This window comes from Sphingomonas mangrovi (assembly GCF_047975845.1).
GTDB lineage: Bacteria > Pseudomonadota > Alphaproteobacteria > Sphingomonadales > Sphingomonadaceae > Sphingomonas.
The window spans coordinates 1-55,915 of sequence record NZ_JBIUCZ010000002.1; the positions used below are offsets into that span (position 1 = coordinate 1).

The 55,915-nt window shown below is 65.5% G+C and carries 57 protein-coding genes and 1 pseudogene (1 of these 58 cut by a window edge); 37 read left to right on the top strand and 21 right to left on the bottom strand.

Annotated features, from left to right (window positions below; all coding sequences use genetic code 11):
• Positions 1-273: 273 nt before the first annotated feature.
• Positions 274-678 carry a host attachment family protein gene (locus tag ACBY01_RS01330; RefSeq protein ID WP_416458954.1) on the bottom strand — a complete coding sequence of 135 codons (405 nt, stop codon included), beginning with the start codon at positions 676-678 and terminating at the stop codon, positions 274-276.
• A gap of 265 nt (positions 679-943) precedes the next feature.
• On the opposite strand from ACBY01_RS01330, the gene ACBY01_RS01335 reads away from it, so the two are divergent.
• Together ACBY01_RS01335 and ACBY01_RS01340 are read left to right on the top strand one after the other, a co-directional pair.
• Complete coding sequence (locus ACBY01_RS01335) at positions 944-1,123, top strand: hypothetical protein (protein ID WP_416458955.1); 180 nt, start codon at positions 944-946, stop codon at positions 1,121-1,123.
• A gap of 110 nt (positions 1,124-1,233) precedes the next feature.
• Entirely contained in the window at positions 1,234-1,608 is a 375-nt protein-coding gene (locus ACBY01_RS01340; protein ID WP_416458956.1) for a hypothetical protein, read from the top strand.
• A gap of 21 nt (positions 1,609-1,629) precedes the next feature.
• Here ACBY01_RS01340 and ACBY01_RS01345 read toward each other — a convergent pair whose 3' ends face one another.
• Entirely contained in the window at positions 1,630-2,121 is a 492-nt protein-coding gene (locus ACBY01_RS01345; RefSeq protein ID WP_416458957.1) for a thermonuclease family protein, read from the bottom strand.
• 150 nt (positions 2,122-2,271) lie between these two features.
• Here ACBY01_RS01345 and ACBY01_RS01350 point away from each other — a divergent pair, with 150 nt between their 5' ends.
• Complete coding sequence (locus ACBY01_RS01350; RefSeq protein WP_416458958.1) at positions 2,272-2,502, top strand: YozE family protein; 231 nt, start codon at positions 2,272-2,274, stop codon at positions 2,500-2,502.
• An 87-nt stretch (positions 2,503-2,589) separates the two neighbouring features.
• On the opposite strand, the gene ACBY01_RS01355 is transcribed toward ACBY01_RS01350, so the two are convergent.
• Positions 2,590-2,748, bottom strand: a complete 159-nt coding sequence (locus ACBY01_RS01355) for a hypothetical protein (protein ID WP_416458959.1) — start codon at positions 2,746-2,748, stop codon at positions 2,590-2,592.
• Between the two features lie 20 nt (positions 2,749-2,768).
• Positions 2,769-3,368, bottom strand: coding sequence for a JAB domain-containing protein (locus ACBY01_RS01360; RefSeq protein ID WP_416458960.1), 600 nt, complete (start codon positions 3,366-3,368; stop codon positions 2,769-2,771).
• Positions 3,369-3,728: 360 nt separating this feature from the next.
• Between ACBY01_RS01360 and ACBY01_RS01365 the strand changes: the two genes are divergently transcribed.
• Positions 3,729-3,959, top strand: a complete 231-nt coding sequence (locus ACBY01_RS01365; protein ID WP_416458961.1) for a hypothetical protein — start codon at positions 3,729-3,731, stop codon at positions 3,957-3,959.
• A 386-nt stretch (positions 3,960-4,345) separates the two neighbouring features.
• On the opposite strand, the gene ACBY01_RS01370 is transcribed toward ACBY01_RS01365, so the two are convergent.
• Positions 4,346-5,302: an NmrA/HSCARG family protein gene (locus ACBY01_RS01370; RefSeq protein WP_416458962.1), complete on the bottom strand. Its 957-nt coding sequence runs from the start codon at positions 5,300-5,302 to the stop codon at positions 4,346-4,348.
• A gap of 94 nt (positions 5,303-5,396) precedes the next feature.
• Between ACBY01_RS01370 and ACBY01_RS01375 the strand changes: the two genes are divergently transcribed.
• Positions 5,397-6,320 (top strand): LysR family transcriptional regulator, encoded by a 924-nt coding sequence (locus ACBY01_RS01375; RefSeq protein ID WP_416458963.1) that lies wholly within the window; start codon positions 5,397-5,399, stop codon positions 6,318-6,320.
• 718 nt (positions 6,321-7,038) lie between these two features.
• Here ACBY01_RS01375 and ACBY01_RS01380 read toward each other — a convergent pair.
• Positions 7,039-7,473: a MucR family transcriptional regulator gene (locus tag ACBY01_RS01380; RefSeq protein WP_416458964.1), complete on the bottom strand. Its 435-nt coding sequence runs from the start codon at positions 7,471-7,473 to the stop codon at positions 7,039-7,041.
• Positions 7,474-7,865: 392 nt separating this feature from the next.
• On the opposite strand from ACBY01_RS01380, the gene ACBY01_RS01385 reads away from it, so the two are divergent.
• Both ACBY01_RS01385 and ACBY01_RS01390 read left to right on the top strand, forming a co-directional pair.
• On the top strand, positions 7,866-8,063 hold the full coding sequence (locus ACBY01_RS01385; protein WP_416458965.1) for a hypothetical protein: 198 nt from the start codon (positions 7,866-7,868) through the stop codon (positions 8,061-8,063).
• A 119-nt stretch (positions 8,064-8,182) separates the two neighbouring features.
• Positions 8,183-8,533, top strand: coding sequence for a response regulator (locus tag ACBY01_RS01390; protein ID WP_416458966.1), 351 nt, complete (start codon positions 8,183-8,185; stop codon positions 8,531-8,533).
• Positions 8,534-8,617: 84 nt separating this feature from the next.
• On the opposite strand, the gene ACBY01_RS01395 is transcribed toward ACBY01_RS01390, so the two are convergent.
• Both ACBY01_RS01395 and ACBY01_RS01400 read right to left on the bottom strand, forming a co-directional pair.
• A complete protein-coding gene (locus ACBY01_RS01395; RefSeq protein WP_416458967.1) occupies positions 8,618-8,806 on the bottom strand; it encodes a hypothetical protein in 189 nt (62 codons plus the stop codon).
• A gap of 133 nt (positions 8,807-8,939) precedes the next feature.
• A complete protein-coding gene (locus tag ACBY01_RS01400) occupies positions 8,940-9,911 on the bottom strand; it encodes a TIR domain-containing protein (RefSeq protein ID WP_416458968.1) in 972 nt (323 codons plus the stop codon).
• A 644-nt stretch (positions 9,912-10,555) separates the two neighbouring features.
• Between ACBY01_RS01400 and ACBY01_RS01405 the strand changes: the two genes are divergently transcribed.
• The 14 genes from ACBY01_RS01405 to ACBY01_RS01470 all read left to right on the top strand — a co-directional run bounded on the left by ACBY01_RS01405 (position 10,556) and on the right by ACBY01_RS01470 (position 25,126).
• Complete coding sequence (locus ACBY01_RS01405) at positions 10,556-11,998, top strand: tyrosine-type recombinase/integrase (protein ID WP_416458969.1); 1,443 nt, start codon at positions 10,556-10,558, stop codon at positions 11,996-11,998.
• Between the two features lie 82 nt (positions 11,999-12,080).
• The gene (locus ACBY01_RS01410) at positions 12,081-12,896 is read left to right on the top strand and encodes a hypothetical protein (RefSeq protein ID WP_416458970.1); all 816 of its coding nucleotides are present in this window, start codon (positions 12,081-12,083) and stop codon (positions 12,894-12,896) included.
• 70 nt (positions 12,897-12,966) lie between these two features.
• Positions 12,967-13,899 carry a hypothetical protein gene (locus tag ACBY01_RS01415; RefSeq protein WP_416458971.1) on the top strand — a complete coding sequence of 311 codons (933 nt, stop codon included), beginning with the start codon at positions 12,967-12,969 and terminating at the stop codon, positions 13,897-13,899.
• 235 nt (positions 13,900-14,134) lie between these two features.
• Positions 14,135-14,383: a helix-turn-helix domain-containing protein gene (locus ACBY01_RS01420; RefSeq protein WP_416458972.1), complete on the top strand. Its 249-nt coding sequence runs from the start codon at positions 14,135-14,137 to the stop codon at positions 14,381-14,383.
• A 145-nt stretch (positions 14,384-14,528) separates the two neighbouring features.
• Complete coding sequence (locus ACBY01_RS01425) at positions 14,529-15,212, top strand: hypothetical protein (RefSeq protein WP_416458973.1); 684 nt, start codon at positions 14,529-14,531, stop codon at positions 15,210-15,212.
• Between the two features lie 35 nt (positions 15,213-15,247).
• Entirely contained in the window at positions 15,248-15,814 is a 567-nt protein-coding gene (locus tag ACBY01_RS01430) for a tyrosine-type recombinase/integrase (protein ID WP_416458974.1), read from the top strand.
• 158 nt (positions 15,815-15,972) lie between these two features.
• Complete coding sequence (locus tag ACBY01_RS01435; RefSeq protein ID WP_416458975.1) at positions 15,973-16,941, top strand: DUF7146 domain-containing protein; 969 nt, start codon at positions 15,973-15,975, stop codon at positions 16,939-16,941.
• A gap of 80 nt (positions 16,942-17,021) precedes the next feature.
• Positions 17,022-17,723 (top strand): hypothetical protein, encoded by a 702-nt coding sequence (locus ACBY01_RS01440; RefSeq protein ID WP_416458976.1) that lies wholly within the window; start codon positions 17,022-17,024, stop codon positions 17,721-17,723.
• Positions 17,720-18,529 (top strand): hypothetical protein, encoded by an 810-nt coding sequence (locus tag ACBY01_RS01445; RefSeq protein WP_416458977.1) that lies wholly within the window; start codon positions 17,720-17,722, stop codon positions 18,527-18,529. The genes ACBY01_RS01440 and ACBY01_RS01445 overlap by 4 nt, the downstream gene beginning before the upstream one ends.
• A gap of 303 nt (positions 18,530-18,832) precedes the next feature.
• Positions 18,833-19,915 carry a DNA adenine methylase gene (locus tag ACBY01_RS01450; protein ID WP_416458978.1) on the top strand — a complete coding sequence of 361 codons (1,083 nt, stop codon included), beginning with the start codon at positions 18,833-18,835 and terminating at the stop codon, positions 19,913-19,915.
• Positions 19,912-22,104 carry an Eco57I restriction-modification methylase domain-containing protein gene (locus tag ACBY01_RS01455; protein WP_416458979.1) on the top strand — a complete coding sequence of 731 codons (2,193 nt, stop codon included), beginning with the start codon at positions 19,912-19,914 and terminating at the stop codon, positions 22,102-22,104. Before ACBY01_RS01450 ends, ACBY01_RS01455 begins: the two co-directional genes overlap by 4 nt.
• Before the next feature lie 63 nt (positions 22,105-22,167).
• On the top strand, positions 22,168-22,728 hold the full coding sequence (locus tag ACBY01_RS01460) for a hypothetical protein (protein ID WP_416458980.1): 561 nt from the start codon (positions 22,168-22,170) through the stop codon (positions 22,726-22,728).
• A gap of 4 nt (positions 22,729-22,732) precedes the next feature.
• A complete protein-coding gene (locus ACBY01_RS01465; RefSeq protein WP_416458981.1) occupies positions 22,733-23,842 on the top strand; it encodes a hypothetical protein in 1,110 nt (369 codons plus the stop codon).
• A 222-nt stretch (positions 23,843-24,064) separates the two neighbouring features.
• Positions 24,065-25,126: a 5-methylcytosine restriction system specificity protein McrC gene (locus tag ACBY01_RS01470; protein WP_416458982.1), complete on the top strand. Its 1,062-nt coding sequence runs from the start codon at positions 24,065-24,067 to the stop codon at positions 25,124-25,126.
• Here the strand turns inward: ACBY01_RS01470 and ACBY01_RS01475 are convergent.
• Both ACBY01_RS01475 and ACBY01_RS01480 read right to left on the bottom strand, forming a co-directional pair.
• Positions 25,110-26,570, bottom strand: coding sequence for an argonaute/piwi family protein (locus ACBY01_RS01475; RefSeq protein WP_416458983.1), 1,461 nt, complete (start codon positions 26,568-26,570; stop codon positions 25,110-25,112). The genes ACBY01_RS01470 and ACBY01_RS01475 overlap by 17 nt on opposite strands.
• Complete coding sequence (locus tag ACBY01_RS01480) at positions 26,567-27,937, bottom strand: DUF4365 domain-containing protein (protein ID WP_416458984.1); 1,371 nt, start codon at positions 27,935-27,937, stop codon at positions 26,567-26,569. Before ACBY01_RS01480 ends, ACBY01_RS01475 begins: the two co-directional genes overlap by 4 nt.
• 262 nt (positions 27,938-28,199) lie before the next feature.
• Between ACBY01_RS01480 and tnpA the strand changes: the two genes are divergently transcribed.
• The 3 genes from tnpA to tnpC all read left to right on the top strand — a co-directional run bounded on the left by tnpA (position 28,200) and on the right by tnpC (position 30,745).
• Positions 28,200-28,661, top strand: a complete 462-nt coding sequence (tnpA, locus tag ACBY01_RS01485) for an IS66-like element accessory protein TnpA (protein ID WP_066760229.1) — start codon at positions 28,200-28,202, stop codon at positions 28,659-28,661.
• Entirely contained in the window at positions 28,658-29,011 is a 354-nt protein-coding gene (gene tnpB / locus ACBY01_RS01490; protein ID WP_416458985.1) for an IS66 family insertion sequence element accessory protein TnpB, read from the top strand. The genes tnpA and tnpB overlap by 4 nt, the downstream gene beginning before the upstream one ends.
• Before the next feature lie 66 nt (positions 29,012-29,077).
• The gene (tnpC, locus tag ACBY01_RS01495) at positions 29,078-30,745 is read left to right on the top strand and encodes an IS66 family transposase (RefSeq protein WP_416459201.1); all 1,668 of its coding nucleotides are present in this window, start codon (positions 29,078-29,080) and stop codon (positions 30,743-30,745) included.
• Between the two features lie 6 nt (positions 30,746-30,751).
• Here tnpC and ACBY01_RS01500 read toward each other — a convergent pair whose 3' ends face one another.
• The 5 genes from ACBY01_RS01500 to ACBY01_RS01520 all read right to left on the bottom strand — a co-directional run bounded on the left by ACBY01_RS01500 (position 30,752) and on the right by ACBY01_RS01520 (position 35,585).
• Positions 30,752-31,069 (bottom strand): DUF6968 family protein, encoded by a 318-nt coding sequence (locus tag ACBY01_RS01500; protein ID WP_416458986.1) that lies wholly within the window; start codon positions 31,067-31,069, stop codon positions 30,752-30,754.
• Positions 31,070-31,379: 310 nt separating this feature from the next.
• The gene (locus ACBY01_RS01505) at positions 31,380-31,712 is read right to left on the bottom strand and encodes a hypothetical protein (protein ID WP_416458987.1); all 333 of its coding nucleotides are present in this window, start codon (positions 31,710-31,712) and stop codon (positions 31,380-31,382) included.
• 188 nt (positions 31,713-31,900) lie between these two features.
• Positions 31,901-32,611 (bottom strand): hypothetical protein, encoded by a 711-nt coding sequence (locus ACBY01_RS01510; RefSeq protein ID WP_416458988.1) that lies wholly within the window; start codon positions 32,609-32,611, stop codon positions 31,901-31,903.
• Between the two features lie 62 nt (positions 32,612-32,673).
• Positions 32,674-33,321: a hypothetical protein gene (locus ACBY01_RS01515; protein ID WP_416458989.1), complete on the bottom strand. Its 648-nt coding sequence runs from the start codon at positions 33,319-33,321 to the stop codon at positions 32,674-32,676.
• Between the two features lie 35 nt (positions 33,322-33,356).
• Positions 33,357-35,585 (bottom strand): S8 family serine peptidase, encoded by a 2,229-nt coding sequence (locus ACBY01_RS01520; protein WP_416458990.1) that lies wholly within the window; start codon positions 35,583-35,585, stop codon positions 33,357-33,359.
• Positions 35,586-36,219: 634 nt separating this feature from the next.
• On the opposite strand from ACBY01_RS01520, the gene ACBY01_RS01525 reads away from it, so the two are divergent.
• Positions 36,220-36,978 (top strand): hypothetical protein, encoded by a 759-nt coding sequence (locus ACBY01_RS01525; protein WP_416458991.1) that lies wholly within the window; start codon positions 36,220-36,222, stop codon positions 36,976-36,978.
• Between the two features lie 269 nt (positions 36,979-37,247).
• Positions 37,248-37,946 (top strand): hypothetical protein, encoded by a 699-nt coding sequence (locus tag ACBY01_RS01530; protein ID WP_416458992.1) that lies wholly within the window; start codon positions 37,248-37,250, stop codon positions 37,944-37,946.
• Positions 37,947-37,966: 20 nt separating this feature from the next.
• Here the strand turns inward: ACBY01_RS01530 and ACBY01_RS01535 are convergent, their stop codons facing one another.
• Positions 37,967-38,353, bottom strand: coding sequence for a hypothetical protein (locus ACBY01_RS01535; RefSeq protein WP_416458994.1), 387 nt, complete (start codon positions 38,351-38,353; stop codon positions 37,967-37,969).
• Between the two features lie 73 nt (positions 38,354-38,426).
• Here ACBY01_RS01535 and ACBY01_RS01540 point away from each other — a divergent pair, with 73 nt between their 5' ends.
• From ACBY01_RS01540 to ACBY01_RS01550, 3 genes are read left to right on the top strand one after another with little or no spacing between them, the layout of a single operon-like run.
• On the top strand, positions 38,427-39,974 hold the full coding sequence (locus tag ACBY01_RS01540) for a recombinase family protein (RefSeq protein ID WP_416458995.1): 1,548 nt from the start codon (positions 38,427-38,429) through the stop codon (positions 39,972-39,974).
• Positions 39,971-40,864, top strand: a complete 894-nt coding sequence (locus ACBY01_RS01545) for a plasmid partitioning protein RepB C-terminal domain-containing protein (RefSeq protein ID WP_416458997.1) — start codon at positions 39,971-39,973, stop codon at positions 40,862-40,864. Before ACBY01_RS01540 ends, ACBY01_RS01545 begins: the two co-directional genes overlap by 4 nt.
• The gene (locus tag ACBY01_RS01550) at positions 40,857-41,750 is read left to right on the top strand and encodes a plasmid partitioning protein RepB C-terminal domain-containing protein (protein ID WP_416458999.1); all 894 of its coding nucleotides are present in this window, start codon (positions 40,857-40,859) and stop codon (positions 41,748-41,750) included. Before ACBY01_RS01545 ends, ACBY01_RS01550 begins: the two co-directional genes overlap by 8 nt.
• Before the next feature lie 151 nt (positions 41,751-41,901).
• Here ACBY01_RS01550 and ACBY01_RS01555 read toward each other — a convergent pair whose 3' ends face one another.
• Positions 41,902-47,517, bottom strand: coding sequence for a DUF3320 domain-containing protein (locus tag ACBY01_RS01555; protein ID WP_416459000.1), 5,616 nt, complete (start codon positions 47,515-47,517; stop codon positions 41,902-41,904).
• Here ACBY01_RS01555 and ACBY01_RS01560 point away from each other — a divergent pair.
• Positions 47,510-47,812: a hypothetical protein gene (locus tag ACBY01_RS01560; protein WP_416459002.1), complete on the top strand. Its 303-nt coding sequence runs from the start codon at positions 47,510-47,512 to the stop codon at positions 47,810-47,812. The genes ACBY01_RS01555 and ACBY01_RS01560 overlap by 8 nt on opposite strands.
• Positions 47,813-47,947: 135 nt before the next feature.
• Here the strand turns inward: ACBY01_RS01560 and ACBY01_RS01565 are convergent, their stop codons facing one another.
• Positions 47,948-49,555, bottom strand: a complete 1,608-nt coding sequence (locus ACBY01_RS01565; RefSeq protein WP_416459004.1) for a recombinase family protein — start codon at positions 49,553-49,555, stop codon at positions 47,948-47,950.
• A 29-nt stretch (positions 49,556-49,584) separates the two neighbouring features.
• A pseudogene (locus tag ACBY01_RS01570) lies at positions 49,585-50,226 on the bottom strand (magnesium chelatase domain-containing protein); the annotation flags it as partial.
• Positions 50,227-50,462: 236 nt separating this feature from the next.
• Between ACBY01_RS01570 and rpmH the strand changes: the two are divergent.
• The 5 genes from rpmH to yihA are packed head-to-tail and all read left to right on the top strand — an operon-like array spanning position 50,463 to position 53,594.
• Positions 50,463-50,597: a 50S ribosomal protein L34 gene (gene rpmH / locus ACBY01_RS01575; protein WP_416459202.1), complete on the top strand. Its 135-nt coding sequence runs from the start codon at positions 50,463-50,465 to the stop codon at positions 50,595-50,597.
• Positions 50,594-50,920, top strand: a complete 327-nt coding sequence (gene rnpA, locus ACBY01_RS01580) for a ribonuclease P protein component (RefSeq protein WP_416459203.1) — start codon at positions 50,594-50,596, stop codon at positions 50,918-50,920. The genes rpmH and rnpA overlap by 4 nt, the downstream gene beginning before the upstream one ends.
• A gap of 37 nt (positions 50,921-50,957) precedes the next feature.
• Positions 50,958-51,170 (top strand): membrane protein insertion efficiency factor YidD, encoded by a 213-nt coding sequence (gene yidD, locus ACBY01_RS01585; protein ID WP_416459005.1) that lies wholly within the window; start codon positions 50,958-50,960, stop codon positions 51,168-51,170.
• Positions 51,171-51,192: 22 nt separating this feature from the next.
• Positions 51,193-52,938, top strand: a complete 1,746-nt coding sequence (gene yidC, locus ACBY01_RS01590) for a membrane protein insertase YidC (protein ID WP_416459006.1) — start codon at positions 51,193-51,195, stop codon at positions 52,936-52,938.
• Positions 52,935-53,594 (top strand): ribosome biogenesis GTP-binding protein YihA/YsxC, encoded by a 660-nt coding sequence (gene yihA, locus ACBY01_RS01595; protein WP_416459007.1) that lies wholly within the window; start codon positions 52,935-52,937, stop codon positions 53,592-53,594. The genes yidC and yihA overlap by 4 nt, the downstream gene beginning before the upstream one ends.
• Positions 53,595-53,627: 33 nt before the next feature.
• On the opposite strand, the gene ACBY01_RS01600 is transcribed toward yihA, so the two are convergent.
• A complete protein-coding gene (locus ACBY01_RS01600; protein WP_416459009.1) occupies positions 53,628-54,254 on the bottom strand; it encodes an exopolysaccharide biosynthesis protein in 627 nt (208 codons plus the stop codon).
• Positions 54,255-54,319: 65 nt separating this feature from the next.
• Here ACBY01_RS01600 and ACBY01_RS01605 point away from each other — a divergent pair, with 65 nt between their 5' ends.
• On the top strand, positions 54,320-54,991 hold the full coding sequence (locus ACBY01_RS01605; protein WP_416459010.1) for a glutathione S-transferase family protein: 672 nt from the start codon (positions 54,320-54,322) through the stop codon (positions 54,989-54,991).
• Between the two features lie 15 nt (positions 54,992-55,006).
• Here the strand turns inward: ACBY01_RS01605 and ACBY01_RS01610 are convergent, their stop codons facing one another.
• A complete protein-coding gene (locus ACBY01_RS01610; protein ID WP_416459012.1) occupies positions 55,007-55,453 on the bottom strand; it encodes a cupin domain-containing protein in 447 nt (148 codons plus the stop codon).
• Here ACBY01_RS01610 and dapE point away from each other — a divergent pair.
• On the top strand, positions 55,453-55,915 hold the 5' portion of the coding sequence (gene dapE, locus ACBY01_RS01615; protein ID WP_416459013.1) for a succinyl-diaminopimelate desuccinylase. The gene runs 692 nt beyond the window's last position; 463 of the gene's 1,155 nt are visible here — the first part of the coding sequence; its start codon is at positions 55,453-55,455; the stop codon falls past the right edge of the window. The genes ACBY01_RS01610 and dapE overlap by 1 nt on opposite strands.

The following is a 55,915-nucleotide window of genomic DNA, read 5'->3' on the forward strand; positions in this document are numbered from 1 at the left end:
CCGCCCGCTGCTCGGCCGAATAGTAGATCCGCTTGCGCTGCCTCATCGCTCACACCCTCCTCACCTCGAGAATGATGCGTTGCGACCACCGGTTGAACCCACAACCCCAACTGGCCATTCGTGATCGACGCCGTGGCGCAGCTAAAGACCTTCAGCGCAGAATCGCGCTCGTTGGCTCGCCGCACGCCGGAAACGCAACTTCCCCCACGTCGTGCGCAGCGCGGACGCTCTGCACGACGTGGGTTGGGCGGGAGCGCATCCCCGGCCGGGGCCTCAGGCGGCGGCGATCGCCTTCACGATTTCCGCGGCGCTGTGGCCCGTGAGGTCCTTGGAGATCTCACCGACGAGCTTCGCTTCCAGCGCCTTGTGGTAGTGCTTGCGCAGCTCGCCGAGCGTCCTTGGTGCGGCGACCACGACGAGCGCGTCGATCTTGCCTTCGAGAACCTGCTTGTTGAGCACCTCCGCGACGCCGGCGGCGAAGCTGTCCTCGTCCTGCTGGCGGTCGCTCGGATTGGCCGAGCTGCTCTGGTGACGGCTTCCCGAAGCGCGGTTGGTGGTCGACACGTCCGCCTCCGGCAGCGCCATCAGCGAGGGTGCGTTCTCGTCGCCGGTGTTGCGATAGAGGTGGAGGTTCTCGCCATCGACGATCGCGACAGTGGCGTTCTTGGGAAGCTGCATGATGATCCTTTGGCCTTGAGCGACAACAGCGGGATCAACGTCTGCATCCGCCCATCCGATCCCAACGCCCTGTATCCGCCCTCCGCCGTGGCTCAGCAGTCAGCCGGGTGGTCGAAAGAACACCGCCGACCGCACGAGGAGTAGCCACCGCGACGACCAGCGAACTACTCAGCAGCCAGATCCTGTCGCCCACCACCAAGCGGCGGCAAACATCTTGAGAATCTCAACGACGTTGCTTTACGATGCGAGGCGGGGAGGGTGAGAGATGAACGAACTAAACAACCACGACTACTATCTTCGTCGTGCGCAGCACTCGCGCCAGCTTGCAGACAACGCTGCCAGCCCTGCCATCGCTCGCATCCATCAGGAGATGGCGACCCGCTATGAGGAACTTGCGGCCGCAACGCGGCAGGAAGCGAACGAGAAGCGCCTGCCCGAGCCCTAGGAGGTCGTGGCGCCTGACGACTTGAAGATCCCCCATCCATTTCGGTCGCTGCTGGGCGCTACGCCCTCGGCGGTTTTCGCGAGGAGGAGAGTTTGAACCGACCTTGGGTGATGCTGGCGGCGCTGGGCGTTGCGGTGTCCGGCTGCTCGGGCCCCGGACAGCCGACGCAAGCCCCGGCAGCCACGGCGACCGCTACCGGGACGCAAGCACAGGGCGTGGAAGCCCACGATCCCGGTCTCCCTTCGCCTTCCCCGACGTCGACGTGGTCCGCGGCAGAGCAGGCGATGATCGACCGATGGGCCCGGCTCAACGCGCAATGCCGTGGCGGACCAGGCGACGACCCGGCAACACAGACCGCATGCGATGAGCGGGAGGACGCCTCGAAGCGTCTTGTCGACGCCGGTATCTGCTACGGCAAGGTTGGCGAGGCCGGCTACCAGATGACGACGCACCGCTGCGACGATCGCTCGCTGGCTAGGCAGTAGCGGCGCGAGGAGCCGCGCGCCCTACCCCGCCGCTGGCTGGCTGCAGAGGCGGTGGTCGACGTCGTAGCGCGCCCACCGGGCCGCATAGCCGCCCTCGACCATCGCACAGTTGAGCTGGATGCCGTCCGGCCGCCAGCACCAGGCGGTCACGCGATCGTAGCTCGTCCCCGTCCGCTCGCAGCGCAGCGTCTGCCCCAGCGCCAGGCGCTCGAGCGCGGCCTTGGCCTCGCCGGCCGACGCGGTCGGGCACGGGTGCCCGGGGCGGCAGCTGCCGTCCATCTCGCGCGCGGCGATCGCCGACAGGCGGATCTTCGGCCCTTCGGCGCAATGGATCGGACCGTCGCCATCATACACGCTGGTGACGTGGCACTCGAAGACGCCAGCCGCCGACGCCGTGTCGGTCCCGACCTCGCGCGCCGACGTCGTGCCGGCGATCTCCTCCAACCGCGGCAGTTCGCGCTTCAGCTCGGGCCAGAAGAAGCTGGCGGCCGCGACCAGTCCAACGAGGAGCACGGCAGGCGACGCGGATCGGCGACGTCGACGCGGGCGCTTCACAGCCCCTGCGCCGCGCGTGGGAAGGTCGGAAACATGGCAACTCCGTTGAGGAACGTAACCGGAACATGATAAGCCGCGGCATCGTGAGTCGACAAGCGGAGACACGACATGATGTTGGACCGATATGGCGAGCCGCGGCCGGCATTCGCCGCCTGGCTACTACTACAGAAGGACCGCGAGGATAGCGTCGGCCGCCTGGCGCACGCCGCGCGATCGGATCGATCCTTCCCTCGCGAGGGCGACGCCGACGCCGTCCGCGCGCACCTCAACCGCATGCAGGCGGATGGCGAAAGCTTCGAGGCGGTGGACGACGCCGAGACGGATTGGTTGAGCTATTGAACATCAGGCTGCGGAAGCCTGGCCAGCCGTAGTCCGCACCCGGCGGCGACCGGCCGGGCGCGGAGATACGACGTCGGCTCGCGCGCGTTAGGCCGGTCCGCCGAACAGAAGGCCGTGCAGGAGCCCAGGCTTGAACGTGACCATCAGCACCGTGGAAATGACGATCAGGACAAGCAGCATCGTCTGGAATTCGATCCGACCTTCGAACTCGAACGTCCAGCTAACTTCGTCTTCCTCTTCCGGCATCTTTACCCCCTTCGTGTGGATCACATCAGGTTCAACGTCCTGAAGCTCGTGCACCCGCTCGGCGCGACGATCACATGGTCCAACACCCGCACATCGAGGGCGCGGGCGCCCTGGACGAACCGCCGGGTGAACTCGATGTCGTGGTTGCTGGGCTTGAGGCTGCCGCCGGGATGATTGTGGACGAGCAGTACGGACACGGCACCGAGATCAAGCGCCCGGTGCAGCGCCTCTCTGATCGAGACCGTCACCGCCGACACGTCGCCGATGCCGATCACCCGATCCTCCAGCAGCATCGACCGATAGTCGAGATAGAGCACACGGAACTGTTCGATCCGCGCCGCCGAAAGATCGAGCCTGAGGTAGTTGAGCACCGCCTCGTTCGCGTCGAGTACCGGCTGTTCCGCTGCGCGGGCACAAAGCGCCTCCCGAACCCAGGATTTGATCGCGCGGAGGTGTTCCACCGCGGCCGGCGGCGCGGTCCGGCCAAGCCGTCCATCGAACGCCGTCAGCAAGGCGCCGGCCGAGCCGAATTCCTTTAGTAATGCCGTCGCGACTTCGTCAGCGTTCGGCACGGTCGTCGCGAGGATACGCGACAATCCAAGTCGAGCCGTCTCGTTCATGCCTCAAAGCCCCCTTCAAGGATGCCCCGAGACAAGAACAAAACGTGGTTAACTTCAACTGGGATTCACATTGATTTAGATTAGTTGCTTGCCCGTATCTCTCTCGGCTGAGCCGCTCGATCACAGGCGCTCTTCGGCACGAAAGTCGTTCTATTTCGATTAGATGCCGGTCTCCCACCCCGCTCCCGTCGATCGCCCGCACTTGTGGTTAATCGAATCTACCTCCAGAATGGATAAGTAAATCGCATCTTCTAACCGGGGGGGGGGTAGATGCCGGAACTGTCCGACACTGCGAGAACACGTGCGAAACGCACCTATCAGCGCAGACCGCTCTCGCGAACGACTCAGCGAATACAGAAGTTGAAGCCCGAGTCGCGGCTGAGCGATGCGCTGACCGCGATCCGCCACGAACAGGCGGCAGCAGAGGCACTGCCGGTCGCGATTCAAAAGGCGGTGCTGCTCGAGGGGGTAGCCCGCGCGATCGAGGAGCTGATCGACATCCTCGATCGCTACGGCGGGGATCCCGAACTGGAAGCGGAGGAAGACGTCGGCGCGGACGACTTCGGCGAAGCGGAGGACGCCGTAGGGTAGCGGCCGCAAACGGATTGCGAAGAGAGCGTCGGCCGCTTCGCGCAGGCCGCACGATCGGATCGCAGTTTTCCGCTCGGGGGTAATGCGGGCACGGTCTGCGCGCACCTCAACCGGATGCAAGCGGACGGCGAGAGCGTCGAAGCGGTGGACGATGCCGAGATGGATCGGCTCAGCTACTGACGACGTGGGGGCATAGTGAACGGATGCCCGAAACTCTTCAGGTTTGCGGACCGGCCGCTCGCGAGTGAGTGAGCATGCATAGGAGACGTTGGCTGGTCCGCCGGCTTTCCCGAAAAGGATGGTGAAACGGGAAAGTCGACCCCGGGCGAAGGTGGCGGGCACCGCGAGGCTGGATAGGTCATAGCACTGCGGCTGATGGTAGCGACTCAGCCAGCTCCAAGGGAACGCGGTTCCCCCTGCCACTCCGTCGCGCGCAGGAAACCCTCCCAGGTTAGGCTGCCCGGATCGATCCGACGGCTCCATTCCAGATCGCGATCGGAGCGATAATAGCCGTACTCCACGGCATATTCGGCCATGCCCAGTAGTTCCCTGACCAGCAGCTCGTTGCCGGCGAAGTCCGGGAAGTGGTGCAGCAGTCCGTCGCGGGTGAAGGCCGAGCTGTAGACAGCCTTCTTTCCCGTGACGCGCGAGAAGGTTTCGACCATCTCGTCCGGGGACAGGATCTCGCCGATCACCGGCAGCGACCGCCCCGCATAGTCGTCGGGGTTCGTGAAAATCTCCAGCACGGCTGGCCCGGTCGCGGTCGTCGGATCGACGAACGGCGCGCGGAAATTCCGGGGCAGGTAGATGGGAAACACCAGCTCGTCGCCGACCATTCGCGGTGTGTAATATTCCAGCAGGTTGGTGAAGAAGAACGCCAGCATCACGAACGAGCTGCGCACCGGCAGTCCGCGGATATGCTCCTCCACCCGCGCCTTGTCGGTGAAGTGCGGCGCGAACTTCGTGCCGTTGGTGATAGCATCGACATTCTCCAGACTGCTGAGGACGAGCTGCTGCACACCCGCCTCGACCGCCGCGTCCGCCATTTCGATGCCCAGCGCCGTCTCGTGCGTCGCGGGCGGTGCGATCGGCGGTGTCATCAGGAATGCGCCGTGCGCGCCGCGAAATGCCTCCACCATCGCGGGTCGATTGCCTAATTCCATCGAGACACCGACCACTTCGGCACCGGCGTCTTTCAGCTTTTGCGCGCCGGCGGAGTCCACACGCCGGGTCAGCGCACGCACGCGATACTGTCCGCTCGCCAGCAGCGTGTGCGCTGCGCTGCGGCCTTGCTTGCTTAGCGCGCCGACGATGGTGATGAGGGGTTTCTGGTCCGGCTGCATCGGGCTGTCCTGTCGAATCGAATGGAGTTCAGGCAGCTACGCATCGGCGACGTTATCCGGTAGATCGATGGGATGGATAGAATCGTTCCGTCAGATGGATAAGTCCGCGGTCACGCTGGAGCGGATGCGCAGTTTTGTTCGCGTGGCGGAACGCGGCAGCTTCTCGGCAGTCGCGCGCGAGCGGGGCGTCGGCCAGTCGACCGTCACCCGCCACGTCACCGAGCTGGAAGCCGCGCTTGGCATCACGCTGCTGAACCGCACGACGCGCCGCGTCACGCTGACGGCGGAGGGCGCGCGTTACCGGGATCAGGCTGGCACGATCCTGCGGCTGGTCGATGAAGCGGTTGATGACGCCCGCAGCGCCGGCGCTCACCTGAGAGGCACGATCCGCGTCTCTTGCACCGCCGCGCTCGGCGTGCAGCATGTGGCGAAGGCCTTGTTCGCCTTTCAGGATCGGCATCCCAGCGTGACGATCGATCTCGGCCTGTCGGACGTGCGGATCGATCTCGTACGCGAGGCGGTGGATATCGCGATCCGGCTGGGGCCGCTCGCCGACAGCACGATGCAACGCAAGGCGATCGGCCACTCGCACCGCATCCTCGCGGCCTCGCGCGTCTATCTGGACCGGCACGGTCGCCCGCAGATGCCGGACGACCTGCTGTACCATCAGGCGATCCGCATGAGCAACGTCGACGGCAGCGACACGCTCTCCCTCCATCACCCCGGCGAGGGGAGCATATCGCTACCGTTCGATGGCCGGCTGCTGATCGATCATGGCCTGGCTGCGCGCGAAGCCCTGATTCAGGGCCGCGGGATCGTGCCGGCACATCTGTGGTTGATCGACGATCTGCTGGAATCCGGCGTGCTGGAGCAGGTGCTGCCGGACTACGCACCCGAGCCGGTCCCGCTCTCCATCCTGTTCGTCCCCGGCCGGGCACGCATCGCCCGCGTCCGGGCGTTGATCGATGTGCTCGGCGACGCTTTGACGGGGCTCCCCGGCATGGCTTTGTCTGGTTAAACGCCGCGTTCCCACAAACGAACCCAACACGGGAAAGCGGCCGCGTTTATCGCGCACGGAACCCATTTCGGGCTCCGCTTTCCCAAAATCTGTTCCCGATTGCTCTTTCCAGAAACTGCCTCTCGAAGACGGAGAAACGGGAAAGATCGCGCCGAAGGAATGGTTGCTTTGGGCGCCTAGAACTGCGCACTTGAGCGCCGCAAATGCGCGTCTCCTGCTGAAGACGATAGTGTGGAAGATATGGACCTACCCGGATAGCGGAGCGCTATGCTGATCCTCGCCACACTTGCCGTATCCGTCGTCCCCGCCGGCTCCACGTTCACCTGCACACCCACTCGCGTCTGGGACGGGGCGATCCGGTCTCGTGCAAGGAGGGTCCGCGCCTCCGCTTGGCAGGGATTGCAGCAAGGGAGTCGAACGGCAGCTGTCGCAGCGACCAGCCGTGCCCGCTAGCGACAGCTGAGCAGGCCCGGAAGGCGCTTGTCCAGCTACTCGGGACCGGAACTGGCAGGAGCCGCCAGGGCCATGCCCTGGTCCGCGGACCAAGACTGCGATGCACCTCCACCGGACAGGCAGTCGGCAGGAGAACCGGGGCATGGTGCGTGTTCCCGGTGGCCGGCGACGTATCCTGTGCCATGATCGACAGCGGGACCGTGCTGAAACGGCCGCGCTACTGGAAAGGACACCGGTGCTGAAGCCTCGGCATTCCGGCTGTTGATCAACGCTTCTTGCGCAAGCCGCTCAGGCCGATTCGCCGCGCTAGTTCTCGACGGACAGCCGAGTGGTTCTCCGCCACCATCGGGTAAGTGGGATTCAGGCGATACCGCTCTCGGTATTCCTCGGGCGTGAGGCCGTACGCGGCCACGTGCCGGCGCAGCGCCTTGTATGGCTTCCCGTCGATCATCGAGAGGATATGGTCCTTCGAGGCCAGGGACTCCTCGACAGTCACCGCAGGTATATGCTCAGTGTCAACCGCTTGAACGGTCATATCGCCCTGCTCGGCTCTCACCTGAAGGGCCACTATCCCCTCGTGGACGCGATCCAGAAGGGTGCAGATTTCATCGGCCGCGATCCGGTGGTGGGGATTGGCAAGCCAAGCCACGGCGACTTGGACCACGAATGCGAGCTGTAGATCGCGGGCTCCGTCGGCCATAGGACTTCCCTCGTATTCATGAGGTAATGGCGTCTGCTCAACCATCGCAGGCGCAGCCTCGCGGCTGGTGGCACGTCTTGTTTCGCGCGATGCAGCTGTTGCCGCATGCCTTTCCCTTGGAGCAGGTTCTGCAGCAGGCCACGGAGGTCGCGAACGCCGCGTTGCACGGGTTCACGTTAGCCGGGCCAACAACCAGCATTGCGGCAAGCAGAAGATAGCGCATGTAGTTCACCCCTCGCCATCAAGTTGCGCCGGCCTCAGGGCGAAGTCCAGAACCTGACCGCGGACGACAGCGAAAAGCGGCCCGGAATAGGTCAGCGGCCGGGCATTCCGGTCTCTCGGACAGCTCGCCGCCAGGGTCGGGAGTCGCTGATCACAGCCAGAAGGTGACGGTGGCTGCGAGCGCAACAGCGGAGAAGAAGGCAGTCGGGCAGCGGTCGCAGCAGGTTGCGAACGACCCGATCGGCGTCCCGGACATCGAGCTCTCACCCGAAGGCAAGCCCCAGTGGGTGATCAACTACGTGCCTCGCGAGGACGTGACGCAGAAGGATGCGGCCGGCGGCAATCTCCGGGTGTCCGATGGCTCCTGACCACCGCGGCCGACCGACACCTTCCGCCGACGGAATTGGCGCCGCTTCCCCAGGGTCGGCGGATCCGTCTCGCGTCCCCGCGGTTACCATGTGCCAGCAACGACCGGAGTTCGACGCGTATGTGCCACGTCCTCATCATCGAAGACGAACCGTTGATCGCCACGTATCTGCAGACGCTGCTGGAGGATGAGGGCGCCACGTCCTTCGACTTCGCCAGTTCGGAGGAAGAGGCCGTCGCGGCCGCCAGGGCACACTTGCCCGCGGTCATCACGTCCGACGTGATGCTGACGCAGGGTACCGGTCCCCACGCCGTCAGCCGGATTTTCGACGAGCTGGGTGAGATCGGGGTGATCTTCGTCACAGGGTCCCCAGACCAGTGCGAGCCGTGCGCCCCGCCCGGGGTCGTGCTGTCCAAGCCCGTGCAGCCGGCGGATCTTGCGCAAGCGTTCCGCTCCTTCAGGGCCGCCTGAACGTCCCGAACCGCCGCGCGAGCGTGTTCCCCATCCGCTGCCATGCCTACAGCCGGATCGGCCGGTATTCGGCAATCCGCCCGATCACTCTCGCGAAATCGAGGTTTTCCTCACCATCGTAGATTCGTTGGATTGGAACACGTGGTCCGACCAGTCCGGGTCGGGCGACAGCCTGCCGATCTCGGCGTGGAGCTCATCCTGAGCGGACTCATCGCCTACTCGAAGCAGACGACGCAGCTTCTCCTCGAGCTCCGTCTTGGCGCCTGGATCCATGATCACTTCCCTCTCAGGCGGTTCAGCTGAGTCCGAACGATGATGTTATCGAGATCGTAGATGGCCTGCTGCGTCATCCCTCCTCCAAACGACGTGCGACCATCAGGCGAACGAAGCCCGCTGCTTCGAGCAGTCAGCCTCGCTGCAGCGGGGCGACGAACATCGACCAGTAGAGCTCCGCGGCTCCCTCGAACGTCAGCTTGGCTTCCGATCGCCCGCCCATGGAGGCCATGCCCATGGACTTCAAGAACAGACCATGGTCATCGGCATCCACGCGAAGGTTCTCGTTGTAGCCGTTGCTCTCGGTCGTCTCGCCGATCACGTAGGAGATGCCCCGGCCCATCATGCCGCCCATGAAGACGGTGGCGCGCGCCACCGCCCGGCCATCGCGGTATCCGGTTGCGAAGAAGCGGTTCGCGTCCACCCGCCGGAACGTGCCCTGCAGGCCCGGATTGCGGGCACGCATCTCTTCGAGCGAGTTCTCGAAATACGCGGCCATGTAGTCGAACGCCTCCGTCAGGAAGCCGTCGCGGTCGTGGTCCGTGAACACCTTCGCCACCGCGAGGTTGCTGCTCCTGGGCCCGCGACCCGCCGATTTCGAAGCGGCGACCATCGACGTGGTCGGCGGAGCCGGTGCCCGCCGGGCCGACGCCGTGCCACGACCAGCGTCCAGCCGCTCGACGGCGGCACGCACGTCGCGCGCGACCTCGAGCATCGGCTCGTCCTGGTTGGCCCACATCGTCACCGGCTTGCCGTCGGTCGGGCTGGCCCGCAGCTTCCCGAAGGGGGCGTGATGCCAGTCGCACGGACGCAGGATCACGGGGATCACGACGGCTTCCCCCGCCTTCGCGCGTTCCATTACCCGCGTCATCTCGACGTCGTAGCAGTAGTCCGAGGCGAGAAAGTCGGGGCTCACCAGCAGGAGGATCACGTCGTCCTCCTCGACGTGCATGCTGATCGCATGGTCGAGGTCCTCGCCTGCCGTTATCCGGCGGTCGTGCCACGTCTCGATCACCCCCTGCCGTTTGAGCATGGCAAGCTGCACCTCGAGCTGATCCCTCAGCTGTTCGTCCTTGTGCGAATACGAGAAGAACAGCTTCGCCAACTCGGGCATCCTCATCCGGTGATCCGACGATGATGGTGCCCGTAGGTGTCGGAGGCAAGCCCGCCCGGTCCAGCCGCTGATGCTACGAACTTCGGGGGTGGGCGCCCCCTTGCGGATCGGTCGCGCGCACGGCATCAAGGCTTGGCGAAACGCATGAACGGATATTGCTCGTGGCTTGCTCGTCTCGGCTCTTCGACGCCGAGGCAAGTCGCCTTGAACATACCGATACCGGCAAAGTCCTGTTAAAGCGTCATATTTTCGCAAATGACCAGCCTAGGGGAGGTCCAAGTCAGGTGTCGAACGTACTCATCGGAATACTACGATCGACGCTTGCGGGATGTTGATAGACTTGGCCTTTGGCCTCGGAAAGGGCAATCCGCGAGTACATGCCTTGGCCTGCAATACCCCGAAGTTCCGCCTTATTGATTCTTGAGTGTTGTTCGCGGATTGTTCAGGCAGACCGGTGCCTGTCAGGCTGCATGTTCTGCCCAGCACTTGGCCTGCGACATGTCAGCTGTCCTGGCACCGGGTGAAACCCGTAGCGGGTGATGGCCCGTGAATATTCCTGCGAGATGGACCACGTGTGGTGACGCGTAGTCCAATATGCTTCTAATGGGCGGCTCCTTTTGCAATGGAGCGAACCCATGCCGGTCGGCAAGCTGCAGAGATCCACGATCAAGGACATCGAGATCTCGCCCCCGTCCTCGACCAAGACGATCCTCTGGGACACGATCATCAAGGGCTTCGGCGCATACAGGACCTCCAAGGGCGTCGTCTCCTTCCTCTTCCAATATCGAATGCGCGGCGGCCGGACCCAGAGCACCAAACTAGGCAATCACGGCGAACTGACCGTCGAAGAGGCGCGGACCATGGCGGCCGAACTGGCCTGCCAGCGGCGTCGCGGCATCGACCCGATCGCCGAGCGCAAAAGGCTGGCACAGATCGAACGGGACAAGGACGAGCTCCTGCTCGCCACATATGCCGAAGACTACATCCAGCGGCGCATCGACGACGACGCGCCGCTGAGCCAGGCGCACACGACGATCATCCGGAAGGACGTCATCGGACTGCTGGGCCACATCCGCATCGACCAGATGAAGGTCGACGACGTCGAGGCCTTCGGTCGACGGCTGAAGGAACGAGGTCCGTCGGCCAAGCGGTCGGGGCTCGTCCAGCTCAAGGCGATCCTCAACGACGCGGTGGACAGGGACCGCCTCGCGAAGTCGCCTGCGCGCAACGTCGAGACGCCCAAGGCCGGCGAGCGGGTCCGGCGCTTCCGCGAGGACGAGACCCAGCGCTACCTGGAGGCTAGCCGCGACATAGGCGGAACCCAAGGCGACCTGCTCGAAACGTATCTCAGGCTGATCAAGCGCAAGGACAAGGAGATCGGCAACATGACCTGGGAGCAGCTCGACATGAAGAAGGGCGAGTGGCTCGTTCCCGACGTCATCTCCAAGAACAAGGAGCCGTACATCGTGGAACTGCCGCGCCAGGTGCGCGAGATCATCCTGCGCCAGCAGCCCGATCCCAGGCTGCGACGGGGCTACGTCTTCACGCTCGACGGCAGGACCCGACCGGTCATGGGAACGGACGTCAAGAACCGCGTCGATGCGCACATGCACCGGCGCCTCCAGCTGGCGAACGAGCGGGACGGCACCGCCCTCTCCATCGATCACTTCACCCTCTACGACGTCCGGACGACCGCGGCTTCGCGGCTCGAGGAGAAGCCCTTCCTGACGCCCATGTCGGTCCTCGACGCCGTCCTGCTGCACAAGAAGGAAGGGCAGCGCAGCACCAGGATCTACGCCCGCGCAAAGCTGGAGCCCGAAGCGGGCGAGGTCCTGCAGACGTGGAACGACCATCTCGACGAACTGATGGCACGTCCCGACGCCTGGCCGGGCGGCGTCGTCCTCGAGAAGATGAAGCCCAAGGAGCGCATGAAGAGGATCGACGCTCTGCGCGCGGGCTGGCCGATGAGGGAGGACCAGAAGAGGGCGAGGAAGAACCTGAAGGATCACGGGATCGACACCGAGGAATATCGCCGGCGGCAGCGACGCGCTCGCGCCGCCGCGAGGAGGAAGGGCTGAACCGATGGTGTGGGCCAGCCGCAGCCGCTAGCCATCGACCTGCGGCAAGGTGACGGACCTGAGAGGAGATGCCTATCGAGGCATGATCACCTCTTGGAGGAAAGAAGTGCCGTCTCCAGTCGTAGCCGATCAACGCCTCGACTATCCCCACGTCGTACGGCGAAACGGCAGACGCAACCTGCGTTGGTCGATCGATCTCCCGTCCGATGAGGAACTCCGTACCGGACCACTGTCCACCGTTCCGCTGCCGTCCGACGGTCGGACCGACGACCTCGGGGCGGCGCTGCGGGGAACAGTCCTGAAGGCCATGGTCGAGACTGCCCGGCGTCGCGGCGAACCCGCGTGCGTGGTATGGGGAAGCGACGACTGCACCTGGATCGACGAGCGCGGTCGGACGACCGCCGGCAATCGCCCCCCTTCGGCAGAGATCGCAGAGAACCACCTTCTGGAGGACCACGATGCCGTCATGGAGAGCGTCTGGACGATCAGACTGCCCGATGGCTGCACCGCATCGCACCTCTGCATCCGCCGCATCGACGCCGTCCTGGTCGAGATAACCCCGGGCGAGCCGTTCGTGCTCGGCAGCTTCTTCGACCTGTCGAAGGGCGGGCGCCACGATCCAGCCGCCGCCATGATGTCGAGGGGCCGCCTGAAGCCGCCCGCCCGCTTCCGCGGGCAACCCGTCACGGGCGTGCGAGATCACTGGGAGGTCGTCGGGCCGGTCCAACCGTGTCGTGACGGCGCCATACTGCGCGATCCATGGCCGGAGGATCTGCGCCGTGCCTGCGAGGAGATCGCGGGGAAGTCGCTGCCCGAACGCATCCATCGTGCCGCATGGCGGGCGCTGAACCCCGAAGACCCCACCCTCAACCAAGTAGGCGTGCTGAAGGCCGCCTGACGCCTGCACGGCCGTTGCACCGCTCACGGGCGACGGATAGCAATGGGGATGGACCGGCCGGAGAGACAGCATGCAGCGGATCGACGACGAAGACCTCTTCTGGATGGCCGACCTGGACTGGAAGGCACATGGCCCGGCACGCGAGGGCTACATCGGCAGGGACATGTTCCTGGCGGAAGCGGCCGAGCTGCTCGGCAAGCGCATATGCGGCATCTGGCCAGGCCTGGTCCACTTCCTCCGCATGGCTGAATATCCGCCTCCCTCAGACATAGTGGAGGCCGACGAGGCCTTCGGTGCAGATGAAAAGCCCATTCCAGGCATCTACGATCGGGAACACGGTGTGATGCTGGCACATGCGGTCTCGCTGGACGTGCCGCTCCATGACGCTGACGACATCGACCGCGCCGAATGGGCGTTGATTGTGGACAAGGCCCGCCAGCAGTGGGACGATGGCCTCGGCGCGCGCAGGGCCGCAGCGGGCATCGCCCGTGCATTCGCCAGACTGGCGTTCGAGGAGGAGATCGACGTCCACGCCCGCCCCTTCGGCGACAAGGGATACGTGAGGCTTGGGCCGGAATTCTGGGAGGTCGACGACGAGCAGGCGATCCGGAGGCTGGCGGCATGCGCCCTGTCGATCGACCGGCCCTACGAGCCCGCCGCCCAGCCCGACCACCGCATCTTCGTCGGCCACAACCGGTATGCCCGCGCAATAGACCGTGCCTCTCGCCGATGGTACGTCCCGGTCTGCGCTCTCGACGAAGAGCTGAAGCGCGACGAGGATCAAACCTCCGTAAGGGTCAGCGAGGTCGCCCACTTCCTCGCCGGGCTCATGGTTCCGGCAAATTCCGACTGGAACGACGAGCGGTTCAAGGACGCCGTGCAAGCCGAATTCGGATCAGGGGGTCTGGGCGTCACATACAACCGTGCAAAGGCCAAGGCCGTCGCCCACCCCGATAGACGCTACTTCGGAACGGCCGGGCGCCGTCGGATCCCGATCGCCTGACCAGAGGGCATTCCCCTCCACCTGCCCTGCCCCTCCCGAACCGATGTCCTGACACCGCAGGCTCGGCCGTTGCCGCCAGTCTACCGTCGATTCCAATCGCACCGCCAATCGCGGCGCAATCGCCCGGCTTTTCGTCCGAATGCGAACGGCGCCTTGTCAACTGCCGGCCCGGTCCTCGCCTATGGTCGTCCCTGCCAGTCAACGGCGGCTGGCTCGAAGGACAGGAGGAACGACGATGCAGAACGACGATCAGACTTCCGCGGACGGCACCCCCCAGGAGGCGGAGCGTCTCATCACGACCGAGGAGGCCGCGGCCATGCTCGGCATGGCCGCGAATACCCTCGCCAAGGGCAGGATGGAGGCCAACCGCCGCCACCCGCCCCACGTCAAGATCGGCAGATCGGTCCGCTATTCGACCCGTGACCTGTCGGCGTTCATCCGCAGCAGGACCGAGGGCGGCCCCCTCCGGAACCGAGGGCGCTGAAAGCGAGCCGTCCCCGCGCCGGACGGCTCGACGCTGCAGCCAGCAGTATCCCCCCCGCCCCTGAGCGCTCGGCGCGCCGAAACATCGGACCGCAGCTGACGTCGTGATTTCGCCCGGGGCGGATCATCCCCAGAAGGAAGAAGACATGGACATGCTCCGCAAGGAGGATGGACGGCATCCGCTCGTCCTCGCAACATCGCAGATCGCCCAGCTCAACCGAAGGGCCTCGGTCTGCGACCACCCGCTCGCCCGCCTGATGACGTTGGCGACGTACCTCCCCTGCTCCGCCACCGCGCTGGCATCGATCGGCGTACGGAACTTCGACAGGCGCAACGAAGTACTGGTGATCCCCTCTCCCGGGCGCGGCCACACCCGTGTCGCTCTCGGCATGGCGGCTGCAGCGGCGGTGCGCGCCGCGATCGCAGGACGCACCTCCGGCCCGTTGTTCGGTGACGCCCATGATCTGCAGATCGAGCCGGATGCCGATGCCGAAGCATACCTCGCGGAACTGATCGCCGAGGATGGCGAAGAGCCGCTGCCGTTCGCCTTCACCTTCCGCAGCGTGAGGGAGGGCGTGTTCGCCGGCATGGCGGACGGAGGAGTTGCGCAGAACATCGCCGAGGCACAGGCCGGCCTCCGCCATCTGACCGATGGCCACCGTCCTGAGACGTTCTTCCGCGTGCAGGAGCGGGCGGCATCGGACTGGTGGGCAGCGCAGCTCGGGGCGCCGGTCTCGTCGACCGTAGACGTCATCCGGTCGGGGCTGAGGCAGTTGCGGTGGCGCGACGACCCGAACGGGTCGGCGCCCGGCGGGGACGGCCGAGGATGATCGGCGCGCGTCCCCGCCTGCCGGACCTCCCGTCGATGCGGATGCTGCTGCAGGGCGCTCGGTTGCTGGGCGGACCGCACGGCACGGTACTGGAGCTCTGCATCCTGACCATGTGCCTACCGTGGGAGGCAGTGGCGATCGATCTTGCCGAGATCGACTGGAAGCGTGGATGGGCCATGGTGCCGGCGCGAGGCGGCAGCCGTCGGCTGCTGCACCTCCCACCGGACGCAGTCCGCTCGCTGGCCCGTGTCGCCGGTGCGGTCACGTCCCGTGGTCAGGCGGTGAGCGGCGGAAGCGGCCGCCCACTCGATCGAAGGGACGTGCGGCTCGACCGCATGCAGGCCCGGCTGGCCGCCGCCGCACCCGACATGACGGTGCTGCAGCCGTGGAACTTCCATGGCCTGCGGGCGGGGGCGGCGCGCGAACTCCTCGAGCGCGGCTGCAGCCGCCAGGACGTCGCGTGCGCCCTGGGCCTGAAGCCCCCCGGCTCCGCCATCGTGCCGATCGGCGGCATCCGGACCCTCGCCGACGACGCCGACCGCGCCGCGGTGACGGTGAGCAAGTGGAACGCGATCCTCGCGGACCGCCGGAACGCGAGGTGATCCCGCCCTCGCCGAACGGCTCGGGCGGACATCGAAAGAAAAGTGACTGCGGCGCGAAGGCGCCGGCCGGCTCGTGCCGGGCGGTGGAGGCAGGGGCCGGAGGAAAGAGGCCCCAGACCACCGCGAACGTGGCGATTGACCAGCGAAGGAGCATAGACATGGACAGCATCGGCCTGCCGGCCAGATACGTAGACGCGAGGGGACTGATCGACGTCGCCCGCATCAAGGCGGACGCGTCGATCGCCAGGGTCGCAGCGGAAGCGACGGACCTGAAGAAGAGCGGCGACGAACTGAAGGGGCTGTGTCCCTTCCACCCCGAGGACACGGCCAGCTTCTTCGTCAACGAGGGGAAGCAGGTCTTCCACTGCCACGGCTGCGCAGCCGGCGGCGACGTCATCGAACTCCACCGGCGCCTCCATCACGTCGACTTCCGACAGGCCTGTCTCGATCTCGCCGGCACCGCGCCCGTCGCGCCGCCGGTTCTCGAGAACCCGGTCCTCGTCGCGATGCGTCGCGCGGAGTCGGTGAGACGGGCGCGGGAGATCTGGCAGGAGGCGACGCCGATCGGCTGGTCGCTAAGCGAGACCTACCTCGTCAACCGGGGCATCGGCCACGCCGTGCCCGGATCTATCCGCCACTCGCACGTCGCGCGCTGGTGGGATGCGGATGGTCGCGAGGGTCGGCGCGAGCCGGCGATGATCGCGGCACTGCAGGACCGCGAAGGCCGGGTCGCCGGCATCCAGCGCACCTTCCTCGATTGCGAAGGGCGGAAGTCGACCCGTGGCACGCCGCGGCTGTCGCTCGGTCGGGCACGAGGCTGCGCGGTACGCTTCGGCCCCGTGGCGGAGACGGTGATGCTGGCGGCGAGCGTCGAGGACGGGCTGGCGGTGAGGCTCATGTTTCCCGGAGCCAGCGTGTGGGCGGCGGTCGGCGACGGCAACCTGCCGCACGTCCGCTTCCCGGCCGAAGTCAGGAGCGTGATCGTCTGCGGCGATGCGGACGCTCCCGGTCGGGCCGCCGCCGCAGCCGCGATGACGGCGTACGCCGCGACAGGGCTTGCCGTGGAGGATCTCGCGCCCCGTGCCGGCAAGGACTTCAACGAGGAGTGGCTGCTCCTCCACGCCTGAGCAGCGGACACCAGACGTCGTCGATCACCACCATCACCACCAGTCCGCCGCGTCGGCGGACTGCATCCGAGGAGAACGAAATGCCCAGAAAGAAGCCTTCCACCGTCTCCCTGCCCGTCGTCGCCAAGCCGGCCGCTGGCACCCGTCTGCCGCTGAGGGAGGACGGCGGCCTCGTGATGGTCGATGCCGTCCATCGCGTGGAAGACGTGCACCCCACCAGCGACGGGCCCTGGAGCACCGAGGCGGACAAGATCGCCTGGACCGATCCGGCGTCGGGATACCCCTGCATCATCCGCCGCTCCCCACTGCATCAGCACCTCTGCGGATACGTCGCGGTCCCGCCGGGACATCCGCTCTACGGTCGCGAATACGGCACGCTGTTCGGCATCATGATCGGTGTCCACGGCGGCATCGACTACTCGGACGTCTGCGAACGCGACGCACACGAAGACCGCAGCATCTGCCACGTCGCCGCAGACGTCGGATCCCGTCAGGAAGCCCGCAGGGCCGTGGCGGACAATCACGATGACGACGCATGGTGGTTCGGGTTCAGCTGTGATCAGCGGGACGACCTCGTGCCGTCCGACACCCGTCGTCCCGGCGGCTACAAGACGCCGGCGTTCGGCGTCGACGACCCCACCTACAAGACCGAGGCCTTCGTCTACGGCGAGTGCGTGCGCCTCGCAGCACAGCTGAAGGCGATCGAGGAGAACCGCGACCCCGGGGCTGCCGATCCGGGCCCGACCGTCGTCCCCGCCTCGAGGCTGGAGTACAGGCGTTGACCCCGCACGCCTGCGACCCCGAGTTGCCCTGGGGAGTCTGGCTGAGGGGCGAACACGTCGATCGCAAGACGGTCTTCGTCGACGAGGAGACCGGCGAACGGTGGCCCTCCTTGCGCGCGGCCTTCTGGAACGGTCGCCTGAGGATGCCGGACCATTTCGGGAAGACGCCGCACGATCTGCTCGAGACGATGCACGCCGTTCTGGTGGCGACGATCCGGCGCAGCCCGACGATCCACGAGCAGGCAGCGGACATCTTCCAGTCGAGCACGCTGTACCTCCTCCTGTTCCACCTCTGGCTCGCCAGGGAAGGTCTGGTCGAACTGACGGAGGACAATCGCGAAGCCCGCGCCGTGACGGCTGAGGGGATGGCGGTGATCCACATGCTGCTCGCCACCCGCCCGTACGACGTGCGGAAGCAGCGGCCTTCCGGCGCCACCATCGCCCAGCTGTGCGAGCTCGGCCTCGGACCCGAGACGCGGGAAGAGAGGCTGGCGCGCGTCGAGAAGGCCGCTTCCCGCTGGGACGTCGCCTTCCTCCGTCGGCGCGAGGGCGGCAAGCCGTCGATCATTCTGTCGAAGCGTGGGGACGGCGTGGTGCCGATCTTAGAGACGGTATGGACGCTCGGGCTGGGCACCACGGAGCGGCGCGATCGCTTCTACGAATGGATCTGCCATCGGATGGATCGGTGGACGGCATGGGGCGAGTTGGCGACCCGCTTCGGATCGGATCGGCTGACGCACCATCTGCTGGAGGTCGCGGCGGCGGCGCTGGTCGACACGGACGATGCGATGCCGTTGATCGCTTAGGCTCCTGATAGCGATACGTCGGTCAATGCAGGAACGGCTTGGTGCTGATCGCGGCAGGCCGTTCCCGTCGTGAAGGACTGCGAGACATCCCTCCATATCCCAAGCATGGCTTCTCACCGCTTCGATCAGGCGAATGAACCGACGTCGCGCCAAGATCGAATTGCAGGCGGATTAGGAAAGTGAATGAACAGAGGGCGTAGGGCAGTTGAAAGAAGGCCTCTCCTCGCCGGAGAACGAAACAGGAAATTACCGGATGACCGCCGACTCGGGGCGCTATACACTCTTTGGCCAAGCGGAGGCGGTATGACGTTCAGATACATCGGTTCAAAGTCGCGCGTAGCGGATGCTCTCCGTTCCGCCGTGTCAGAACGGATAGTCCCCGGTGCCCGCTTCATCGATGGGTTTGCCGGAACCGGAGCGGTCGCGGCAGCGGTCGCTGACCTCGGCGTGCCTGTCGTCGTAAACGACACCCTGCGTTCCGCCGTCACCATGTCACTGGCTCGCATGGTGTCCAATGACGAAGCGGTGTTCTCGAAACTGGGCGGGTATGCGAACGCCATCGAGAAGCTGAATGCTGCTGCCCCATCGGAGGGCCCCATACATCGCAACTACAGCCCTGCTTCACGCTTCAATGGTAGTGTGGAACGACGCTACTTCACCGAAGTAAATGCTGCGAAGATCGACGGTATCCGCCTCGAGATCGCTGACTGGGCGGCGAGTCGCCTTATCAGCGAAGTGGAGACGACGCTGCTCCTCGGCGACCTCATCAGCGCCGTAAATCGCGCGGCGAACATCGCCGGCACCTACGGCTGCTTTCTATCCTCATGGCAGCGTAGCGCGCTTGAGCCGATCTCGCTCCGGCCCCGTCCGCTTCGAGCCGAGCGGGTCCATTCCACCGGCATCGTGGGCGACGTCCACCAATTGACGCTCCAGCCGACTGACCTGGTCTATTACGATCCGCCCTACACCAAGCGGCAATACGCCTCCTACTATCACATCCTCGAGACGATCGTCGTCAATGACGATCCCGAGGTTGAGGGCGTGAGCGGGCTTCGGCCCTGGAAGGAAAAGGCGTCGGTATTCTGCTACAAGCGCAAGGCCCTCAACGCGCTCCACAGCCTGATAACCAAGACTGCGGCTCAGACGGTCCTTTTGTCCTACAGCTGTGAAGGCCACGTCGACCTGGAGGATCTAGTGAATCTCTTGGGCATATCAGGCAAGGTGTCGCTCGAAGCGCTCGATCGAATTGGACGATACCGGCCCAACGTCACCGCGAGTGGAAACGGCGAAGCGGTGACCGAATATCTGATCTCCTATCAAGGGGAAGGTGCGAAGCATTCGAAATCCGCATGGCGGAACGACGAGCTGCTGAAGGAAACGGCATGAGTGCACCACGTCCCACCGAGGAGCAGTTGCTCAAGCCCGCTGAAGCACTGCTACGGGAACTGGTCTCCCGGCATGCCCGAGCTGACATGTACGCTGCGCGACTGTCGATCCTCGAAGGCGCCGCCGCGCGTCTCGGAGGATTCTCAGTCGCAGCCTACCAGTCCGCCTTCGAGGTCGACCCGCTTCTGTCCGCTCGTGACCTTGAGGAAGGGGGCGCCAAGCTCGCTGCTGCCCTGTCGGACGCTGGAATTCACCCCTCGCTCGCACTGAGCGCGCTTGCGCGCGAGCCGATGAGTGTCCAGGACCGTCGCGCTACTGGAGCGCACCACACCGACTTCCGCCTGGCAGGGCTCCTCGGCCGTCGCGCTGCCGACTTAAACCCTGAAAGACGTCCGATCATTGATCCGGCATGTGGCGCCGGAATACTGCTGGTCGGAACGACCCTTGCCATGTTCGGCAGCGATCGAACGGCAATCGGATCATGGCTGGCTGAATCGGTAAACGCATCGGACGTCTCCGAGGCTGCGCTTCGCGGAACCCGTCTCGCACTTGCATCCATGACGGACGACCTTGCGGCGATCGCGACCATGTCCTCCAAGTGGCAGGTCGGCGACAGCCTGCTGAGAGATCCGCTGTCATGGCCGATCCCACATGATGGGTTCGGCGCGGTCGTTGCGAATCCTCCTTGGGAAAAGGTCAAGATCAGCCGCCACGAACAGGCCGTCGCGTCGGGCAAGTCCAGAAACTACGGTCAATCGTTCGACGAAGAACAGGATCGCGATCTCTTTGGGCTGCGGGCGGACAAGCGGGATTACGCCTCTGAGCTCGGGCGGCGGTATCCATCCGCTGCCTCGGGAGAAATGGACCTGTATGCCGCATTCACCGAATTGATGGTCACGTTGTCCGGCAAGAGTGGCGGTATCGCAGCTCTTGTCCCTGCCGGCCTCATCAGATCGCAGGGCACGCGTCAGCTTCGCGATCTCCTCATCGAGCGCTTCGGCGCATTCGACGTCACCATGCTCGACAACAAGGCCCGGTTCTTCGCAATCGATACACGCTTTAAGTTTCTCCTCCTCAGTGCATCGGGGACCAAGCGTTCAGGCGCGGGACGTATCGGCATCGCGCATGCGGTTGCCGGGGAACGCGAGGTCACTCCGACTTCGACGGTGTCGATCCCCTGCAAGACACTCAAGTCGATACGTCCGGATCTGACGATCCCCGAAGTGCGGTCCAATGCGGAATGGCGCCTGTTCAGCAAGATGGCCGGGACTGGGCATCGAATGGGTGTCGGCGGCATCTGGAATCCGAAGTTCTCCCGCGAGGTCGACATGACCAAGGAGAGACGGCACTTCGTCAGCAAGCCTCGGCGAGACGCCCTGCCCGTCGTCGAGGGAAGGATGGTCCAGCATCATCGGCTTGGCGCGAAGTCATACGTCTGCGGTGAAGGACGTAGTGCCACCTGGCGTCCGAACCCGATCGGCGATGGTGCTGTGAAGCCGCAGTTCTGGATCCCGGCAATTCACGTTCCCCGTCTCGCCTTCGCCCGAACGAGGCAGGAGCGGGTCGGGTTCTGTGATATCGCGGGACAGACCAACGAACGGTCGATGAGCACGGCCATCATTCCCCCGGGGCTGGTCTGCGGCAACAAGGTCCCGACCGTGTTGTTCGAAGAGGATCCGCATGGCTCGAAAGCCAGGCTCTGGTGCGGCCTGGTCAACAGCTTTGCATTCGATTGGATGCTGCGGCGGGTTCTGACGACCACCGTCAACTACTTTCTTCTCGAATCCATCCCGCTACCGCCGATCCTTCCAGACAGCCTGCCCGGCCGCAGGATAGTAGACGCCGTCCTGCGCATCGAAGCGCTCGATAGATCCGGGACAAGCGATGCCGCTTGGAAGATCGCGGAACAGCGTCTGTTGGTCGACGGCCTGTGCTTCCGCGCGCTTGGACTGGGGGCGACAGAAGTCTCCTTGATCCTGGACGACTTCACATCACTCGACCGCAGTCAGCCGAAGCTGCCAGGAGAGACGCGATCGACGATTACGCGCGATTTCATCCTGGCACAGCTGGGCTCCACGATTGGGATAAGAAGCAGCGAAAGGCTCGCTCGCTACCGTGCGATCGGGGCCGTGCCTTATGTGCCATCCCAGAACGGCGAGGATCAGGAACGATTTCAAGCCATAGCGTGAACATTCGCTTTCTCTGAGCCCCTTTCCATACCATATTCATCAGCAACGAGCGGGGAATGGGCGATGAGTAAGGGTTCTGGAGGTATTCTGCGGTTGGCGACCAGGGAAATCTGGCCGGGGGATCGCCTCAAGTTCAAGGCCAAGGCTGCTCCGGGCGGGACGGGTGGTGGTGCCCGCGACATGCGGTTCAGGCCCTATGACAAATTCGACGACGTCTTCGCTCGCATTCTGCCGGGGCGCGAGCTGGAGGACCGCAAGCGAGACGGCGTGCAGACACAGATCACCGTCTACACCGCACCTGTGAGTGTTCGGAATCCGGGCGGCAATCACAATACGACAATGATCTTCGAGCCACCCACCGACGCACGCGACGTCGAAGGTCGCGTGACCGTGATCCACAAGCTCGGATTGGTGATACCGCCCCAAACGGCGCATCGGCTGCTCTTCGTCGTCGGCCAAATGGCCGATGGCAACGCATTCACCACGATTGCCCGCGAAGAGGACATTCCAGCGTGGCACGACGACGTCGCCGAACTTTTGACCCGCGTCCTGTCGTTCAACTCGAAGAAGAAGGCCAGCAGCGGCTACATCGATTTCGAAACCGGTCGCAGCTACGCAGGTTGATATCATGAAAATCTCACCTGAAGCAGCGGCTGTTCTGGCGAGCTTGGGCCGTTACGGCTCAGTTTTGATCTCTGGGCCACCCGCCTGCGGCAAGACGCGCTTGATGCAGGAGGTGGCCGAGGCCTTCGTCGCTGTCGGATCAACGCAGGAAAACGGCAAGCCCCAGCTGAACCAAAAGGGATTCGTCGCCATCCCCAAGGTCCCACCCGCGCCCGCAGCAGTCGGCCCGATCGTTCCCAGTTCCGATCGACGGCAGCGGCACGTGCAGCGCATCGCCTTCTCGCCGAACACGAAGGCACGGGACTTCACGACAGGCTACGCCCCTGCGCTCGGCGGATCGTTTCAAGTCGTCAAGGGAGCACTCATCACGGCCAACGAGGCTGCCCTGTCTGGCGGAGCTTCCCTGTTGATCGTCGACGAAATGAATCGGGGCCCCGCGGTCCAGCTGTTCGGAGATGCGCTCGTAGCGATGGAGCGGGAAGCGAGGCTGCTTCCGGACGACAGCGTCGGGACTAGATCCTGGCCGATGCGGATCCTGGACTCCAACACCGGACAACTTACCGACTTCTACCTTTCGCATCACCTCTACATTCTCGGCGCGATCAACCAAGCCGACGTATCCGTCGATCCGATGGACGTCGCTTTCCTGCGCCGTTTCGCCCCTATCCAGCTCAACCCGCGATCTGATCTGGTGCGAGACATCCTCGGTGCCGTCGGCAGCAAGGCGGACCTGCCGAAGGACGCCCCGTCCCCTGCAGAAATGATGGAAGCTCTCGTCCGCGCCTGGGAGCATGTGAATTCTCAAATCGCGATCGGGCTCAGCCCTGAGCTGCGTATCGGTCATGGCATTCTCCTTTCCACACCGTCAGCGCCAGCATCGGTGGAGGAGGGGCGGCGCGTCGCGCTCGAGAGCTGGCTCAAGGTGGTCGCGCATGTGAAGGAGGTGTTCTTCGGTGACGTCGTCGGGCTGGGTCTGGCATTGAGAGCGGAGCTAGGCTCCTCTGGATACGGCCTTTCGGACGTCACCTATGGCCTCAATCAAAAGCAGCTGCTGCGAGAACCGTCTCTAGCGCCGAACTCAATCTACACGGTATTAAGGCAGGTTGGTGGCTAGATCGTGCACGTCCTGCAAATCACCGAGTACGGCGACGCCCAGCCCTTAGCTGCTCGATTGGCCGAAACGATCGGCCTAACCCTGCCCCAAGCCGAGGCCGCTATAGACGCCGCGGGTGAGCGGCTGCGACGTCAACACAAGCTCCGTCAAAGTCCGCTATCTACAAACCACGGGCTGACGAAGGCGGAAGACGTTGCGGGTGTAGTATCCCTGCACCCCAGCGTGGACCTGCAGATCATTCCCAAATACGCCTGCGATGGAGTAAACTGGGCAAGCGACCTGCTCTTCCTGAGTCTCTTCACCACCTTTGGCCGCCTAGATGCCCTGCATTCGATCGCAGCGGGGATGGGAGAAGAAAACGCACTTGCCGAACTTGCAGCCCGAGTTCTTCTGGAACTCGTAGCGCGTAATGCCCGCTCCCCGCTTCGCATTCGCCGTCGCGTCACCTTCACATCTTTCGAGCCCGATGAAGACATTGATCCGGATGACATGCTCATTCCCGAAGACGAGGGATGGACGCAGACCGGCTACAGACTGACTTTCGACAACGAATACGCTTCCACGCTGTCTTCAGCATGCCGCGTGCTCCTGCCGCATGTCCGACGTCTGGAGACGCGGGCGATGTTGACGGCTCAGATCTCCCGTTTCGGACCGCAAACGCATGAACCTTTGAGAGTCATGCATCGCTTGCCTTCACGACTTGCGAAGTGGCAAACTGCTTTGGAGCTGGCACTCGCGATCCTAGGTGGGAACAGTCTGTCTCCTCAGAGCGGCAGTCTCAGCACCCTCGGGTTTTCGGTCAGTACCTGGCGGACTTGGGAAGCGCTCATCGAAAGATCTCTCGTCCTTGGTCTTGGGGGAGCGGCAGTTCGTCTCCAGCCCCGACTTGAACTCGGAACCCTTCGCCGCGGCGACAACGAAGTAGATATACTGGTGCAGCCTGATGCAATGATAGCCGCTGCATCCGGCGATCTCGTGATCGACGCGAAATACAAAGGTCGTGCTGATCAATCGCGGACCACCGTGTCTTCTACCGACCGCTATGAAATCCTCGCCTTCATGCTAGCGGCCGGATCGGCCAAGGCTGCGTTGATTTACCCGTCCACTAACGGAAACGAACTGTGCGGAAGCTGGAAGAAGTTCGAGACGTTCAAGATACCGTCAGGGACGGTCTCGGCCTTTACTTTGAACATGACCGGTATCTCAAGCCCCGGGGGCTTCACCACTTTTCTAAACGGGTTGAAGGAAGTCGTGCACGCATCTCAGGCTAGGTATAATATCTAAAGTCAGTCTGGTCTCTCTCTCCGTAGCTGACGTGCTTCAACACACGCCCTACCTCACGCGCCGCTCGGATCGGAATCGGGAGCTTGCCGTCGAACTGCGTCGAGTTCCAGTTGAGCTTCGTGAGGGCCATGATCTCGGAAGCAATGTCCGCAAGCGGCGTTTCGCATTCATATGGGCGCAACTGCAGCGAGGAAGGCACCCTCATACCGGGATAGGTGCCATAGTATGGAACGCTGCCACGAGTGTAAAGCAGTCCATTCTCGCCGACTTGGACGAAGCTGCCTCGCAGCGGCGGATAATCTCCCTCGCGCATCAACGAGACATGACTCGCTTCGGACACCCAAACCATGTCGCTCATCGCGACCCGCATTTCAGCGATGGCTTCGGCGAAGCCCTCGGCCTCTCCTTTCTCGAATCGTGACGTCTTCATCAGCACGATCCGAGCAGGCATGTGGCGGTGATGGCCGAAGTAGGATTCTAGCGACCGCTTCACGAGATCATAAGCGTCTTCCCGGGTGAGATAGGGATGCTTCCCCGGCCGATCGGTTCGCGCACGCGCGCCACGGAGGATCAACCCCTTGCCGCGATCGTCGAACATCTGAGCCGTGCTCGTCCAGAGACGATGCCCGTCAAGGTCCCAATAGAAGCCGATGCCGAGATAGCTTGTCGTCCAATCGGCTGACTGGGGAAGCCGCCAGGGCACCCTGCCTGCCTTGTAGAACAAGCCGTTGAGCAGGTTCCAGGCGCGGGTCGCCGGATCCTGCACCCTTCTCTCAGTCCCCTTCAACTTCCGGGACAGCTTGAAATCATCGTCCCATGTCGAAGGCCATACCACCTGGCTTGGTACCGCAAGCCCAAGGGAGCGTGCCTTGAGCAGGTCGCGGAAGTTCAGCTCGGCCCGTGCTTCCGGCTCGTCGGCCGCCCCATCGTCGTCGTTGTCTTCCTCGGACTGTCCTCCACGCGCATTCACGACCTTCTCGATGATGGGCTTGGGCAGGGCGTACAGGATCACGTCCGGGCGGGAGCTGCCCTCAAGCAGGACGCGGGCCTGATCTGCGAGTAGATCCACGCCTTCACGCACCGCCTCGGCATGCTTCCGGATGTTGGCGATGCGCTTCACGTCGGACGCGAGGATCGTCGACTTCCCGCCCTCCGCGACTTCGAACCGACAGCGGAAAGGGTTGTCGTTGCCCAGCCCAGGGAACGACGGTGCCAGGTTGCCTAGCCGATCGCCCGCCCCTTCGATGCCGACCATCGCGCGTTCCAGATAGCCGGCGACTCCCTCCACCGTTTCGCTGGTACCCACGACGCCGACCCTGACCACGTCTCCTGTCTTGGGCTGCAGGGGACCGTGTCGGATCAGTCCGATCCGAGGATCGATGAACAGCCCGCCATCGCCGAACTCCAGGTTGGGCTCGGCGATGCAGCGAGTGGCGAACTTCATGCTGTCCTCCCTACTGCAAAGAGACCCTCATCGCCGTCCGTCCGCATCGCAGCAGCGTTAGGATCGTCCTTCGCCCAGGCGTCCTCGGGCACAGCCACGTCCATCTCGATGGCCTCGACCGGCTCGAAGCCCAATACGCGGTCGGGTCCCGGAGGCAGTGGCGGAGGCGCGCCGAACAGATCCGTCTCGGCCATGGGCGCAAGCGTTCCGCCGCTCAGGAGGAAGCGGAATAGAAAGAATTGACCTCTGATCGACCCGTTGCGGTCCAGTCGCTTCTTTCCTGCGAGGAGATCGGCGGCGAAGCGGTGCGGCTTGAAGCCGTCCTCGGTGAACACGAACGTGGGCGAGATCGACAGGAACCAAACGGAGCCGATCCGCTCGAACCTCGGCGAGAATGCATGGTGCCGGACGCTCCTCACCATCTCGACCTTCTTCTTGTCCATGTAGACCTGCACGACCATTGCCGAGGTCGGATCTTTCAGCGATCGATATTCATACCGACGCGGTGCGAACCGCTCGATGGCCCTGAAGAAGAAGGCGCGGGCGTTCTTCTCCCAAGCGAGATCGTTAGAGAACTGCTCGTCCATCGTTCGACGGAGCAATTCTATCATCACGATCTCATCGTCATGATCGTCGGTGTCCGACACCAGCTCGGTATCGACCGCATGGACCGTATCCGGATCCACGATCGCCTCCATCCCGGTGCCGCGCGGATCTCTGAAGGATACGAAGCGGCGGTCGCGGATTACCCAGTCGAAACGTCTCTCGTCGGTCGCAAGCAGATGAGGAACAGCCTGCCGCCCCGACGCGAAAGGCGATTCGCCGACGTAGATCTCTTCCGGCATGGCGATACGGATGAGATTGAGATGGGCTCGTTCCCCCGTCCTCATTGGCGGCACGAATACGCCCATCCTGCCGCGTCGGACCGAGAGCGCCGCAAGTCGGTCCATCGCTTCGGCGTCGAGACGATCCACGGCCTTGTCGAATTCCAGCAGGCGTTCGTTTCCAGCGACGCAGTCGGCCACCTCCTTCCAGTAGAAACTGTTGTCCGACAGTCGCAGAAGGACAAGCACCACGGGGAGGCTGCTCTGCCGCCAGTAGCCGACGTCCTCGGGCCTCATCAGATAGCGGAAGCCCCTTTCCGTTTCGCCATCATAGGCCCGATCGACGCGGGTCTTTACCTGCACCGCGACCGTACGACCGGTCATGCGCCCGGTAACGGGATTCCGAAACTCGATCGTGCCGTCGATGCCCGTCTCCAGACGCCCGCGCCCTTCGAAGATGTGGCCCAGTTCCAAGACCCGGGCCTTGACCTTGGTCTCGCCGAGCTCACCGTTCCGCTGATTGTCGGTGACCGTCTTCGACATGCCCATCTCCCGAACGTATCGCGATCATATGGTGAACGCAGGGCGCTGCGCAACGCATCTATGAAAGAACTGCCGATGAACCCACGTCCGAGTCGACGGATTGCAAAAGGTCGAAAGTCTCGAACTAAAGCGATAGGGTGATGCCTGAAGAGGCTGACAAGTCCGTAAGCGTCCGGTCTGACGCGTGTTGCTGGCGCGGCGTAGCTGCGCGAGGTGGTCGGCTCTCGGGAGTGTCCTTTCGCACTTCGTAAGGAGAGTGCGGATGGGGCGCATGGAGGTCATCACGCGGGTTGAGCGTCGCCGGCGGTATTCGGACGAGGAGCGCGCGGCGGTGCTGGCGCAGTGTGATGAGCCCGGCGCCACGGTGGTCGGCGTGTCGCGCCGGCTGGGCATCTCGGCCAGTCTCATCCACGGCTGGCGTAAGACGCGCCGAGAGGCGGAGCGCATCGCCAGCGAACCGTTACAGTTCATCCCCTACGGCGTGGTTGCGGACGCTGCTCCGCCCGAACCGGTCGTGGCGCTCGCAATGCCAGTCGAGCGCAAGAGCGCCGCACCTGCCCGCGAGGCCACGCCAGCCCCTGACGACCTGGTCCGCCCGCATCCGGGCGGCCGGCCGGGTGGCATCGACATCGACTTGGCCAGCGGCGTTCGCCTGTCGGTCGACAGCTACGTCAACGAGAAGGCGCTGGCGCGCGTGCTGCGGGCCTTGAGGGAAGCGTCGTGATCTCACTGGCGCCCGGTACCAAGGTCTATCTCGCCAGCAAGCCGGTCAGCATGCGGCTGGGCTTCGACGGGCTGGCGGCGCTGGTGCGGCCGCTGTTCGCGGTCGAGCCCTATGCCGGCCACGTCTTCCTGTTCCGCAGCCGGAGCGGCAGCTACCTCAAGGCGCTGCACTGGGACGGCACCGGCCTGTGCCTGTTCGCCAAGCGGCTGGAGCGGCACCGCTTCGTCTGGCCACCGCTGGTCGAGGGCGGCGTGGTGCTGACACCGGCACAGTTCGCGCTGCTCGTCGAGGCAATGGACTGGCGCCGCACCGTGGCCCCTCCGGCATCCCGCCTGCCGGTGCAGATGTAGGCGGGAAAGCCGCAGAAAAGCGTGCATTCCGCTTGGGTGCGAGTCGCCCGTCTGGTACACAGGACCATGTCGCCGGGCGGGATAGATATACCGGGAAACCCTGACGATGTGCGGGCGCTGCTCGCCGCCATGCAGGCCCGGCTCGCCGCCTCGGAACAGGCGCTGGAAGCCGAGCGCACCGCTCATCAAACTACCCGCGAGCAGCTCGACACGGCGAAGAACGCGGTCAGGCTCACCACGCTCCAGATCGAGAAGCTCAAGGGGCAGCTCGCTCGGTTGCGCCGCATGAAGTTCGGCCAGTCGTCCGAGCAGCTGACGCTGCTCGCCGACCAGCTAGAGCTGACGCTGGAGGACCTGGAAGCCGAGCACGCCCATGCCACCTGCGTGGTCGAGGGCGATGTGTTGGCCGACACGCCCCAGGCACCCGGCCGCAAGCCCCGACGCGAACCGCTGCCCGCGCACCTGCCGCGTCAGGAGGTCATCCACCCCGCGCCGGGAGCGGACGGTTGCACCGCCTGCGGCGGCACGATGTCGACGCTGGGCGAGGACGTGACCGAGGTGCTGGAGTATGTGCCGGCCCGCTTCCAGGTTGTCCGCCATGTCCGCCCCAAGCTCGCCTGCCAGCGCTGCGACGCGATCTCGCAGGCGGCGGCACCGGCGCTGCCGGTTCCGCGCGGGCGAGCCGGGCCAGGACTGCTGGCGCATGTGGTCGTGTCCAAGTTCGCGGACCACCTGCCGCTTTACCGCCAATCGCAAATCTACGCCCGTGAGGGCGTCGACCTCAGCCGCTCGACGCTGGCCGACTGGCTGGGCCAGGTCAGCTGGCTGCTCCAGCCGCTGGTCGACCGCATTGCCGACCACGTGATGGCCAGCCCCAAGCTCCACGCCGACGATACGCCCGTCCCGGTGCTGGCGCCCGGCACCGGCAAGACCGCGACCGGGCGGTTATGGGTGTACCTGCGCGACAACCGGCGATGGCGGCCGAGCGACAAGCCCGCTGCATTGTTCCGCTACAGCCCCGACCGCAAGGGCGAGCACCCGCGCGAGCATCTGAAGGCGTTCACCGGCTTCCTGCAGGCCGATGCCTATGCCGGGTTCGAGCGGCTCTACGACCCGGACCGCAAGCCTGGCCCCATCACACCGGTCGCCTGCTGGGCGCATGCCCGGCGCAAGCTCCACGACGTCTTCCAGGCCGACCCAAGCTCGGTTGCGGCCGAGGGGCTGCGCATGATCCGCGACCTGTACGAGGTCGAGCGCGGCATTGTGCAGGACCCGCATGACGACCGGCGCAAGGCACGCAAGCTGTCAAAGCTGACTGCGCTCGACTTCTTCGCCTGGGCCGACAATGTGCTGGGTCAGGTGTCGGCGCGGACGCCGCTGGCGGAGGCGCTGCGCTATGCGGTCCGGCTCAAGCCGGCGCTGCTCGCCTACACCGGAGATGGCCGGCTCGAGATCGACAACAATCTCGCCGAGAACGCGCTGCGCGGCATCGCCGTCGGCAGGAAGAATTGGATGTTCGCCGGTGCCGACTGCGGCGGGGAGCGCGCTGCCGCCATGTACAGCCTGCTCGAAACCGCCAAGCTCAACGGCGTCAACCCGCAGCACTGGCTCGCTGACGTGCTCCACCGCGTCGGGCAAGGTCACCCGATCAACCGGCTTGACGAGTTGCTGCCGTGGAACTGGACGCAGGCGGCACCGGCGCAAATGCCTGAAGTGGTAGAAGGCGGCTGCTAGCCGGCGTCACATTTCGTTCTCGGGATCCCAGTCTCGGATGGATCGCGCGATGGGCATTCCGAGGCTTTGCCCGTCCAGCCATTCAACATTCCGCCCGTCCATGTTCCGCGCAGCTAACAGATTTGCGTGTGCGCCCATCATGGCGAGCAAGAGGGCCTGCACTTCGTCGACACCGCCAGCCCTGTGACCCTTGGCGCCCTCAGGCCAGTCAATCTCATATCGGCAGAAGAAGCTCCCACCATCCTCTTCCGGTCTCAGAAAACGGCACTCGGCATCGCGTCCATCAACTTTGAACGTGCGCCGCACAATCACCTGATCGACCACTCGCAGCTCCCCTCGTCGAGATCGTAGCGCCCTTTCCTGCGGCTGTAATTAAGCAGACTGCCGGCCGACCGCTTCCCCGCCCGACGGAGGTGACCGGACGCTTACACAAGTCCTTACCGATCATACCTTTACCAGCCCAGGCCTGACAAAACCCCGTCTATGCCTCTGGAGGCTCTAGCTAGGCACAGTAGAGCAGGACCGGTTTGGCGAGCATCGAATATCGTAGGAGCGAATTCAGCCTATGACATCATAGGCCACGGCAGGGCATCCGCTGTAGCGCTGATCGCCTTCACAGGCTTGGCCACGGCGTTCACGTACCGCAATTCAGCCAGCCCAAGAAAGGCTGCATCCGTCCATTTTTGACAATATAAAGTTGGGCGACGGTTTCGGTGAACTCGTGACCACGCCGCACGACCTTGCCGCTGTCGCGGACAAGGATGCTGATCCCTCCGCCGGCCCAGCGATCGTACGTGAAGAAGAGCGCCTGCGCGCCCACAGCCGGTTTCAACGCGACGATTACGCCGTCCCGCCTGACCGCGGCCCGATCGTCCGCCATCGACAGACGCGCCTTGCGATCAGATCCGCTCCGCCACGTGCAGCCGGTGCCCACGGCACCGGCACGCTCGGCGTCGGCGTAGCTCATAGGCTCCAACGGCAGCAACGATGCGGCCGAAGCCGTCTTCCTTGCGTCAACCGCCGTTGGCGGACACGCCAAGGCCATTGCCAGCACCACCGGCCAGATCGCGCGAGAACGCACCGTCACAACGGTTCGGATGGTTCCGCCGCATGGCCTCGAAGGCGTTGCCGGCCTCGCGGATGGGCCGCTCGCCATCAGAACGAGGCCTTCGCATTCTCGGGCGCCGCCGCCTCGACCGCCGCAGCCGTCTGAGCCTTGAGCTCGTCGCCATAGCGCGTGCCTTCCATCAGCTTGACCGAATACACCGAGTAGTCGCTTTCGGTCAGCAGATGCGGAAGCATCTTGTTCTGATAGGTCAGGCAGCTGCCTTCGCCCTTGGTGCAGTAGAGGCCATGCACCGGATCCTCCGCGGTCGGTCGACCGTACTTGGCGGCAACGCTGGCGGCGAACGCCGCCCGTTCCATGCGGTTCGTCGGCATCGTGTATTCGATCGAGGTGGCACGCGCACCTTCCCGGGTGGCGGTGTACCAGACCTCGACCTGCTCCCCCTGCGGTCCGCTCGCACGGGTGAACATGGGCACCCTGGTTTCGTCCACCTTCCCGGGTATACGCTCGGCGACGCGTCTGGAGACCACCGACGCCCAGGAGTCCTGGGTCGGATCGATCGCGGGAGGCGTGAAGCCTTGCGCCTTCAGTGCGGTCCGCGTCTCCTCCGGCGTCATACCCAGCTTCACGCCGGCGACGTCGAACGTGCTGACCGACGCCCAGCGCGGGCCGCCCGGAAGGAGGCGGTGGATCAGCTTCGCAGCAGGCGAGTCGGCACGCGCCTGCGCCGCGACGGGAGCGGCCGATCCCAGGGCCAGCATGAGCACGGTACCGTGCGCGACGGTGAAGGGCATCTTCATGGTCGTGTTCCTTCCTTCGCCGACGGCCCACGCCGGCAGCATTGACTGGGAATGTCCGGAGTTCAGCGCGGCATCGGCCGCCAGCCGTCGCTCTGCAGCTCGAATGGCATCGTCGCCTCCTTGGGCTCGGCCATGCGCGCCTGTTCCGCCGGTGGCATTACCGGGATCGGATCTACGCCGTGATAGGTGTAGGTGACCTGCGACACCCGACGACCGGCGAAGTCGGTCGGCTCGGTCCAGCGCACCACGTCGACCACCTCGCCCTTCGCCAGGCAGAACGACGGCACCGTCACGGCGCCCTTCGTCGCCCGGCGCGCGACGGCGCGGAAGTACGGCACGCCCTTGTCGGTCGGCGCATAGGCGATCAGCCGCTGGCGTTCGAACGGACGATCGCTGCCCTTCCACCTCGCCGGCTTCTCGACTTCCGTCCGCGTCACCAGCCCCACGCTGGCGGCAGCATCCAGCATCGCCATGGACCGACCGTCCGAACCGGGTCCCGCCAATCCGCGCTTCGGCGACGTGACGACCGGGAAGACCGCGTCGCCGGCCTCGCCCTCGACCTCGTACCGCATCACATCGATGGGATTGCAGAAGACGTCGCGGACAATGGGCTCGAGCGCGGCCGCGAACACCTCCTTGCTCGGGGCCTTGGTATCGCCGCACCCGCTCAAGCCGCCGGCAGCGGCGAGGAGCAGGACGACGGCGGACATGGACGTGGTTCTTGGCATGGGTGCTCCCTTGCGGTTCAGCGGACGACGAGGTTGAAGAAGGCGGCGACGTCGGAGGCGCCGCGCACGTGGCCGGCGTCAAAGGCGCGGGCGACACCGACCCTCAGCGTCGAGGAAGACGCCAGAGCGGTCGACCAGCCGAGTTCGAGGTCGAGCTCACGCGCGGTCGGTGACAAGTCGAAACTCCGTCGCTCCTCGACCAGCACGTTCGACATCAGATCGTACGCGACCGGCACCACCAGCGACGCCCGCGCCCGCTCGACGCGCAGCGGCGACGACAAGCCGAGGGTCGCTAGCCCACCGAGCAACGGCCGCGCACCCTCGACCGCGAAGGCGGTGCTGACGATGCGACCATCGAAGCGAAGCAAGCCATCGCCGTCGCGATCGACGCTGGTGCTGCCGGTGGTCGCCCGTGCGGTCAGCGCCACGCCTGCCAGGGTACGGCGTGCGACGACGGTGGCGAGCATGGTCCGGCCGCCACGCAGGCCCGACGCGGCCATGCCGCCGCCGAACCCCAGCACGCGGCCGTCTTCGGCGAGATCGGTCAGCTCCAGGCCGATGCCGATCGGCGTGGAAAAGGAGACGCCGCGCAGGTCCGCGCTGCGGTCGCGCGACGATCCTGACGAGAAGGACGCCGACCAGCCGCCGCCGCTCCACGACGACCACAGACCGACTGGCTGACCGACCACGCTACGCAGAGCGGAACCGGCGAGGGAGAAGCCGCTGCCGCCCACGGCCGTGTTCGCGCCGATCGTCACCGTCTGGCCCTGTGCAGGCGAGAAGCTGGCTATTGCGGGCCGGTTCGCCGTCGCAGCCTGCCACGGACCGACCATGTCCTGACCGGCAAGGCCCAGCCGCGCCTCGCTCGCCGACCAGCGGCGGGATGGCAACGGATCGATCGACCCGGTCATGCCGCCCGCCAACAGTCCCGAGGACCGTGTGCGGATGCCGGTCGGCGCCGTCATGGCGAAGTCGCGGCCGTAGCGGTCGAACACCGTCATGCTGCCGGCCGCCTTCGCGATCCTCGATGCCGTGGCGGATCCGCCGAAGGGCGCGGAGACGTCGAGCGAGGCGTAGCGGGCCAGCACCGCCTGAGCCGCTGCGAACGAGGATGCCGGCGCCTGTGCCTGCATCGCCTTCTCGACGTTGAGCAGGCCTGCGCCGTAGATCGGATCGACGCCGGGGGTGCCCAGATCGGTGGCGGTATCGAGCAGGATGCGGGCGATCGCCTTGCCGCCGAGCTGCGGCCAATACTGCTTGAGCAGCGCCGCCGCCCCGCCGACCGCGGGCGCCGCAAAGCTGTTGCCGGTGACGGTGGTGATGCTTCCGTCCTTGTCGACGACCTGCACGTCCACCCCCACCGCCGCGATCATGCGGTCGGCGAGCACGCCTGCGTTGCCGTTGGCCGGGCGCGGATTGCCGTTCGCATCCACTCCGATCGCGAACAGGAACCAGTCGGCATTCGCGCGGTCGCTGCCGACGAGGTTCTCGGCGAACTGGCCGGCGAAGCTGTCCTTGCCCGTCTCGTTCGCGACGGACTCGACCAGCAGCCGGTCGGCGGCGCGAAACGCATCCATCGCCGAGCGCTGTTCGGCCGCGACCTGCCCGCCGGCGAAGCCGTTCAGCGACACCACCGTCACGAACGCGCCCTTGGCGACGGACTCGCGCAGTGCCGGTGCGATCAGGCCCGCGTTCGGCTGCGTACCTTCGCGGATCGGCGTCGTGCTGCCCGCGGTCACGCCGTCCAGATCCGGTCCCGTCACCTTGAGCGCGAGAATGGTCGCGTCCGGTGCGAGCCCCTGCATGCCCGTGCCGTTGCGCGCCGCCGCGGCTATCGAGGCGACCCTGCTGCCGTGGCCATCGTTGTCGTCGATGGCGAAGGGCGGCACCGTCTCGCCCGGACAGGTGGCGCAGCGGGCGATGCGCTGCTCGAAGCCGGTGCTGTCCGAGGAGATGCGGCCGGCGAACTCGGGCGACGAGCGGGCGATGCCGCTGTCGATGATTGCGATCGTGACGCCCTTGCCGGTGATGCCGCGATCATAGGCATAGGCGGCCTTCGCGCTGACGACGGCGGCGGACGCCTTGTACTCGGCGCTGTCGGCAGCCGTCGGCGGCGGTGAAGGCGCGGGAGATGGCGCCGGTGTCGGGGTCGCAGGCGGGGTCGGCGCGGGCGTGCCGGTCGGCGGCGCGGTACCGCCGGGGCTGTTTACGCCACCGCCGCCTCCACCGCACCCGGCGAGGAGCAACGCGACCGTCGCCGCCGTCGAATTTCTGATGATGGCAAGCCGCCTGCTGCGGCAACCGTCGTATGCACCCACGCTCGAACCCCCGTTCGCGTCGGTGCCGACAGGCTGATCCCAGCCGGCGGCACCGCCCCATGTAGAAAACGAGGCGGTGCCGGCCCGAAAGCCGGGGATTCAGAACCTGCAGTAAGACAGGCGCGAGCGTCTTTAGGCCCCAAAAAGAGCCCTGGACATGCACGCCCGCTCCCCGGCCGAAACTAGTTCGGGCCGGGCGTTCGGCTACTTACTGACGAGGTTCTGACGCCTCGGTCCGCCTGATGGCGAACAGACCCGCTCTACGCGGAGAGTGTTAACACGATCAATCCGGCAAAGTTCGCGTGCGGATTCTTTTCGAACGTCATTCCCGCCTCGGCTTTATGCGGACGTCATTACCAGGTTCTGGTCAGCGATAAGACGTGCCACAAGGCTGTTGGAAGAGGCTTTAGCTACGGGGCTCATGCTGACCAAGTAAGAGAGGAGGCGGCACAGGCTCCCTGAGGACGCCGCATCGAACGCTCTCCTACCGGACGCCGGCGCTATGCCCGTGCCTGATCGCATGATAGCTTCGATCCAATCGTTGATCACGGAAGGACTCGTCATGAGCCTTGGGACCGCCCGCTCCGGCAAAGCCTCACTGCCTTCGGATGTCTCGACTTCCATGGCAATCCTGGAGAGCATGACGGGAAGCTCGGCTCAGGCGCGTATCCTCGCGTCGGGCGCCGCTTGGCCCGGGAGTTCGTATTTGGCGGCGGGAACCGCGCCACTCACCTCCGCGCAGGCGCGAGCAGCCACACCGGGATCGAGCGTCCGGATCGGCAACGTCGTCTATACCGCTTCAGCGCTTCTACAGCATTTCACGCAGATGAGAGCCCGGGACCAGGTGGAGGCTGCGATCGCCCGCTTAAACCTAGACCGAAATCAAGCTTCGCATGTGTTGTCGGCGTATGCCTATGTCTGGGCGCGCAATATGGCGCCGATGATCCCCCGCTTCTTCTGGAAGCTGCCCAACGCCGGTGATGCCAAGGGCGTCAACGAACGCTTCGCGCAGGCTCTCGGGCGGTACGAACGCGACAACCCCGGAACGGTGTTCCTGGCATCGCGCGGCGACCCGGCGGCGCAGCGGGCAGTGGAGATCGTGCTCGACCAGTCGCTATCCGGCGCCGTCGTGAATCCACCCATCCAGATCTCGGAGCGCACCTCGTCGGTGAGCCCCGCGCTCAGCGCCTCCAGTACGAGGGCGAGAGCCCTTCTCGGCATTCAATCGAACAGAAGCTGGGTCGCACATCATCTGGTGCCGTTCGCGTCCGTGGCTGCGTTGCCTCGGTCCGTGCAGCAGGCGATTGCCGCCTCGGGCTGACGTATGGACTCAACCGAGAACCTCATCGCGCTGCCGGCCAACCAAGCCGCCTACGTCGGCCCGCCCAACTCGGGCGTCCGACCGATGCACGGAGGCGCGCACCCGACCTACAACGCCGCCGTTTCCGCCGCTCTCGCTCCACTCGCCGCGCCAGGTGCCGCGCTCGGTGCCTCAGGCGTCAAAGCGACTCTAGCTTCGATCGCCATGCGGTTCAGACGCGAGCTGATACGTAATCGGGCGCTATGGCATCCACGGGTAGGCTGAAGAACATGACGAACCTCTGGAACATGGGTCCTTCAATCGCGGCGGGAGAGCGTCTCAACCGCCTCGTAGATCGCGATCCGCCCGCGTTCGCATGGGTCAACCGCGCGCAATACGCCGATGCCATCCAGGCTGGGGGCTCGGTACTCGACGAAGACGGTTTCGGCCTCGGTCAGGTCAGGGGCGTCGACCTCTCGTCGCTGCCTCGGCCCCGTCTACAATGCACTGAGCCCGATTTCGCGCCCGACCTCATCTTCTGGGGAGAGCTGTTCGCATCCGCTCGGCTGGTTGCGGCACTGGAGTTGGATGCGTCGTCAGTGCAGCTCATCGAGGTGGATTGCGACGAGTGTCCGCCGGCTGTGCAGGCCGCAGGCTACCGCCTGCTCAACCTGCTCACGTTCGCCAATCCCATGGACATCGAGCGATCGGAGCCTGCCGACTTCTTTCCGTTCAGGAACGGAGATGGCGAGGAGGATCACGTCTGGCTCTTCGAAGGCGCGGGACCGGGCGATCCTGCGCCGCACATTGTCTGGCGAGATGGCTTCACGCCTCCCGCATCCCTCTTTCGCGTTCCAGGCAGACCGTGGGCACTGGCGACGGAGAGCCTTGCCGACTTTGTGGCGGCAGGCGGCTTTCAGGACGTGGCGTTCTACGATCTTACGGCTCGCGATCGCCTGACCGAACGCGAATCCGGCGCGCTGCGATAATCTTGCCGGAAGGTAGCGGATCAATTTTCTGGGAGGTGCAATAGCACCTCCAGGATCGCCTTCCGCAGCTCCGCCACCTTCATTCCGGCGACAGCGCCCTCCCGCAGATCCTCGCGATCCGCGAGCGTGAGCACGGCCGCCGTCACCTCGTCCGAATGCCGCATGAGCACCACCAGCCCCGCGCCGCTGGGACCATTTTTCGCCTGTAACCAATTCTGCACCGTCCGCGTGTTCGCGCCGGTCAGTCTGGCGATATGCTTCACGTAGGTCGGAGTGGCGCCGAAATCCCGCCGCAGAGCGTCGGCGATCACGGAGGCGAAGGCCGCTTCGGTGTCGGCACCCGGATGGATGGGAAACTCCTTTCCACGTTCGACGCGAACTTTTCGGTCATTCCTCGAAAACGACATTCCGTCCTCCCATCGGTAGACGGAAGCGACTTGAACGAGTTCTATGAAGTGCTCGCGATAGATGTCGGGGAAGATGGTGCAGGCAGGAGCATCAGGACCGGTACGCGCCGCCCAGTATGTGCGGATGTCGACCGATCACCAGCGCTATTCGACAGAGAACCAGGCGGAGATCATCGCCGCCTACGCTGCACGGCGCAACTTCGAGATCATCCGAACGTACGCTGACGAGGGCCGCAGCGGGCTGAACATCGCCGGACGCGACTCGCTTCGCCGCCTGATCGCCGACGTTCAGGCCGGCAGCGCAGATTACGAAGCCGTGCTGGTCTACGACATCAGCCGTTGGGGCCGCTTCCAGGATGCCGACGAGAGCGCCTACTACGAGTTCATCTGCCGCGACCATGGCATCAACGTCCACTACTGCGCCGAGCAGTTCGACAACGACGGCAGCCTTCCGTCCAGCGTCATTAAGAGCATCAAGCGGGTGATGGCGGGCGAATACAGCCGCGAACTCTCCAGCAAGGTGTTCACGGGCCAGTGCCGTTTGATAACGCTGGGCTACCGGCAGGGCGGACCTGCCGGCTACGGCCTTCGCCGCTTCCTCGTCAACGAGGCCAACGAGCCGAAGGCGCCGCTCGCCCGGGGCGAACACAAAAGCCTTCAGACCGATCGCGTCATTCTCGTGCCGGGACCGGACGAGGAAGTGGAAACCGTCCGCCGCATCTATCGGCTGTTCGTCGTCGATCGCCGTTCCGAGCGGGAAATCGCCACCATCCTGAACGGCGAAGGCAAGCTCACCGACGCGGGCAAGTCGTGGTCCCGCGCAGTCGTCCGACAGATCCTCTGCAACGAGAAGTACATCGGCAACAACGTCTACAACCGCGTCTCCTTCAAGCTCAAGAAGAAGCGCATCGTGAATACGCCCGACATGTGGGTGCGGAGCGACGGGGCATTCGAGGCGATCGTCGATCCGGCATTGTTCGACGCCGCGCAAGTCATCCTCACGGAACGCGCGCGCCGGCTCACCGACGATGATCTCCTCCGCATGCTGGCCGATCTGCTCGGCTCCTACGGCACCCTGTCCGGGATGATCATCGACGAGGTCGAGGACATGCCGTCGTCGGCGGCCTACCGCAGCCGCTTCGGCAGCCTGCTGCGCGCCTATCAGCTGATCGGCTACCAGCCGGCCCGCGACTACCGCTACGTCGAGACGAACCGCCAGCTGCGGGTGATGCACCCGGACGTGGTGGCCAGAACCATCGCCGGGATAGAAGCCATCGGTGGCGAGGTCGTGGTGGACGAGACCACCGACCTCCTGGTCGTCAACCGCGAGGTGACGCTGGCCATCGTCATCTGCCGTTGCCAGTCGACACCCGCCGGCAGCCTGCGATGGCGCGTACGTCTCGATGCCGGTCTATGCCCGGACATCACCGTCGTAGTCAGGCTAGAACCCGACAACGCCACGGTCCGCGACCTTTACCTTCTGCCATGGATCGACGTCGGTGCCCGAGGCAAAGTTGGGATGGGCGAGGACAACGGCTTGGATCTCGACGCCTACCGCACCGACGACCTCGATCCTCTATACCATCTGCTGCGCCGTCATTCGCTGGAGCATGCCCTGTGACGGAGAGCCCGGCCGCCGCAACGCCCGAGATCGTCACGATCCCCATTACCTCGATCGAAGTCCTCAACCCTCGCAGCCGCAACAAGCGGATATTCGAGGAGATGGTCGAAAGCATTCGACTGATCGGCCTCAAGCGCCCGATCACCGTCCGGCGCGCACCGGGCAGAAATGGCTACGAACTGGTCTGCGGCCAGGGACGGATGGAGGCCTTCCTCCGGCTCGGCGAAACCCACATTCCTGCCATGGTGATCGACGCGACGCGTGAGGAATGCTTCGTGATGAGCCTCGTCGAGAACATGGCGCGTCGGAACCAGACGCCCTTGGAGCTCATCCGGGAAGTCGGTGCATTGCGCCAGCGGGGCTACACCAACACCGAGATCGCCGAGAAGATCGGCTTAAGTCCGGAATACGTATGGACGATCAACTTCCTTCTCGAGAAGGGCGAGGAGCGGTTGCTCAACGCGGTGGAGCGCGGCGTCATCCCCCACACCATCGCCACGGAGATCGCCCGCGCGAAGGACGGAGATGTGCAGAAGGCGCTGACCGAAGCCTATGAGAGCGGCGAGCTTCCCGGCGACCAGATCGTCGCCATCCGGCGGATCGTCGACGAGCGCAACATGATGGGCAAGGGCATCAAATCGATCCGACAAGGCGAGAAGCGAGGTCAGAGACCGACCGCTTCCGGGCTGATCCGCGCCTACCAGAAGGAGGTCGAACGGCAGAAGCTGCTCGTGCGGAAGGCCCGGCTCACACAGGACCGCCTGACCTTCATCGTGGGTGCCATGTCGAAGCTGCTGGCGGAGGATCACTTCGTGACCCTCCTGCGGGCGGAGCGATTGGCAAGCCTGCCGCAACCGATCGCCGAGCGATTGGGAGTGCCCGATGCGTGATGCAGCGATCGACGTCCGCATCTCGTTCGAACGTGAAGTCCTTCAGCTTCCGATCGCCGCGATCCTGCCACTCAGGCCGATGACGAAGCGCATCACCGATTCACGACGCTACGCTCGTATCGTCAGTTCCATCGGCGAGATAGGCGTGATCGAGCCCCTGATCGTGACCAGGGCGGACAAGGACGGTCGACACATGCTGCTCGACGGTCACCTCAGACTACACGCCCTTGAGACTCGTAATGCGGAAACCGCATCCTGCATCGTCTCGGACGACGACGAGGCCTTCACCTACAACAAGCGTGTCAACCGGCTCGCCACAGTGCAGGAGCACTACATGATCGCCCGCGCCATCGACCGCGGCGTGCCAGCGGCCATGATCGCTGCGGCGCTCGGTCTCGACGAAAAGGTGGTCATCCGCCGGCGCAACCTGCTGGATGGCATAGCTGCCGATGCGGTCGAGATCCTCAAGGACAGATCGGTCAACCCACATATCTTCGATACCTTGCGTCGGATGAAGGACTATCGGCAGGTGGAGACGGCCGAACTGATGGCATCGATGAACAACTTCACCCTCAGCTACGCCAAGGCGATCCTCGCAGCGACCCGGCAGGACGATCTGGTCAAGCCCGACCGGCCCAAGGTCATAGCCGGTGTCACGCCCGAGCAGATGGCCAGAATGGAACGTGAACTCGAGAAGCTGAGCAAGGATTATCGCGGTATCGAAGCGACGTTCGGTGACGACGTCCTGCAACTCGTCCTTGCCTCACGCTACCTCGGACGACTGATCGGCAACGCCAACATTGCCGCGTATCTGGAGTCGCGGCATCCCGAGATCCTCGGCGAATTTCGCACGATCGTAGCGGCGACGTCGCTGGACCCGTCCTAGCTTTCCACGGCAGCATCGCCTCAGGGCAACCGCGTCGAACTGCTGTGCGCCGGCCACATAGCCGATGTTCCTCGAGGACCGGAACGACGCGCTCGCATTCGCCGTCTAGTGCGGGTGTCTACCGACATCACTATCGTGGAGGCCGCCTTGATCAGCTTGCTGACGGAGGTGTGTTCGTCTGCTGTCCCAGGACGAACATCCCACCCTGCATGACAAGCTCACCACTCGACGAAGCACGGTCGATCTCGCCTTCGATAACTTCGCGAACCGCCGCACTGGTGGCCTTGATGCCGAACGCCCTCGATACCGCCTGCAGGATCTGATCTCGGGTCGCGCCCAGGTTGACCCGCACGACTTCGACGATCGCAACCGCGATCTCCGCCGGCGGAAGTCGATCGGCACGACGCAGCGTCGACGAGGCCGTGGCGCTCCGGTCACGGACGACCACAGCGCCTCCGATGGACGACAGGAACGAGCCTGTACGCTCCACATCACCCGCTCCGATCGCCGCTTGTACAGCAGCGGCGATCGCCTGCTGGATGCGCCCACCCGCACGCTTCAAGCCCCATGCCGACCGAATCCGTTCCACGACCTCATCGATGTGGACTGGTCCCTCGACGCGCACCGCCTCCTCGACCAGCGCTGCCAACGTCCCGGTCGGCACCTCGTGCAGTTCCATCACGGCATGGGGAGGTCTGCTCAGCGCCGCCTCCACGTACAGGTTCGAGCGCGCGAAACCCACGGGTTCGTCCGCGCGGGCGAGCCCGATCTCCGTCCCATCCTCACGTTCGACGCTAAGGATCTCCAGCGGCACCGCCCGGAAATCGCGCTTGCTCGCCTCTGCATCCTGCTCCGCCTTGGCCGCTTCGATCCGGGCGACGATCAGGTCGAGCTGCTCGTTCGGCCGCTGGAACCAATCGGTGCTCCAGACGCGATGGATGGTCCAGCCATGGCTCTCCAGCACGGATTGCCGAAGCCGATCGCGGTCGCGCGCGGAACGTGCGTCGTGATAGGACGCGCCGTCGCATTCGATGCCGAGTAGATACCTGCCCGGCCGTTCTGCGTCCGCTACGGCAAGGTCGATAAAGAATCCGGCGAGGCCCACCTGCCTGTGGACCTGGTAGCCACGTGACTGCAGCGCCTTTGCGACCTGCTCTTCGAACACGCTGTCGTGGTCGCGACCCGTGCTCTCGGCCATGGTCATCCGGCCGGTGCGGGCGAAGTGCAGGAAGAGGCGGAAGGCGAAGACGCCCTTGCGGGTCTGAGCGAAGTCCGGATCGATGTCCTCGTCGGTCATCGAAGCAAAGACCTCGCACCGCTGCTTGGCGCGGCTGATCAGGACGTTCAGGCGGCGTTCGCCCCCCTCCGATCCCAGCGGCCCGAAGCGCATCGGCACCCGTCCGCCTGGCGTCGTCGGCCCGTATCCTACCGAGATGAGGATGACGTCCCGCTCGTCGCCCTGCACGTTCTCCAGGTTCTTGACGAAGAACGGCTCGGCATGATGCGCCTGGAAGAACGCCTCGGTCTCGGGCGGCAACGCCCGGCGCAGCACCTCCAGCTGATCCAGGATGGCGCGTCGCTGCGCCGCCGAGAATGCAGCGACACCGAGCGACAGCTCCGGATGCTGCCTGGCATGCGCCACGATGGCCTGGGCCACGATTCTCGCCTCGACCTGGTTCGTACGGGTGCCACCTGCGTCGAACAGACCCTGCGGGATGTGGTGAAAACGCAGGCCCATGCCCGCCTCGGCGGTGTACGGGCTCGGAACGATGAAGAGCTTGCTCTCGTAGAACTGCCGGTTACTGACCGCGATCAGCGACTGGTGACGGCTTCGGTAATGCCAGCGCAGCATCCGCATCGGCAGGCCCCGCGCCGTGAACAACCCCAGGATGCTCTCGATGTCGCCCACCCGGCCGCCATCGTCGTCCTCCGTCTCGTCGCCGTTCCCGGTCATCTTCGAGAAGAAGGCGGTAGGCGGCAGCTGCTTCGGATCGCCGACCACGACCACCTGCTTGGCGCGCGCGACGGCGCCAAGCGCGTCGACCGGCTGGATCTGGCTCGCCTCGTCCATGACAAGTAGATCGAATTCGAAGGCGCCGGGTGCCAGGAACTGCGCCACCGATAGCGGGCTCATCATGAAGACGGGCTTTAGCGCCTGCACGGCGGGTCCCGCCTTCTCCATCAGCCTGCGGATCGGCATGTGCCCGCGCTTCTTCTGCATCTCGGCACGCAACGTGCCGAGCGGCCCCACGGCACCGCCGTCGCGTGACGGGACGCGACCGTGGTGCGCGCGCACCACCTCGACGCTGGCGGACGCGATGCGCTGCCGGTCGAGGTCCGCGAACTCGCGCGCGAGCCTACCGTGGAGCGTACCATCGAAGCGACCGATCTCTGGATCCCGTCGGACCAGATCGGCATGCACGGCCTCGAAGTACGCCATCTCGAACGCAGGGATGACCGCAACCGTCCGGAGTCGGCCGTCCTCCAGTCGGGCGACGATGTCGGCGCAGCCCAGCACGCGAGCCCGATCGGCGCGATCGCGGTATGCGACCCAGTTCGACAACTGCTCCCCGCCGCTCGACCACTCACCGATGCGCTCACGCAGCAACGTGAAGGAAGCGGCCCGCGCATCCGCCGCCCCGAGTCCGGCGGACACGTCCATGCGAAGGTCGCCCAGGAGACATTCGAGATCGCTCGCAAAGGCCGCGTCGTCGCGTTCGAGGACCCCGGCATCCCGTGCCAGCGCCTTGCGGTCCGCTATCCGCGAGGCAAGCAGACGGATGTCCCGGTTGCCGTCGATCCATGTCGAGACGGTGCGAAGCGCCGCCCAGTCCGACGCCTCGCCACGCCACTCTTCGCCAAAGACCTCGGCACCCAAGGGTGCACCGACCAACAGCACCGTCGCCAGTCGCTGACCCTCCGCGAGGTCACCCAACGCCGCCAGACGGATCGACAGATCCGCAGGAACCTCGGCGGCGATGGCGGCCGTCGCACGATCGGCATGGTGAAACTCCGCGATCACATCGATCAGAGGCGACGTGTCGGCACGCATAGCCGTGGGTGCATGTCCGAACAGCAGGTCGCGGGACGGAAGCTCGTCCCACAGGAGCTCGACGAGCGGCAAAACCTCGTTCAGCAGCGCATCCACGCGGATCATTCGGGCCGAGATCACGTCCCTGTCCGGACGGTTGGCGGCTACGATGCGCGGTTCGGCACCCAACCCCTTCAGCGACCGCATCCATTCGACGAGTGTAGTGAGCGACGTCGACGAACTGCGGTCGCCACGCCAATCGCCACCGAAGGCGCTACGGCCAAAGGCCTCGTCATTCTCGATGACGCGCTTGGCGGCCTGCCCCTGAGCGAGGGCGTCGAGCTGGGCGAGGGTCATATCGAGCGGCTGGCTCGGGTCTGAAAGGACGGTCCGTACGAGGCGGTTCGCCTTGCGCCACTCCCCGCTCAGGAACCTGAACACGCCGGTGCCGTGGGAGGCGAGCGTCGCACGCGTAGCCGCGAGATCCATCGACCAGGCCGCGTCGGACAATCCCGTCCCGATCACCGCACGAGCGCCCTCGAGACGCTCGACGGCCTGCGTCAGATCGGCGGCCCGCTCCACCCCGCTGTCCCATAGATCGGCCGCGAAGGCTTCCGGGCTGGCGTCCGGAGCCGCCACCACCCGCTCGCCGATGGCCAGGAGGCGCCGGACATCCACGAAGGTGCCCGGCGGCTCGCGCCCCATGGACCGCGCGAGCCCCTCGGCCTCGTCCCGCAGGCGGGGCAGCCTGTCCGACAGTTCGGAAAGGCGCCGGAAGGCGTCGGGCGAGAACGACGCGGGTAGCCGCGCCAGCGTAGCGCGATGACCCTCCACGTCGGTCTTCCATGCCGCTTCGACGAAGTGCGGCGCCAGCTTCTCCCTCAGCAGCGCATGCCGCTCACCTTCGTGGAGAAGCGAGACGATCTCAGCGAAGCGCTCGTCCCACGCCGTCGATCCGAGGGCATCTGGCGCGAGCGTAGGTGCTCCTTCCAGGCGTGCAGCCAGCCGGATCAGGTCGCCGATGGCGGCAGAACCGGTCGGCGGCTCCTGCTCCATCTTGGTGGCGAGCACCGTCGCATCGGCCTCCAGGCGCTCCAGCCGCGGCTCCAACGCCGCGAAGCGGGCGAGGAAGCGCTCGGTCTCCATCGGAGTGACGCCCGCCAGCCCAACGCCCCGCCAGACGTGATCGTCCGGGCGCCCGATCGCCTCGACCCTTTCGACAAGCTCCGAGAGGACGCCGTGCCGCTCCGCATACGCATCCATGGACCATGATGCGGGCGCTTCCAACGCCACGTCGTTCGGCTGTTCGCCATCCAGACGGAGCCTGACCAACTGCCCGATGACCTGGTACGGCGTAAGGCCGCTGTCGGGGTGCGGTCGGTGCATTCGCGCGGCGTGATCGTTCAGGCGGTCACGAGCGTCGGTCAACCGCGCGTGCAGGGTCCCGGGGTCGCCTCCCTTAGGCGCACCGAGCTCCCACGTCCGGCGCAACTCATCGAGCAGAGCGCGCTTGTTAGCCTTGTTGCTGTGCAGTTCGAGACATGCGTCTCCCACGCCCGTGGCGTCGAGCCGCCGCTTGACGACCTCGAGCGCCGCCATCTTCTCGGCGACGAAGAGGACCGTCCTGCCGTCGGCGACGGCGGCGGCGACGATGTTCGCGATCGTCTGGCTCTTGCCGGTACCGGGAGGGCCCTGGATCACCATGTCGCGCCCGCGACGGACCTCGTGCACCGCGAGCGCCTGGCTGCTGTCGCTGTCGACGATGTGCAGCATGTCGGCCGGTGGAATGAAGGGATCGATCCTGGCATCCTCGGGTATCATTCCCTCGGCGCCGTCGAACCCGTCTGCGAGCAGTCCGCGGATCAACGGACGTTCGCTGATGCGCATCTCCCGCGGCCAGTTCGCCGGGTCCAGATCACGGTACATCAGGAACTTGGCGAAGGAGAAGAACCCGAGCGCGATGTCGTCGTGATGCACCGTCCAATCGGATTTCGCTTCTATCGCATCGGCGACCTCGTCCATGTAGCCGATGGGATCCAAGCCCTCACTCGGCTCGAATGCCGGCAGACGGATGCCGTGAACGCGGTCGAGGTAGGCCTCGAGAGAGAGGTTGGAAGCGAATTCCTCGGGTCGGGCGCGCAGCTTGAACTTCTCGCCGGCGTTTCCGCGTTCCAGCGAGACGGGTACGAGCAGCAGCGGCGCGAAGCGGACGTTCGCCGCATTCGCGGGATCGATCCATCTCAGCGCCCCCAAGGTCAGGTACAGGATGTTGACGCCCTGCTCCTCCTCCAGCGTGCGCGCGTCGAAATAGAGTTCGAGCAGGCGCTTCTGCAGCCCTTTCGGCGTCAACCGGGTCTGGAGCCGGGTGTCGGCATGCCGGCTGAACACGCCGCGATCGTCCGCAACGTCGTCCTCCGGCTGGGCGAGATCGACGATCTCGTCCATCTCGACCTCGGAGCTCTCGATCTCATCGCCCTGTCGCGCCGCCTTGCCGGCGACGAAGGTGAAAACCTTGCCCTCGCGGACCAAGAGGCGGAACACCTCGGAACTCCGCTCGTCGACAACCTCGATCGATCGTGCACTCTTCGACGAGCGCGGCATGTTGAGCAACCGGTTGCGGGCGGACAGGTCGAGAAGCTCCATCCGGGCACGGTCGAGCTTCTCCGCGATCGGAAGATCGCTCTGGAATACCGACGTGGTTTCGATATCGGCTTGCGGAATCGAACTGGTGGCCATCGATCTCTCCCCCTTGCGTCATCCTGCTGAGCAGTTCGAAGCAAGTCCAGACGATCGGACGCAAAAAACGAACCGGATGCGCGATGGATTTCGAAATGGCTCAACGGCATTGGACCGGCGCATCTCATCGGTCGGCGCCGGGGCGGAAGAGCCCCATCCGGCGCCGAAAGCGGTCCGGTACCCTCCCACGCAACCCCAAGCCATTGACCACGATCTTCGCGAGGCTGTCCAGCAGTCGCCGGTGATACTCGTCGAAGGCACTCGGTTCTGTATCGATCTCACACGGCGTGCCTAGCGCAGCGCCGCTCGCGCCTCGGCGGGCACCGGTGCTGGGTTCTTCCCGAAGCGCAGCTTTCCCACCAGCTTTCCAGCGCTATCCGGCGATGGTGAAGGAATGCCAAAACCCACTGCTACGTCGACACCGCAACGCTTAACCGGACTGCTCGTCGTCTCTCAATCGATCGGCGACGTAGCCCGCCGTGATCCCTTCGCCGTATGGATGGACGACCACATAGGCTTCGTTCTTCAGTTCCAGACCGACGAGCCTGCTGCGTCGGCTGAACACCATCGTGCTCACGAGGTCGTGCAGCGCTCCCATGATCTTCATGCGCGCCGCAAGCCGCTCACTCTCGTCGTCGGACGTCATCCCGCCACGCAGCAGTTCGATCCGACGGGCGTGCTCGGCAGGCGGGACCGCGCCTCGTGCCGCAACGAGCTGGTTCCGGAGAAGAGCGATCGCCGCCTCCTCCGCGTCGGCCTCGGCAACGAGCCTGTGGTAGAGCGCCCTGGGCTCGGGCCGCTTGGATTCACTGGCCAGTTCCATCGCGTTGTCCGCCCGTTCGCGCGCCCTCGCGAGAACGCGTGAACGATCCGCGATCTCGATCTCGATCCGGCGCGCTTCGGCAGGAGCCTCGAAATGCCTGTCCTGGATCGCCTGAGCAAGAACGGCATCCAGAACGCAGCGCTCGACGATCTCGTAGTTGAAGTGGTTGAGGTTCCTGCAGCCTCTGCCACGCTGGTAGGCATCGCACACGAGGTAGTCCTCCCGCACGACGTCGCCGTTGGCTCTGACCTTCGCGCCCTTCGCCCTGAAGGTCATCCGGGCACCGCACTCGCACTTCGCCAGGCCGCCGAACAGGTTCGGCAGGCGCCGCCCACGTCCCATGACGATCCGAGATCGCCCCGCCATGCTGGCCAGCGCACGGGCCCGAAGGTCGGCGTCGATGATCGGCGGATAGTAGTCGGGGATGGGATCGCCGTCCGCCGTGCGCGTGCCGCCCTTCGGCTTCTTACCCGGCTGGAACTCGCCAAGGACCGCGGGGGACGAGAGGATCTTCTGAATATAGCTGGCGTGCCACCCGTTCGCACGGCCGAACGGCGCGACGCCTTCGAGGTTCAGATTGCGTGCGATAAGGTTCTTGCCCAGACCAGCGGCCGTCCATTCGAAGATGCGCCGCACGGTTTCGGCCCGGTCCTTGATGACGACGAATGCCGGTGGCGATCCCTCCACCGTCAACCAGCCCGGTGCACGACGGGTCATCACAGTGCGATCACCCTGCCGAAGACGTTCTCGCTTCTCGGCCCATGCAGCACCCACCCGGTCGCTCTTGTGCACCGACTCGAGATTGCCGACACCGGCCTTCACCGCGACCTCGATCACGGCGACCATGTCCATGTTGTCGGCGTCGTACTGCCGACCGTCCTCGACCGTGCAGATCACGACGCCGAGTTCGGTGATCCGCAGCACCCAGGAGACCACCGCCCGCACGTTCTGGCGGGACAGACGATCCAGCTTCTCGACAAGAAGAACGATGCCGGACGGGTGCAGGCCTGCTTCCATGTCGGCGATGAACTTGGACAGCCCGCCTTGGAGCGAGTTCTGTCCCCGGAACGCGCTGACCCCATCGTCCACGATCATGTCGACGACGTTCCAGCCTCTGACGGCGGCATAGCGCCGACACTCGCCCTCCTGGCGCTTCAGCGTGCTGCCCTTGCCCTGCTCGGCCGACGACCAGCGCACGTAGATAACGACGTCCATACCTCAATATGGAGCGGTGTAGCCTAATTTACTATTAGCAGGTTGTGCCCGCCCGCCGCCGCGATCTCCAGCGCGCGCTTGGCGGTCTCCTGCCCCTTTACCCGGCGCAGGTCGGGTCCAAGCACCGCTTCTTCCGCCTCCCCGGGTACCGGGTCGGGCAGCAGCTGCGTGCCCTTGAGGTGGTTGAGCAGCGCGATCAGATCGGGTGCGGCGACGATCCCGCCCCCCGCCCACGCCGCCTCTGCGCCCTGCGATGCCGGACAGATCAGCCCGAGTCCGCGCTCGGAGGCGTGGAGCGCCGCAAGCAGCACACCGGGCGTGGCGGCGATGCGCCCGTCGAGTCCGAGTTCGCCGACGACGAGATATTCGGAAAGCGTCTCGGCATCGACCGCGCCCATCGCCGCGAGCAGCCCCAGCGCGATCGGCAGGTCGTAGTGCGATCCTTCCTTGGGCAGGTCGGCGGGCGAGAGGTTGACGGTGATTCGCTTGGGCGGCAGCGAAAGGCCGATGGCAGCGATGGCGGCGCGTACCCGCTCGCGACTCTCCCCCACCGCCTTGTCCGCGAGCCCAACCACGACGAATGCAGGCAGGCCGGGCGCCAGCTGCACCTGCGCCTCCACCGCGCGCGTCTCGAGCCCCAGATACGCCGCCGTCGATACGATCGCGACCATGCCTGCCCCCTGTCCCCGCCGCTCTGCATAGCCGGTTTCGGGCCGAGGGGAACAGCGCACGTGTCTTGCGCCGGCAACACACAAGCCCCACATCGCCGTCATGGGCTCTGCGCTTCCCCACGGTACAGCCGCGTTGACTTGGAAGGGCGGCTTGCCTATGGGCTGCGGGCACATGGCCGCCGTTCCGGGCGGCTTTTTCCGTTATTGTAGACGTTCGATATCCCGGGGAATGAGTGATGAAGCGGACCTTTCAGCCGAGCAACCTGGTGCGCACGCGTCGCCACGGCTTCCGGACTCGCATGGCGACGCCGGGCGGCCGCAAGGTGATTCGCGCCCGTCGCAACCGCGGCCGCAAGAAGCTGTCGGCCTGACCCGCCTTACCCGTCGCAGCGAGTATCTCGCCGCGAACGGGGGCAAGCGCGCGCCGATGCCGGGCTTCGTGCTGCTGGTACGCGCGCGCGACGATGCCGATCCGACGATGCGGATCGGCATCACCGTATCCAAGAAGGTCGGCAACGCCGTCGCCCGCAACCGGGTGAAGCGGCGCTTCCGTGCGCTCGCGCGCGAGGTGCTGCCCGAGGCGGGAATCGCCGGTGCGGACCACGTGCTGATCGGCCGCACCGCCGCGATCGAGCGCCCGTACGAGGCGCTGAAGACCGAGCTCGCCAAGGCGCTGCGCAAGGTGACGCGGTGAGCCCCCCAGCTCTCCCCTCCCGTTCCGGCCTGCCGCGGTGATCGCGCGGCTGCTGATCCTGATCGCGCGCGGCTGGCAGCTGGGTCCTTCGGTTATCCTGCCGCCCAGCTGCCGCTTCAGCCCCAGCTGTTCGGCCTATGCAATCGAGGCGCTTGGCCGCTATGGCGCGCTCAAGGGCAGCTGGCTTGCAGCGCGACGGATCGCGCGCTGTCATCCGTGGGGCGGCCACGGCCACGATCCGGTCCCATGACCGAGCACACAGGGATTAGTCGGTGAAGAACGACCAGAAGAACTTCGTCCTCTTCGCGGTTCTGGCCGCGGTGATCCTGTTCGGGTGGCAACCGCTCGCCAGCTATTTCTTCCCGGCGGCCAATCCGCCCGCGACCAAGATCGTCGACGGCAAGAGCCAGCCCGTCGCCAACCCGGGCGCCGATCCCACCGCCGATTCTCCGGCGGCCACGCGCGACCGTCGGCTCGTGCTGCGCGAAACGCCGCGTGTGCTGATCGACACCCCGCGGCTGAAGGGCTCGATCAACCTCAAGGGCGCGCGCATCGACGATCTGGTGCTCACCCGCCACAACGAGACGATCGCGAAGAACAGCGATCCGATCCGCATCCTGTCGCCCTCGGGCACGGGCGACGCTTATTTCGCAACCTTCGGCTGGTCGGGCAACGGCGTGCAGGCGCCGGGTGCCGACACCGTCTGGCAGGCGAACGGCACGCGCCTGACCCCCGCCACGCCCGTTACGCTCACCACCCAGGTCGGCGGCCAGCGCTACGCGATCCAGATCGCGGTCGACGACGGCTACATGTTCACCGTCCGCCAGACGCTGGGCAACGGCGGCCCGCAGCCGGTACAGGCGGCGACCTACGGGCTGCTATCTCGCAGCGGAGCAGGAGCCGATCACGACACGTGGACGATCCATTCGGGTCCGATCGGCGTGTTTGGGAACGGCGTGAATTACGATATGGAGTATGCAAACTTGGACGGCGAGCGTCCGGGTTTCTTTTCTCGCCTTTTTGGAACCACAGCCCAGGCCGGGGAAAACTACTTCAACTCGACCGGCAGCTGGCTTGGCTTTACCGACAAGTATTGGCTCACTGCCCTGATTCCGGATCAGGGAACGGCGGTTAAGGCTGGCTTCCGCAAGCCATCTTCCAACTACCAAGCAGACTTCCAGCCAGCACAACCGCGCGAAGTGAAATCGGGGCAGCAGATCGTCTCGACGGCGCGCTTCTTCGCCGGCGCCAAGGAAGTCGACCTGCTCGACCGTTACGAGGATGCCGGCATCACCCAGTTCGGCAACGCGATCGACTGGGGCTGGTTCGGCATCGTCGAGAAGCCGATCTTCGCCTATCTCGACTGGCTGTTCCGCATGGTCCAGAACTTCGGCGTCGCGATCATCCTGCTGACGCTGACGATCCGCCTGCTGATGTTCCCGATCGCGCAGCGCCAGTTCGCGTCGATGGCCGCGATGCGCGCGCTCCAGCCCAAGCTGAAGGTGCTGCAGGAGCGCTACAAGGACGACAAGCCGCGTCTCCAGCAGGAGATGATGGGGCTGTACAAGCAGGAGAAGGTGAACCCGGTCGCGGGCTGCCTGCCGACGCTGCTCCAGATCCCGGTGTTCTACGCGCTCTACAAGGTGCTGATGCTCACCATTGAAATGCGCCATCAGCCGTTCGTCGGCTGGATCAAGGACCTGTCGGCACCCGATCCGATGACGCCGGTCAACCTCTTCGGCCTGCTGCCGTTCACCCCGCCGGGCTTCCTGGCGATCGGCGTGATCCCGATCCTGCTGGGCGTCTCGATGTACTTCCAGTTCCGGCTCAACCCGCAGGCGATGGACCCGGCGCAGAAGCAGGTGTTCGGCCTGATGCCGTGGGTGATGATGTTCATCATGGCGCCGTTCGCGGTCGGCCTGCAGGTCTACTGGATCACCTCCAACCTGCTCACGGTGGCGCAGCAGCAGTTGCTCTATTCCCGCCACCCGGGCCTCAAGGCGTCGGCCGCGAAGTGAGCGACGTCACCGCCCCGATCGAGGCGATCGACGCGGAAGCGATCGAGGCGGCGCGCAAGCTGTTCGCCGGGCCGATCGCCTTCCTGCGCTCGGCCCCCGCGCTCCAGCACCTGCCCGACCCGGCGGTGCCGGAGATCGCGTTCGCCGGCCGCTCCAACGTCGGCAAGTCGTCGCTGCTGAACGCGCTCACCGGCCGCAACAGCCTGGCGCGCACCTCGGTGACGCCGGGCCGCACGCAGGAGCTGAACTTCTTCGACGTGGGCGATCCGCTGCGCTTCCGTCTGGTCGACATGCCGGGCTACGGCTTCGCCAAGGCGCCCAAGGACGTGGTCCGCAAGTGGCGCTATCTGGTGAACGACTTCCTGCGCGGGCGCGTGGTGCTCAAGCGGACGCTGGTGCTGATCGACTCGCGCCACGGCGTCAAGGACGTCGACCGCGAGATGCTGGAGATGCTCGACAAGGCGGCGGTCAGCTATCGCATGGTCCTGACCAAGGCCGACAAGATCAAGGCGAGCGAACTCGCCGCCGTCCACGCCGCGACCGTCGCGGAGGCCCGCAAGCGTCCCGCCGCCCATCCGGAAGTGCTCGCCACGTCGAGCGAAAAGGGCATGGGCATCCCCGAACTGCGCGCGGCGGTGGTCGAGGCGATCGGCTGATCGACCTCGGGTAGAGCGCGACCGCGGAGAGGCTCAGCCGCCCTCCCCGCCGCGGCTCACGAACCAGCCGAGCCCGCCGCCGACCGCCGCCACCGACAGCACGCACGCGATCGCCATCAGCAGCCCGTCGCGTACCAGCAGCGCGAGGCCGAACGCCAGGATCGCGAGCATCGGCAGCGTGCTCGCGAACGGCAGCAGTTCGAGCGGCGGGACGGTCGCGCAGAGCACCAGGATCGCGGCGGCGGCGACGCGGATCATCGGCCCCTTGGTGAGCGCCGGCAGTCGGCCGTGGAACCAGCGGTCCAGCCACGCGCCGAACGGCCGCATCTTGTCCGCCGCCGCCACCAGCTTCCTGCCCTCCAGCCCGCGTTTCGCGAGGAAGCCCGGCAGCCAAAGGTCCTCGCGCCCGAGCAGCAGCTGGACCGCGAGCAGCGCCAGCACCAGAGCCAGCGTCGTCGGCAGCCCTGGGATGCCGCCGATCGGCGACATCTCGATCAGCGGCAGGACGATGAAGAAGGGGCCGTAGGCGCGATGCCCCAGCGCCTCCAGCGCCGACCCCAGCTTCGCCTCGTCGTCACCCGCCTTCTCGCCCAGTTCCTTCAGCCGGTCGAGCACGTCGCAGACGCTCTTCGGGTCGCTGTCTTCGGAATCGTCGGCCATCGTTACGCGAACGGAATTGGCGCGCACCGGTTCCGCTCCGCCGCGTTGCGCGCTAGACCGCGGCCATGCTCAAGCTCATCCTCGGCAACAAGGCCTATTCCTCCTGGTCGCTGCGCGGCTGGCTCGCCGCCAAGCTCTCCGGCCTTCCGTTCGAGGAAGTCGTGGTGCCGCTCTACGATGCGGAGTGGGACCGGCGCCGCGCGGGCGACGAGTTCGCCCCCTCGTCCGGCAAGGTGCCGATCCTGTGGGACGGCGAGGTGGTGGTGTGGGACAGCCTCGCCATCGTCGAATATCTCAACGAGAAGTCGGGCGGCGACCGTTTCTGGCCGACCGATCCGGCGGCGCGGGCGATGGCGCGATCGATGGCGGCCGAGATGCACTCCGGCTTCGCCGCGCTGCGCCGCAAGCACAGCATGAACATCCGCCAGATCCATCCGCCCGCCCGGCTCGACAACGACGTGGTGCACGACATCACCCGCATGCTCGAGCTGTGGGCCCAGGCGCGCGCGCGATACGGCGGCACCGGCGAGTTCCTGTTCGGTGAGTTCGGGGCGGTCGACGCGATGTATGCGCCCGTGGTCACCCGCCTCGTCACCTATTCGATTCCCGTGCCGCCCTTCGCCGCCGCATACATGCACGCCGTGCTCTCCCACCGCTGGATGCAGGACTGGATCGCCGCCGCGCAGGAAGAGGAATGGGTGATCGAGCGGTTCGAACACCCGGCGACGAGCGGCTGAGGTTCACTGCCCTCATCAGGATGACGAGTTCTTCCCGACGCGATACCCCTCCCCCGGCACCAGCAGCATGTCGATGTCCGGGTAATGGCACGGCGTCGTAGCCGGCCGCCCTACCGCGACGAACACGCAGTCGGCGGCGCTGCGGTTCTGGAGGACGTGGCCGTTGCCGTCGTTCTTCGGGAACGCCGCACAATCGCCGGCGCGCATTACCGTCTCGCCCGAATCGTCGACCAGCACCGCCTCGCCCGACAGGATCGCGACGAACTCGTCCTCGCCCTCGTGCCAGTGGCGTTGCGACGACCAAGCGCCGGGGCGCAGCACGACGTGGCTGACGCCGAAGTCCTCCAGCCCCGCCGCCGGCGCCAGACGCCGGTACCAGCGCTCGGCCACGGCCTCTCCGAACGGCTCCGGATAGCCGGTGGCGTTCGTCTGCGGGATTGTATCGAGATCGAGCTTGGGCAATGCCGCCTCCACCAATTCGGGGGACCAGCGTGGCAGACGTCGTCGAACTTACCAAGGCACTGATCGCGGCCGAGAGCGTCACCCCCGCCCGCGGCGCGGTGTTCGACGTGCTGGAGGCGGCGCTGCGGCCGATCGGCTTCGCGGTCGACCGATTCGTGTGCGGCGAGGCACCCGACGGTCCGGTCGAGAACCTGATCGCGGTGCGCGGCACCGGCGGGCCGCACCTTGCCTTCGCCGGCCACCTCGACGTGGTGCCGCCCGGCGAGGGCTGGAGCGCAGGCCCCTTCTCGGGCGAGGAGCGCAACGGGCTGGTCTACGGTCGCGGCGCCGTCGACATGAAGGGCGCGATCGCCGCCTTCGCCGCCGCCTGTGCCGAGGTGCCGGCGGAGACGGGCGCGCTGTCGCTACTGATCACCGGCGACGAGGAAGGGCCGGCGGTGTTCGGCACCCGCGCGATCATCG

Bases quoted from the DNA above. Each gene is read 5' to 3' on its own strand.
- ACBY01_RS01405 (WP_416458969.1), top strand. From the start codon at position 10,556: ATGCCGGTCGGCAAGCTGCAGAGATCCACGATCAAGGACATCGAGATC.
- ACBY01_RS01525 (WP_416458991.1), top strand. From the start codon at position 36,220: ATGAGCCTTGGGACCGCCCGCTCCGGCAAAGCCTCACTGCCTTCGGAT.
- ACBY01_RS01350 (WP_416458958.1), top strand. From the start codon at position 2,272: ATGATGTTGGACCGATATGGCGAGCCGCGGCCGGCATTCGCCGCCTGG.
- ACBY01_RS01515 (WP_416458989.1), bottom strand. From the start codon at position 33,321: ATGTCCGCCGTCGTCCTGCTCCTCGCCGCTGCCGGCGGCTTGAGCGGG.
- ACBY01_RS01465 (WP_416458981.1), top strand. From the start codon at position 22,733: ATGAAAATCTCACCTGAAGCAGCGGCTGTTCTGGCGAGCTTGGGCCGT.
- ACBY01_RS01410 (WP_416458970.1), top strand. From the start codon at position 12,081: ATGATCACCTCTTGGAGGAAAGAAGTGCCGTCTCCAGTCGTAGCCGAT.
- ACBY01_RS01540 (WP_416458995.1), top strand. From the start codon at position 38,427: ATGGTGCAGGCAGGAGCATCAGGACCGGTACGCGCCGCCCAGTATGTG.
- tnpC (WP_416459201.1), top strand. From the start codon at position 29,078: ATGTCGCCGGGCGGGATAGATATACCGGGAAACCCTGACGATGTGCGG.
- ACBY01_RS01375 (WP_416458963.1), top strand. From the start codon at position 5,397: ATGGATAAGTCCGCGGTCACGCTGGAGCGGATGCGCAGTTTTGTTCGC.
- ACBY01_RS01415 (WP_416458971.1), top strand. From the start codon at position 12,967: ATGCAGCGGATCGACGACGAAGACCTCTTCTGGATGGCCGACCTGGAC.
- rpmH (WP_416459202.1), top strand. From the start codon at position 50,463: ATGAAGCGGACCTTTCAGCCGAGCAACCTGGTGCGCACGCGTCGCCAC.
- ACBY01_RS01395 (WP_416458967.1), bottom strand. From the start codon at position 8,806: ATGGATCCAGGCGCCAAGACGGAGCTCGAGGAGAAGCTGCGTCGTCTG.
- ACBY01_RS01600 (WP_416459009.1), bottom strand. From the start codon at position 54,254: ATGGCCGACGATTCCGAAGACAGCGACCCGAAGAGCGTCTGCGACGTG.
- ACBY01_RS01435 (WP_416458975.1), top strand. From the start codon at position 15,973: ATGGACAGCATCGGCCTGCCGGCCAGATACGTAGACGCGAGGGGACTG.
- ACBY01_RS01440 (WP_416458976.1), top strand. From the start codon at position 17,022: ATGCCCAGAAAGAAGCCTTCCACCGTCTCCCTGCCCGTCGTCGCCAAG.
- ACBY01_RS01450 (WP_416458978.1), top strand. From the start codon at position 18,833: ATGACGTTCAGATACATCGGTTCAAAGTCGCGCGTAGCGGATGCTCTC.
- ACBY01_RS01330 (WP_416458954.1), bottom strand. From the start codon at position 678: ATGCAGCTTCCCAAGAACGCCACTGTCGCGATCGTCGATGGCGAGAAC.
- ACBY01_RS01425 (WP_416458973.1), top strand. From the start codon at position 14,529: ATGGACATGCTCCGCAAGGAGGATGGACGGCATCCGCTCGTCCTCGCA.
- ACBY01_RS01370 (WP_416458962.1), bottom strand. From the start codon at position 5,302: ATGCAGCCGGACCAGAAACCCCTCATCACCATCGTCGGCGCGCTAAGC.
- ACBY01_RS01355 (WP_416458959.1), bottom strand. From the start codon at position 2,748: ATGCCGGAAGAGGAAGACGAAGTTAGCTGGACGTTCGAGTTCGAAGGT.
- ACBY01_RS01550 (WP_416458999.1), top strand. From the start codon at position 40,857: ATGCGTGATGCAGCGATCGACGTCCGCATCTCGTTCGAACGTGAAGTC.
- ACBY01_RS01535 (WP_416458994.1), bottom strand. From the start codon at position 38,353: ATGTCGTTTTCGAGGAATGACCGAAAAGTTCGCGTCGAACGTGGAAAG.
- ACBY01_RS01430 (WP_416458974.1), top strand. From the start codon at position 15,248: ATGCGGATGCTGCTGCAGGGCGCTCGGTTGCTGGGCGGACCGCACGGC.
- ACBY01_RS01565 (WP_416459004.1), bottom strand. From the start codon at position 49,555: ATGGACGTCGTTATCTACGTGCGCTGGTCGTCGGCCGAGCAGGGCAAG.
- ACBY01_RS01455 (WP_416458979.1), top strand. From the start codon at position 19,912: ATGAGTGCACCACGTCCCACCGAGGAGCAGTTGCTCAAGCCCGCTGAA.
- ACBY01_RS01335 (WP_416458955.1), top strand. From the start codon at position 944: ATGAACGAACTAAACAACCACGACTACTATCTTCGTCGTGCGCAGCAC.
- ACBY01_RS01340 (WP_416458956.1), top strand. From the start codon at position 1,234: ATGCTGGCGGCGCTGGGCGTTGCGGTGTCCGGCTGCTCGGGCCCCGGA.
- ACBY01_RS01480 (WP_416458984.1), bottom strand. From the start codon at position 27,937: ATGTCGAAGACGGTCACCGACAATCAGCGGAACGGTGAGCTCGGCGAG.
- ACBY01_RS01605 (WP_416459010.1), top strand. From the start codon at position 54,320: ATGCTCAAGCTCATCCTCGGCAACAAGGCCTATTCCTCCTGGTCGCTG.
- ACBY01_RS01390 (WP_416458966.1), top strand. From the start codon at position 8,183: ATGTGCCACGTCCTCATCATCGAAGACGAACCGTTGATCGCCACGTAT.
- tnpA (WP_066760229.1), top strand. From the start codon at position 28,200: ATGGGGCGCATGGAGGTCATCACGCGGGTTGAGCGTCGCCGGCGGTAT.
- ACBY01_RS01475 (WP_416458983.1), bottom strand. From the start codon at position 26,570: ATGAAGTTCGCCACTCGCTGCATCGCCGAGCCCAACCTGGAGTTCGGC.
- ACBY01_RS01460 (WP_416458980.1), top strand. From the start codon at position 22,168: ATGAGTAAGGGTTCTGGAGGTATTCTGCGGTTGGCGACCAGGGAAATC.
- ACBY01_RS01505 (WP_416458987.1), bottom strand. From the start codon at position 31,712: ATGAGCTACGCCGACGCCGAGCGTGCCGGTGCCGTGGGCACCGGCTGC.
- ACBY01_RS01420 (WP_416458972.1), top strand. From the start codon at position 14,135: ATGCAGAACGACGATCAGACTTCCGCGGACGGCACCCCCCAGGAGGCG.
- ACBY01_RS01360 (WP_416458960.1), bottom strand. From the start codon at position 3,368: ATGAACGAGACGGCTCGACTTGGATTGTCGCGTATCCTCGCGACGACC.
- ACBY01_RS01530 (WP_416458992.1), top strand. From the start codon at position 37,248: ATGACGAACCTCTGGAACATGGGTCCTTCAATCGCGGCGGGAGAGCGT.
- ACBY01_RS01555 (WP_416459000.1), bottom strand. From the start codon at position 47,517: ATGGCCACCAGTTCGATTCCGCAAGCCGATATCGAAACCACGTCGGTA.
- ACBY01_RS01510 (WP_416458988.1), bottom strand. From the start codon at position 32,611: ATGAAGATGCCCTTCACCGTCGCGCACGGTACCGTGCTCATGCTGGCC.
- ACBY01_RS01380 (WP_416458964.1), bottom strand. From the start codon at position 7,473: ATGGCCGACGGAGCCCGCGATCTACAGCTCGCATTCGTGGTCCAAGTC.